This is a genomic window from Microcoleus sp. PH2017_28_MFU_U_A, from assembly GCF_020738035.1.
In the GTDB taxonomy this organism is placed as follows: Bacteria; Cyanobacteriota; Cyanobacteriia; order Cyanobacteriales; family Microcoleaceae; genus Microcoleus.
Genome location: NZ_JAEQCX010000083.1, coordinates 1 through 41,932, shown reverse-complemented (window position 1 = coordinate 41,932; position 41,932 = coordinate 1). Strand labels below are relative to the sequence as shown.

Annotated in this window: 30 protein-coding genes and 2 pseudogenes; 15 read left to right on the top strand and 17 right to left on the bottom strand. The window is 43.9% G+C overall.

The annotated features are described in order from the left end of the window. Positions 1 to 287: 287 nt before the first annotated feature. Positions 288 to 866, bottom strand: coding sequence for a TetR/AcrR family transcriptional regulator (locus tag JGK14_RS20910; RefSeq protein WP_293187024.1), 579 nt, complete (start codon positions 864 to 866; stop codon positions 288 to 290). 178 nt (positions 867 to 1,044) lie between these two features. Here JGK14_RS20910 and JGK14_RS20905 point away from each other — a divergent pair, with 178 nt between their 5' ends. Beyond that, on the top strand, positions 1,045 to 1,635 hold the full coding sequence (locus tag JGK14_RS20905) for a carboxymuconolactone decarboxylase family protein (RefSeq protein ID WP_293187025.1): 591 nt from the start codon (positions 1,045 to 1,047) through the stop codon (positions 1,633 to 1,635). 126 nt (positions 1,636 to 1,761) lie between these two features. Here the strand turns inward: JGK14_RS20905 and JGK14_RS20900 are convergent, their stop codons facing one another. From JGK14_RS20900 to egtD, 3 genes are all read right to left on the bottom strand, one after another. Then, positions 1,762 to 2,025 (bottom strand): winged helix-turn-helix transcriptional regulator, encoded by a 264-nt coding sequence (locus JGK14_RS20900; RefSeq protein ID WP_293224659.1) that lies wholly within the window; start codon positions 2,023 to 2,025, stop codon positions 1,762 to 1,764. Between the two features lie 65 nt (positions 2,026 to 2,090). Next, positions 2,091 to 2,768, bottom strand: coding sequence for a response regulator transcription factor (locus JGK14_RS20895; RefSeq protein WP_293187026.1), 678 nt, complete (start codon positions 2,766 to 2,768; stop codon positions 2,091 to 2,093). A gap of 59 nt (positions 2,769 to 2,827) precedes the next feature. Continuing rightward, complete coding sequence (egtD, locus tag JGK14_RS20890; RefSeq protein ID WP_293187027.1) at positions 2,828 to 3,859, bottom strand: L-histidine N(alpha)-methyltransferase; 1,032 nt, start codon at positions 3,857 to 3,859, stop codon at positions 2,828 to 2,830. Positions 3,860 to 4,149: 290 nt separating this feature from the next. On the opposite strand from egtD, the gene JGK14_RS20885 reads away from it, so the two are divergent. Together JGK14_RS20885 and JGK14_RS20880 are read left to right on the top strand one after the other, a co-directional pair. Beyond that, positions 4,150 to 4,617 (top strand): MarR family winged helix-turn-helix transcriptional regulator, encoded by a 468-nt coding sequence (locus JGK14_RS20885; RefSeq protein WP_293187028.1) that lies wholly within the window; start codon positions 4,150 to 4,152, stop codon positions 4,615 to 4,617. Between the two features lie 78 nt (positions 4,618 to 4,695). Continuing rightward, on the top strand, positions 4,696 to 5,286 hold the full coding sequence (locus JGK14_RS20880; protein WP_293187029.1) for a hypothetical protein: 591 nt from the start codon (positions 4,696 to 4,698) through the stop codon (positions 5,284 to 5,286). A gap of 160 nt (positions 5,287 to 5,446) precedes the next feature. Here JGK14_RS20880 and JGK14_RS20875 read toward each other — a convergent pair whose 3' ends face one another. The 5 genes from JGK14_RS20875 to JGK14_RS20855 form a co-directional block, all read right to left on the bottom strand. After that, positions 5,447 to 5,650 carry a tautomerase family protein gene (locus JGK14_RS20875; RefSeq protein WP_293199291.1) on the bottom strand — a complete coding sequence of 68 codons (204 nt, stop codon included), beginning with the start codon at positions 5,648 to 5,650 and terminating at the stop codon, positions 5,447 to 5,449. A 122-nt stretch (positions 5,651 to 5,772) separates the two neighbouring features. Next, a complete protein-coding gene (locus tag JGK14_RS20870; RefSeq protein ID WP_325315433.1) occupies positions 5,773 to 6,954 on the bottom strand; it encodes an MGH1-like glycoside hydrolase domain-containing protein in 1,182 nt (393 codons plus the stop codon). Positions 6,955 to 7,018: 64 nt separating this feature from the next. Beyond that, complete coding sequence (locus JGK14_RS20865; protein WP_325315432.1) at positions 7,019 to 7,417, bottom strand: plasmid recombination protein; 399 nt, start codon at positions 7,415 to 7,417, stop codon at positions 7,019 to 7,021. After that, positions 7,377 to 7,697, bottom strand: a complete 321-nt coding sequence (locus JGK14_RS20860) for a plasmid recombination protein (RefSeq protein ID WP_325315431.1) — start codon at positions 7,695 to 7,697, stop codon at positions 7,377 to 7,379. The genes JGK14_RS20865 and JGK14_RS20860 overlap by 41 nt, the downstream gene beginning before the upstream one ends. A 1,138-nt stretch (positions 7,698 to 8,835) precedes the next feature. After that, positions 8,836 to 9,087, bottom strand: coding sequence for a hypothetical protein (locus tag JGK14_RS20855; RefSeq protein WP_293211857.1), 252 nt, complete (start codon positions 9,085 to 9,087; stop codon positions 8,836 to 8,838). Positions 9,088 to 9,244: 157 nt separating this feature from the next. Between JGK14_RS20855 and JGK14_RS20850 the strand changes: the two genes are divergently transcribed. Further along, positions 9,245 to 10,882, top strand: a complete 1,638-nt coding sequence (locus tag JGK14_RS20850; RefSeq protein WP_293211859.1) for a PEP-CTERM sorting domain-containing protein — start codon at positions 9,245 to 9,247, stop codon at positions 10,880 to 10,882. Positions 10,883 to 10,986: 104 nt separating this feature from the next. Here JGK14_RS20850 and JGK14_RS20845 read toward each other — a convergent pair whose 3' ends face one another. Next, positions 10,987 to 11,193, bottom strand: a complete 207-nt coding sequence (locus tag JGK14_RS20845; RefSeq protein ID WP_293285393.1) for a hypothetical protein — start codon at positions 11,191 to 11,193, stop codon at positions 10,987 to 10,989. Between the two features lie 663 nt (positions 11,194 to 11,856). On the opposite strand from JGK14_RS20845, the gene JGK14_RS20840 reads away from it, so the two are divergent. From JGK14_RS20840 to JGK14_RS20825, 4 genes are all read left to right on the top strand, one after another. Next, on the top strand, positions 11,857 to 19,578 hold the full coding sequence (locus JGK14_RS20840; RefSeq protein ID WP_325315430.1) for a S8 family serine peptidase: 7,722 nt from the start codon (positions 11,857 to 11,859) through the stop codon (positions 19,576 to 19,578). Between the two features lie 360 nt (positions 19,579 to 19,938). Further along, positions 19,939 to 22,680: a two-partner secretion domain-containing protein gene (locus JGK14_RS20835; protein ID WP_325315429.1), complete on the top strand. Its 2,742-nt coding sequence runs from the start codon at positions 19,939 to 19,941 to the stop codon at positions 22,678 to 22,680. Continuing rightward, positions 22,670 to 24,613, top strand: coding sequence for a ShlB/FhaC/HecB family hemolysin secretion/activation protein (locus JGK14_RS20830; RefSeq protein ID WP_325315428.1), 1,944 nt, complete (start codon positions 22,670 to 22,672; stop codon positions 24,611 to 24,613). Before JGK14_RS20835 ends, JGK14_RS20830 begins: the two co-directional genes overlap by 11 nt. A gap of 176 nt (positions 24,614 to 24,789) precedes the next feature. Then, positions 24,790 to 27,588, top strand: coding sequence for a CHAT domain-containing protein (locus JGK14_RS20825; RefSeq protein WP_325315427.1), 2,799 nt, complete (start codon positions 24,790 to 24,792; stop codon positions 27,586 to 27,588). Positions 27,589 to 27,662: 74 nt separating this feature from the next. On the opposite strand, the gene JGK14_RS20820 is transcribed toward JGK14_RS20825, so the two are convergent. Genes JGK14_RS20820 through JGK14_RS20805 form a run of 4 tightly spaced genes read right to left on the bottom strand, consistent with a single transcriptional unit; the run spans position 27,663 to position 33,904 of the window. After that, entirely contained in the window at positions 27,663 to 28,385 is a 723-nt protein-coding gene (locus tag JGK14_RS20820) for a DUF928 domain-containing protein (RefSeq protein WP_293233239.1), read from the bottom strand. Positions 28,386 to 28,406: 21 nt separating this feature from the next. Beyond that, positions 28,407 to 30,740 (bottom strand): CHASE2 domain-containing protein, encoded by a 2,334-nt coding sequence (locus JGK14_RS20815; protein ID WP_325315426.1) that lies wholly within the window; start codon positions 30,738 to 30,740, stop codon positions 28,407 to 28,409. Positions 30,741 to 30,769: 29 nt separating this feature from the next. After that, on the bottom strand, positions 30,770 to 32,245 hold the full coding sequence (locus tag JGK14_RS20810; RefSeq protein WP_293242858.1) for a DUF1822 family protein: 1,476 nt from the start codon (positions 32,243 to 32,245) through the stop codon (positions 30,770 to 30,772). A 3-nt stretch (positions 32,246 to 32,248) separates the two neighbouring features. Further along, on the bottom strand, positions 32,249 to 33,904 hold the full coding sequence (locus JGK14_RS20805) for a hypothetical protein (RefSeq protein ID WP_293242856.1): 1,656 nt from the start codon (positions 33,902 to 33,904) through the stop codon (positions 32,249 to 32,251). Between the two features lie 82 nt (positions 33,905 to 33,986). On the opposite strand from JGK14_RS20805, the gene JGK14_RS20800 reads away from it, so the two are divergent. Then, on the top strand, positions 33,987 to 34,262 hold the full coding sequence (locus JGK14_RS20800) for a hypothetical protein (protein WP_293211877.1): 276 nt from the start codon (positions 33,987 to 33,989) through the stop codon (positions 34,260 to 34,262). Positions 34,263 to 34,731: 469 nt separating this feature from the next. Here the strand turns inward: JGK14_RS20800 and JGK14_RS20795 are convergent, their stop codons facing one another. Next, entirely contained in the window at positions 34,732 to 34,872 is a 141-nt protein-coding gene (locus tag JGK14_RS20795) for a hypothetical protein (protein WP_293211879.1), read from the bottom strand. Between the two features lie 61 nt (positions 34,873 to 34,933). Between JGK14_RS20795 and JGK14_RS20790 the strand changes: the two genes are divergently transcribed. After that, on the top strand, positions 34,934 to 35,350 hold the full coding sequence (locus tag JGK14_RS20790) for a GNAT family N-acetyltransferase (RefSeq protein WP_293182976.1): 417 nt from the start codon (positions 34,934 to 34,936) through the stop codon (positions 35,348 to 35,350). Between the two features lie 28 nt (positions 35,351 to 35,378). Here the strand turns inward: JGK14_RS20790 and JGK14_RS20785 are convergent. Next, a pseudogene (locus JGK14_RS20785) lies at positions 35,379 to 36,975 on the bottom strand (IS1182 family transposase). Positions 36,976 to 37,099: 124 nt separating this feature from the next. Between JGK14_RS20785 and JGK14_RS20780 the strand changes: the two are divergent. From JGK14_RS20780 to JGK14_RS34080, 5 genes and pseudogenes are all read left to right on the top strand, one after another. Then, complete coding sequence (locus JGK14_RS20780; protein WP_293233779.1) at positions 37,100 to 37,513, top strand: hypothetical protein; 414 nt, start codon at positions 37,100 to 37,102, stop codon at positions 37,511 to 37,513. A gap of 48 nt (positions 37,514 to 37,561) precedes the next feature. After that, a pseudogene (locus JGK14_RS20775) lies at positions 37,562 to 38,591 on the top strand (ISAs1 family transposase); the annotation flags it as partial. A 160-nt stretch (positions 38,592 to 38,751) separates the two neighbouring features. Next, entirely contained in the window at positions 38,752 to 39,054 is a 303-nt protein-coding gene (locus JGK14_RS20770; RefSeq protein ID WP_293193911.1) for a hypothetical protein, read from the top strand. Positions 39,055 to 39,101: 47 nt separating this feature from the next. Further along, positions 39,102 to 39,881, top strand: a complete 780-nt coding sequence (locus JGK14_RS20765; RefSeq protein WP_293193913.1) for a S66 peptidase family protein — start codon at positions 39,102 to 39,104, stop codon at positions 39,879 to 39,881. 104 nt (positions 39,882 to 39,985) lie between these two features. Next, the gene (locus JGK14_RS34080) at positions 39,986 to 40,243 is read left to right on the top strand and encodes a transposase (protein ID WP_363319269.1); all 258 of its coding nucleotides are present in this window, start codon (positions 39,986 to 39,988) and stop codon (positions 40,241 to 40,243) included. 230 nt (positions 40,244 to 40,473) lie between these two features. Here JGK14_RS34080 and JGK14_RS20760 read toward each other — a convergent pair whose 3' ends face one another. Then, positions 40,474 to 41,664 (bottom strand): RNA-guided endonuclease InsQ/TnpB family protein, encoded by a 1,191-nt coding sequence (locus JGK14_RS20760; protein WP_293182974.1) that lies wholly within the window; start codon positions 41,662 to 41,664, stop codon positions 40,474 to 40,476. Between the last annotated feature and the right edge of the window lie 268 nt (positions 41,665 to 41,932).

Below are 41,932 nucleotides of genomic sequence, written 5' to 3'. Positions count from 1 at the left end.
ATTCCTGTAGTTTTAGGACTGTGGACTAAAATTACTAACGTAGATGTCTAACATTGACTACTTTTGGGTAGCTTTGTCCATGTTTTTACGAGCGGTTTCGCCTTCACTTTCAAAAGTGACACGGTTCATTACAGTTTTGAAGATGGGTTGAGTAGTCACGATCTTTGGCTCACTACTAGAAAAATTTCCATACCTCAATAGTAGAGAAAAGCCCCAGTAAGCTGAAGCCCGATTCTTGCGCTGTTTTGTTGAAATCTTGCTCTTTCGACAAGGTTGGAGGATCTCACCTACACCTTGAGAAACAATCCCCGAAAATTGTTCTTAACGAACTCTTGAATCATCATAGGCGTTGCTCTCATCCGCGCTAATGCGAAAACTCCGATCGTGGCACTAAACAACACATCGACTCCGGCTGAAATAGAAATTGGCGGCGGTAGTTGCCCATCTAGCCGAGCTAGTTCTAAATGTTTGTGAAAAAAGTCTTTGATAAAAATTACGTCTAGATCGATCGCTTGTTGAAGTTCGGGAGTGGGAATTTCGGCAGACATCAACAGATTCACCAAAAAGCAACCGCGCCCCATCCCTTTGGTAGACGCAATTTCGATCGCATTATGGAAATAATTGGCGATCGCATTAACGCCACTTTTATCCGTCTCAAACGCCAGTTTAAACTTTTGCTCGTACCGCTCGAAAGCCGCATAAAATAACACTTCCTTCGAGCCAAAGGCATTAAATAAACTGCCCCGCTTGACTCCCAGCAGTTGCGCCAACTCATCCAAAGATGTCGCACTATAGCCATGCTCCCAGAAATAATCGCAGAGTTGTTCTATGACAGCATCGGTATCGAACGATCGAGGGCGCGGCATGGTTATCGGTAGTTAGCTAAAAATTATCGATGTTTATTCTTGACGGGTTCGACAAAAACGTGTATTCTTGTCTATATCGACAAAAACTATTGTTTCATCAGTATAGCCCATCCGCAAGGGTTTAAGCCTGAGTAATTGTCGATCGAGTAATTATGCAAACAAATCGCAGGAGACAACCATGCCCAGACTTGCACCCAAACCCATTGCCGAACTCGCCACATATGATGAAATGTTCGGGCAACTGGAGGAATTTTTCGGATTTCTGCCTAATGACTATCTGACGATGGGACATAAGCCTGCGGTGATGAAGGCAGTAGTCGAACTAACTGGCGCAGTGCTGCTGACAGCGGGAAAAACCTCGATGACGCTCAGATTGCTCGTGATGTATGTTTCATCCCGTGCGGCTGGTTGTATGTACTGTACGGCGCATTGTGCGGGGCTAGCTCTCAAATATGGGTTGTCGATGGACAAAGTTCAAAATATTCGCGATTACCAGACTCATCCCAGTTTCTCGGCTGCCGAACGCGCGGCGTTGACAGTTGCTGATAAGGCTAATAAAATGCCCAATGCAGTCACGGATGAGGATTTTGGAGAATTGGGTAAATACTTTGAGGATGAAGCGATCGCGGAGATTGTCAGTCTGATTGCGATGATGTCTTTTTACAATAAATGGAATGATACACTGGCAACAACTTTAGAAAAACCACCGCTGGATCTGGCGGCGAGTTCTTTGTCTTGGTGGAATGCTGGCAAACATATTGAGAGCTAGGAAGTCTGTTGCGTTGAAACGAAATAAAAGTCCAAATGTTTTAAATTTGAATTCGATCGAGGGTCGGCTGTTGGGTTACGTGTAGGGACAGCAGCCTAAAGGTTATCTGTTAGCATTCAGCAAAATCTAGACAGCCGTTTTTCCCTCCGTGCCATACCAACGCACAGCGAGTTTGTAGAGGTGGTCGAGTGTCCCAGACAACTCTTTTCCGCGTTCAGTCAAGCTGTAGGTAACTTGAGGTGGAATTGTAGGTTCATGGTGACGATGAACTACTTCAATCGATTCCAGTAATCGCAATCTTTCGGTAAGCACCTTCGTTGAGATGCCATCAACTTTACGCCTCAGTTCACCAAAGCGTAATTCGCCGTTTGTGTCGAGAATCCACAAAATGTAGAGTGTCCATGGCTATCTGCTGCCGCTCAACTTTAACGTTATAATCGAAATCTTCATCGCTGCTATTGCTCCCGCAAAGCATACCCGACACCCCGCGCGGTATGAATCAATCTTGGCTCGTTGTTTTGCTCCAACTTCGTGCGGAGATAGCGAACGTAAACCTCGATAATATTTGAGTCGCCCAGAAAATCAAATCCCCAGACATTTTCGATAATTAACTCTCTAGTAAATACTTGGCGAGGATGACTCAATAGGTATTGTAATAACTCAAATTCTTTGGCAGTTAAATTGATCGATCTGCTACCGCGATGGACTTCGCGAGTCCGTCGATTTAAACTTAAATCTTCAAATTGCAACAGATCTTCGTCGGTTTTTTGGGTGCGTCGCAGATGAGAACGGATGCGCGCGAGTAGTTCTTCAATACTAAACGGTTTGACTACATAATCATCGGCTCCCGCATCCAAACCCGTCACGCGATCGCCGACTTCATCTTTAGCTGTCAGTAAAATTACGGGGATAGATATACCAGTCGATCGCAGTCGCCGACAGAGTTCCACGCCTGTAAGTCCTGGCAACATCCAATCCAAAATCGCTAGATCCGGTGCCGCCTCCCGCGCCAAACTCAGTCCCGCCATCCCATCGTGTGCCACACTGACGCGATAACCCTCACTATCTAATTCCAGTTCGATAAATCGGGCGAGTTTAATTTCATCTTCAACCAAGAGGATATGTGCTGTCATTTTGATTTTTGATTTTTGATTGTGGATTGATTTTTCGTTGGATAGCGATCGCTTGGAATTTAAGGATACTCCCCTACAGTACATTGACGTTGACATAGCAACAAGCCAAACCAATCTTGTGGATCTGTCCAAAATTGTAAAGGTTTAAAAGCATGAGCCGATAAATTATCTACTAATGTTGGTAAATGAAACTTGCGAGATATTTCGGTGTGAATCGTTTCTCCAGCCTCGAACTTAACTCGATAGTTTAGGTTTGCAAAAGCTATAGTTTGAGTTACCAAACTGCGGAGATGCATTTCAAGCTGATGTTGCTCCCGATTGTAGAATGCTAAATGCTCGAATCGATCGAGTGCAAAATCACCTCCAAAGCGATGATTGAGATGGCGGAGGATATTGAGGTTAAATTCAGCCGTCACACCTTGAGCATCATTATACGCAGCTTCAATCGTCTCGATCGATTTTTGTAAATCTACGCCTAAGAGGAAAAATTCTCCAGGCTGGAGTGCCTGTTGAATTTGGGTCAGGAAACTGCTACGCTCTCGATCGGTTAGATTCCCTAGCGTACTACCCAGGAAAATCACCATGCGGTTCCCCAGTTCTGCTGGTGGCAATTGAGCCAGAGCTTGCTCGTAAGTCCCCGCCAAGCCGCACAGTTTTAAGTTGGGGTAGCGTTCCAACAATGCTAGAGCCGTACTCTTGAGAATGCCAGCACTGACATCGATCGGATAATAGTGCAGTTGACGATCGAGTTGACTGTAAGCCTCTAATAACAGGTGAGTTTTCCGAGAGCTACCGCTACCTAATTCTACTAATTCGCAGGTACCCGTGAACTCGGCAATTTCTGAGGCATATTGTTCTAGAATCGCCTGCTCGGTGCGGGTGGGATAGTACTCTGGTAAATCGGTAATTTGCTCGAATAATTCCGAACCGAGATCGTCATAAAAGTAACGACAAGGGAGCATTTTTTGGCTTTGACTCAGCCCTTGGATGACATCCCTACCATCATCGATCGATCCTGCGATGGTATTAAAATTAATCCACCGAAAACGGGGATGCTCGATCGATTCACTCCCGATCTGATTGACGTTCATCTGGTGAGGGGCTAGGGGATAAAGTTAGGTTATCGCGGAGCTAAATTTGCCTCGATAATAACTACGATCCCCGATCGAGCTGAAACACTCCTGAAGAGAAAATGAGAATTTGTTGAGAAACGCGGCGATCGAAACCCAGCGCGATTTAGTCTGTAGAGACTCGATCGCACTCGAGCGACCTAAATTACCTTCGACAATTCCAACTCACGCTTGCGGTCGTTTATGTAATTGATTGTTATAGCATAATTAATACATTAACTATTTGGCTTAATCACCAATACCTCGATCGAATGCCTAGTTCATCGTCCAATGCTAATTTTCTCCAGCAATGGAAATATGCTCTCGCTCCTCACAACTTGGGGCATCAACTGAAACTGGCATCTCAACTGATGTACAGAGATTTTCTAGAGCGGCTCGAACCTTACGATCTGACTCCATTTCACTATCTAGTTCTGTGCTGTCTATGGGAAGAAGATGGGATTACTACAACAGGTATTGCTGACAGACTCAAACAGCTAGGCGCAACACTAACCGGAGTCGTCGATCGCATGGAAGAGCGCAACCTAGTTTACCGAGAACGAAACTCAGCAGATCGCCGTGTCGTCCGCATCTGGCTGACGGAAGAAGGCAAAAGACTCATGTATATTCTGCCACCGCTTGGTGCAGATACCGTTAAAAAGGCAACTGCAAATATTTCCGAAGCAGAGCAGGAAATCGTTCTCAAGCTCCTCGATCGAATCATTCAGAACTTTTCTTAGCGATCCCAGCCTGATGATGTTGACTTTTGGACAATTACTTAATATATTAACTATCAATATATTAAGCAATTGATCCGCATGACTAAAAGCATTGCTGTCTTGCGGTTGTGCTGTTCTCGATCGAAGTACCTTGGAGGAAAAATGCCAAAATTGAGTATCCGTCAGAGAAACTGGCTGCTATCAGCGCATATTGGTTTTGCTGCGCTCTGGACGGGAAGCGTCTTGAGTATGCTGCTACTGTCGCTTAGAAACACAACATCAGTTAATGCCGACGTACTGAATGCTCTAGATTCAGCAATTAATCTTCTAGATGACTGGATTGTCATTCCTTCAGCGATTGGTTCCGTCATCACAGCAACATTTCTGTGCTGGATGACAAATTATGGATTTATCAAGTTCTATTGGGTAATTACTAAGTGGATACTAACGACTGGTTTGGTTGTATTTGGCACATTCTGGCTATTTCCGTGGGGGAATACTGCTGAAAAATTGTCAGGGCAGGAGGGATTACAAGCCCTGAATAATTTGGTTTATAATTTCGATGCCAAAGGTGTATTAATTGGAACTTTCGTTCAAGTTATTTCTTTGGTTGTGATTATTGCGATCTCAGTTCTCAAACCTTGGGGAAGAAGACTAGATAAAGCGAAGAGTCAAGTCAGTGCAGATTAGTAGAGCAGTTACGGCAGCAGCGTCGGACTAGATGGTGGGTACTTTCCACCATCTAGGTTTGGGGTAATTAAACAGGTAAAATGTTTGACATAATTCGTCAACGAGGCTTATAAAATACCAACCCTACAAAACTATCTAATTTACTTCAGCATCACTCTTCTTATGAGTTTTGCTGCTGTTTCCAATCATCTGTCAGGAGTCCTGCAAATCCCCAATCTTCTTCTGCAATCTCCTGAATGACGATGTGTATATGTTCTGGATTTTTGCCAAGAATCCGAACGAGAGAATCAGTTACTTCTTTAACAAGTTGAGCTTTTTGTGTCCTTGTAGAACCTGTGGTAATCTGAATATTAATGTATGGCATATTAATTTTTGCTACACCCTAAATGCGGGGATGAACTTTGTACAATGTTAGGAAAAAACAAAGTAGGTTAGGCACCAATCGCAATCTATATTACTGGTAATTGAGTACCTTTATCATCCCACTTAAATAACGATCGATTCACTACCTGCTTCGATTTCCAGCACCGATTCCCCTACTCGATCTTCATCCCCATATTCCCCCAACTGTTGAATTAACTTCGCTACCAATCCCGTCCATCCCGTCTGGTGACTGGCTCCAATTCCCGCGCCATTATCGCCGTGGAAATATTCATAAAACAACACCAAATCGCGCCAATGCGGGTCGTTTTGAAACTTCTGGGTACCCCCATAAACTGGGCGTTGTCCCGCTGGGTTACGGAGGAAAATCTGGGTGAGTCGCTGGGATAGTTCGGTAGCGACTTCCCACAGAGTCAACATTTGCCCCGAACCTGTCGGACATTCAACTTTGAAATCATCGCCGAGATAGCGATGGAACTTTTGCAGCGATTCAATTAAAAGAAAGTTCACTGGAAACCAAACGGGGCCGCGCCAGTTGGAATTGCCACCAAATAAACCACTGGTAGACTCGGCTGGCTCGTAATCGACGCGAAACTCGGTACCGTTGGTATAGAAGCAATAGGGATGTTCGGCATGATAGCGAGAAACTGCCCGAATTCCGTAATCGCTGAAAAATTCTGATTCGTCGAGCATCTTTTGTAAAATGCGTTGGAGTTTGTCTTTAGAAACGATCGCCAGTAATCGGCGCGCGCCTTTACCTTTGGTTTCCATGCAAGCTACATTACGGCGTAAATCGTGCCGATTTTTGATGAACCATTCCAATCGCTTTTTGAAATTGGGTAATTGCTGTAATGTTTCTGGTTCTAATATTTCTACCGCAAATAGAGGAATTAAGCCGACTAGCGATCGCACTTTCATTTCAATTTGGCGATCGTCGGGAAAATGCAACACGTCGTAATAGAAGCCATCTTCCTCATTCCATAAGGAATCTTCCATTTCCCCAATGTGATTCATCGCATCGGCAATATAGAGATAATGTTCAAAAAATTTGGTAGCAATATCTTCATAAACTGGATTAGTTTTTGCCAATTCTAGCGCGATTTTTAACATATTCAAACAATACATCCCCATCCAACTAGTACCGTCAGATTGGTCGATATATCCGCCCGTCGGTAGTGGCGCACTGCGATCGAATACGCCGATATTATCTAAGCCCAAAAATCCGCCTTGAAAGACATTATTACCCTCGGCATCCTTGCGATTTACCCACCAGGTAAAATTGAGCATCAACTTTTGGAAAACGCGCTCTAGAAACTGGCGATCGGATTTCCCATATAGCTTCTGTTCGATCTTAATATTTTTGAGCGAGGATAGCTTTTTCTCGTTCGAGTTCTTGTTGTGTTACAGCCCTTTGCCGTTCTGCAAGCATCTGGTTGATGGCTTCTTCTGGTTCTGGTTCGGGAAGCCATAAGTTTAAATCTAATACAGTTTCTTGGGAGTTGACAGCAGTGTAATACTGTCGGATTTTTTGATGCCGTGCCGGCGAGAATTTGATGCCACGTTCGATGCCCAAGTCGGCAACGGCTGCGGCATAGCTGTCTTGAAGTTTGCTCAAGCTACTTCTTGTTCCTCCAAACTCCGTACTCCTGTAGCTGAGTTTTCCCTCATTGTTGATAGGTACCCAGAGACAGTGGATGTGGGGAGTGGCTTCATCGAGGTAGAACCAGTTGCTTTTGCTGCCAGTACCCATAGTCTTCCGGGCAAGAGGGTCTGAAGTAGCTGGGGGAAGCCCCCAGGAGGATGTCTGCGGCAATGACTTCATCTTTTCGGACTTTTTGAGAGCCAATTTTTGCCCGTGCTAGTTTTACGACTTCTTCAGGCGAAGTCTGGCCTTGCAAGATTTCAACAGTCCTGTTTGGGTCAGCATTGGGTACGGCTTTGGTTCGGCTATTATGTCTGGCCGCTGTTCTCAAACATTCGATCGATTTAAGTTTTCCAACTCTCAAAATGGCTTGTGGTGTACGAAACATGGCGGTGTCCTCGCCTTCCAAGTTTTGCTCGCTTTCTTATGCTTTTGACTTATGCTTTTGAGACTCTGTGGTTAAATAATTGCCAAGAAGTCGATCGTAACTTGGGCTAATTTCTGTGTCACTAAATCTATCCAAGTCGGGTCATTTTGTGGATGGGGGCGAGTTCACGGGAGAAGTCCCTTAAAGTCGATCGTAACGGGCATCACTGGTATAGCCCTTTTCTGTTCGATGAGGTACCCTTGGGGATTGGGCATAGGGCATCCATAGATCGGTTTGTACCCCGCGCGTGGCTTGAGAACCGCTATACTCCTAACTCATAGCAGCAAAAATAACTGCACTATCCAACAGCAAGCTGAACAATTGCATCAGTTATGATCTGCAAATTAGGCTTTTTGAGATAGGTTTTTCGATTCTGCGCTTTTGTCAAAAAAACAGGTATTTCGATACTCCCAAGTATTCGGTGACTGAAATGGTAAAAAACGGCGCAATGCGGAGTAAGTAAAGACGCGCAATATTTGCTTCCATGCCCCCCTGTAGTATTTGCCTGAATCTCGGTTTTTGGCAATGCCTACCTGCTATTCTATGCAATTTTTGATGGTCTGAAAACACCTGTATTCCTTGTGCTATATGAATATTTGGGTGTGTGGATTAAAATGGATCTAAGTGTAACGTTCATAGACAAAAGTACAACGTTCGCGGACAAAAATGAGATGAAAGTGTACGAAAATAGATGAACTGCGAACGAGTGTTGTAACGTCAAGTTTAGTGTAGTTTTAGTATTGGTAAATCTAGTTTGGTAGCAGTTTGGTAGTGTTCGATCGTAGTAAACCCGAATTTGGTTGCTGCTACGAATCGGTATCATTAAGCACATTTTCTTTTTAATATTGTGCAAATTGTCGATCGAAAAACCGTAGTTTCTTGTGGTACCCAGTGATTCCATTATTTTGAAGCAAGCAGCTTTTCAAGTTCGCCTATAACTAAACGTTGCTCTCTCACCCGACTAACTCGAATAGCGTCAGTCAAGCTGAGTAAGGCATAAAGTTTTGCATCGTTCTTGGCAGCTTGGGGGACTGAACGGTACAGAGGCGCGATCGCCTGTCCTCTCACGATACCCTCAGGGTCGGGCCAGATATAAACCTCAGATGGTGAGACAAACCAGCTTGCTTTGCAAAGGTTCAGCAGAATGTGCTGTTGGCAGTCCCCGCGAGAGGGAACCTGGTTGGGCGTAGAATACGTAGCGCAGCCCGTGAACTAGGAATTCCAACACCGCTTGCTTCAAAATTTTTCGCCCTTGAGCCATACCCGCAATGTCTAGAAATGTAATTGAATAATAATGACGATCGAATAATCGCTGTCGGTGGGAGAGTTCGCCGTTGGTGGACTCTCCCACCGACAGCGATTATCATTCTGGAACCTAGTATTGTCGTAGAAAACTCGGTTTCTGGACGGCGAGGCGTAAGTTTTAGTAAATTTTTGTAACAAATTGTCGCGTCAGCGCATAAAATCTCGATCGACACCCTGATAGATATACAGGGAACTCGTTTTCTATGCAAACAAGCAATGCCAACCCAACCATCGACTCTGAGGTGCAAGTGAAAAAATTAAAAAAAATGTTTGAACAAACTTCCTCTTGCGGGTTTGTTCAAAGTTGTCTGTCGCTGACTGCTTTTACTTTATTGGGATTTACCGCAGTTGAACCAGTCAGCGCCGCCAGTATCCATACAGGTTTTGCCTCCTATGCCATTACAGACCTCGGCCCCGGCAACACTTACAGTATCAACAATCTCGGACAAGTGGTAATGGGTAAAAATGGTGTGGGTTGGATTTGGGAAAACGGTCAATTGACTGAAGTTACCGACAGCACTTGGGCTTACCAAATCAACACTTCCGGTCAAGTTGTGGGCCGCTATCTCAGCGAAAATTGGACGGATAATGCCTATTTGTGGGAAAACGGTCAAAGGACAGACCTCGGTTATTTTGGCGGCATTAGTAGTAGCGCTAGTGACATCAATGATGCTGGGCAAATAGTTGGTAAGTTTAACATTGCCCAAGATAAATTTAACCCCTTTTTATGGCAAAACGGTACAATGACCGATCTCGGTACTCTTGGTTTCAATGGTGGGGCTATGAGTATCAATAACAAAGGGCAAGTAGTTGGTTATTCCGGTCTTGTTTTCGGGATAACTCATGCTTTCCTGTGGGAAAACGGCAGGATGAGGGACTTGGGAACTCTGGACGGACACAACGACAGTATTGCTTACGATATCAACGATTTGGGACAGGCGATCGGCCATTCAGCAGATAAGAACACTCAGCAAAGTAAACCTGTTATCTGGTCAAACGGTAAACTTACAGAACTCAAAACTCTCGGTGGCAATGTCAATTACGGGGTTGCAATTAATAATAAAGGACAAGCAGTCGGTTTTGGTAACACAAGTGTCAATGGCAGCCTCAGTCACGGTTTAATCTGGGAAGACGGGGAAATGGCTAACCTTAACAGTTTGATTCCTGCTGATTCTGGGTGGTTTTTACAGCAAATCAGCGGCATTAACGATCGCGGTCAAATTGTCGGTCAAGGGATTAACAGCAAGACTGGTGCAAATCATGCTTTTCTGCTCGATCCCATCAGCGGTAGTTCTCAGCGCAATCCTGTATTACCCGATCGTTTTGAGGATGGTTGGCATATTTTTAATAATGTAGCAAATCGCCTGTGGTTTGACCCGCCAACCTCGGCGGGTTTTGCGTTCAAAATCGGCGAGGATATTGTTGGGTCAAGTCCGATCGCATTTAATCCCAAGCCAACCGAACCATCGCTATTTACGAAAATTCTCAGTTTGCCCAGCGGTATTGATGCTGACGAACTTTTTTCTATCGCAGTTGGCGGTCAAGAAATCGGTAAATTCAAGCCTAATGAAATAGTGGATTTTGTGGCTTTGCTCGGTTACGGCGTATCGGAGTTTAGCGTACTCGGTATCGATGCACCAATCGAGCCGACTAACCCTCTAGCATTCCCAATAAAATTAGAATCAAATCGGGATAAGTTCTCGTTTAAAATGCGGGCGATCGATGGTGCTGAACCTGTTCCCGAACCTTCAGAAATTGGAGGGATAGTAACTGCGGCTGCAATTTTCGGCGGCTTGTTATGGAAACGCAAACGCAGCGATCGAAAAGTGCAAGTCAAGTAATCTTTTGCGGGGGCGATCGATTATATTTAATTAAGCTGTTTTACATTTAAATCGATCGGGCTATCTCGGCAAGGCTTGCGGTTTCAGCACTCAAAAATCCCAGTTTAAATGCGAAACAGCTTAGGGTTTGCTGAATAATCGATCGCCCGCAAAGAACAAGTGCGATTTCTGGTATCCCCTTGACAACTGCCATACAGGCTTAACTTATTACCCATGGGTAGAGGCTGTGGGTACGGTGGCAGTTGCGGTTTGGCAAGGTTGAGGGTGCGCCACAACAACGAAACTTCGCCGTGTGGGGGGCGGTTCGGCAAGGTTGAGGGCGCGCCACAACAACGAAACTTCGCCGTGTGGGGGTAAGTTCCGGTTCGAGAATGTTTTGGCGAGATCTCTTGCTGACCCCACTTCTCCCGGCTCCATTCTCCAATTTATAAAGTTTTATGAAGATTAGGCAGCGTTCTGCATAAAACTAACGCCTGCTTCCAGATAGATAAGTAACGGCCGATTTTTGAGGGTGACGGGAACTCTACCTTTAACCCTCGCTGGCTGTGGGACTCGTGCATCAACAACAGAAACTGGGTTTTTTGCCCTGCGTGCGATCGCTAGAAATTGCCAGGATTGTTTTATAAAATGCCACTAAAAATTCTGTCTTACCAGTTGACAAATTGCAAATTACCAGCGTTCGATCGAACTTATACAAAACAGGAGTAAAAACTCAAATGGTTTGTCAAATCTTCATAAAGCCTTCATCAAGTCTTCATCAAAATATCGATTGACAGGAGAGAAAAAATGCCTAATAATATAGTTCGTCAAAAAGATTTTCATGATTCATCCATTAAAGCCTCATATTATCATTCTGAGTGAGGCAAAGCATCTTAAACGACAGTTTAAGTATTAAAAATTCGCCATACCTGTATTTATTTCCGGGTCGTTGTTTTTTGATAAACCTAAGTTGATTAAGGAAAGGGGTGTATAAAATGTCCAATATTCAAATCGGTAGCCTCAACGATAACTATTTCTCGATCGGTTCTACGGATAACACCGATCCTAAAGATAGCTATTTTTTCAGTCTTCCCAGGATGGGTAGCGCCCGCATCTCCGCGATCGGTGTTAGTGGCGATATCAATATGGAACTGCGCGACAAAGAAGGGAAGGTAATCAAAAGTATTTCAACTAGCGACGTAAAAGCTGGAATTATTAACATCGATAATTTAGGGGCGGCGGATTATATTTTAAATATTTCTCCTGTTTCCGGCTACACAAATTATCAAGTCAGTTTAACTGCCGATGGTAGAATCGATCCGTTAAGCGGTTTGGGGGTTGATGCGGGATTTTTTGTCTCGCAAAAAAGTGAAGTAGGCTTCGATTTTCTCAACGATGGCGGCAGATATCAAGGGGAAATAGCTATTTTTAGTCTCGATGGTATGGAGCGATTTGCTTCAGATTATAAGGGATTTATGAAGGAAGCTGCCAGACGATCGCTGAGTAATTCTGTATTGGGTCATATCACGATTTTTGAATCCGTAGAGGGGGGAAATCCTCTATTTCGTGGCACTTTGGGAGAAGAAAATTATAATGATGGGCCGTATCAGGGCGTGAAGACATTTACCACAACTCCCGGAAAGGCTTATGCTGTAATGTTGGTGCCAAATGGTACAGTGCAAGAGGTTTTTAACAATCCCGATATTGGTGGAGATAAGCGCCCGCTGTTTTCGTTATCTAGTCTCAACCCAAATGATGCTTGGTTGTACGGTCAAATAGCGGACGTTGATGGTGGTGGCTTGGTATTTTCCCTAGAGGATCAGCGGGTTGATACGGGTTCGGATGGCGATTATCAGGATGTTATTTTTAAGTTGACAGGTGCGATCGGCAAAGCGGTATCGTTGAAAGAAGTAATTAATCCTGCTAAGGATTGGACTACTTCTGAGGGCGGGAAGAAATTTATCGATTTTCTCAAATCTAATCCCACAATAAATACGCCGCCGAAAAACTTACAGTTCGATTTAAAAGCCATTTATAAAATTGGTGAAACGATTGAGTTAACAAGTGGAAAAGTGGTCGATGGTAATGGGGCGATCGACCTAGACAGAATAAAATTATCATTGCGAAAAGCAGGCGATGAGTGGACTAATTTAGCAGATGCAACGAATTTTACAGCCGGCAGTCAGGGGTTGGCAACTTTTAGTTATTCTTTACCTGCTTTAGGGGCGGGGAATTATGAATTAAGGGCGATCGCCTATGACAAAGCAGGCGCTACCAGCGAGACGGTACTCAAAAGCTTTAGTGTCAAAGAAGCTACAGTTACGCCAACTCCGACACCGCCAACTCCGACACCTACGCCGCCAACTCCGACACCGCCAACAAATACAGCTCCTAAAAACTTGCAATTTGATGTTTTACCTGCTTACAAAGTGGGAGAACAAATCAGCTTTACAGGCGGTAAAGTTTACGACGCCGACGGTGTTGATAACCTGGAAAAAGTAGAGTTTTCTAGAAAGAAGGAAGGCGGAGAATGGATGAAGGTTATTAATGCTGAAAATTTCATCGCTGACAGTCAAGGCTGGGGAACTTTTAGCTATTATTTGTCGGATTTAAGTGCAGGGGAGTATGAGGTAAAGGCGATCGCCTATGACAAAGCAGGCGCTACCAGCGAGACGGTACTCAAAAGCTTTAGTGTCAAAGAAGCTACGGTTACGCCAACTCCGACACCGACACCGCCAACCCCGACACCTACGCCGCCAACTCCGACACCGCCAACAAATACAGCTCCTAAAAACTTGCAATTTGATGTTTTACCTGCTTACACAGTGGGAGAAACAATCAGCTTTACAGGCGGTAAAGTTTACGACGCCGACGGTGTTGATAACCTGGAAAAAGTAGAATTTTCTAGAAAGAAGGAAGGCGGAGAATGGATGAAGGTTATTAATGCTGAAAATTTCATTGCTGATAGTCAAGGCTGGGGAACTTTTAGCTATTATTTGTCGGATTTAAGTGCAGGTGAGTATGAGGTAAAGGCGATCGCCTATGACAAAGCAGGCGCTACCAGCGAGACGGTACTCAAAAGCTTTATTGTCAAAGAAGCTACGGTTACGCCAACCCCAACTCCGACACCGCCAACTCCAACTCCAACACCGCCAACTCCAACTCCGGTTAACCGATCGCCAGAAAATTTGCAATTTAGCCTGCCAAATATTGCTAAACCCAATGAGGCAATTCCGCTAACAAATGGCAAAATTTTTGATGCTAATGGAGCTGATAATTTAGCCAAAGTAGATTTTTGGTTGCAGAAAGATGGGGGAGAATGGACGGATATTAATGATGCTACTACTTTTACTCCCGACAGTTCCGACAATCGTTGGGCAACTTTTAATTACACGTTGAGTGGGTTATCGGCGGGGAGATATCGCTTGAGGGCGATCGGCTACGATAAATCTGGTGCAGCTAGCAATGAAGCGAGTCGCAATTTGTTAGTCAATAGTGCGCCGGGGGATTTACAATTTAGAACTTTACCTCTCTATACCAAGGGTGAAAAAATTAGCTTTAGTGGCGCTAAGGTTTTTGATACAGAAGGAGTCAGCGATATTGCTAAAGTCGATTTCTGGTTTCAAAAAGAAGGCGGCGAGAAAATTGAAATCGCTAATGATGTTACTGAATTTACCACTGACAGTGATGGGTTCGGCCGATTTAACTTTAGTGATAATTTGAGCAGTTTAGCACCGGGGCGCTATCAATTATCGGCGATCGCCTATGATAAAGCAGGTGGTGCTAGCCCGGTTGCGAGTCAAAAGTTTGCGCTGATTAGCGATCCGGGTGAAGATGGGTTGTCTGATGAAGTCAGATTGGCGATCGTGGGTGCTGCAAATATCGACAGTTATCCGCCAGAAGCTTTAGCAGAAACAAAGGAATGGGTTGTATGGCTGACACCCGGACAGTCTTCCCAAGAATTAGCAGCTAGAATTGGGGCGATCGATCGGGGAGATACCGGCCACATTCCCAACACTTTTATCTGGGAATTTCCACAGGGAAGAAATCCGAAAGAGGTGGAGGCTCAGCTAGCAACAATCGGAGGAGTAGAATATGCTTACCCGCAGGTTCCTGTCAAATTAAATTTGTTGTACGAGCCGAAGGAAACTTTATACAAAGACCAGTGGAATTTAAAAAACGCGAATCTCCCCGCAGCTTGGGATGTAATTAATCCTGCAACTTCTCAAACAGTGCGGGGAAGGGGTACGACTATTGCAATTGTGGATGATGGCTTGGAATACAAGCACCCAGATTTAGCAAGCCGGTACAACCCTAATTTGAGTTGGGATTTTACTGATAAAGATAGCGATCCATCGCCAACATCCACAAAGGGCTTTACAGCCAATCTTTCACAACCAAAAGTAAATGGTTGGAATAGTATTAACTTCTCTCTTCATGTAAATTTGACAGGGATGGTAAAAGATATTCAGGCTACCTTCGATTTCAGTCAATCTCTACCACCTAATTTACCAAAAATTGAAGAGTTGCAAGTGTCTCTCTACAGTCCTGACAAATCTGCGTTCAGCCTTTTCTATCGACGCCCTATTTCTCCTGCAAGATGGTGGTGGCCCGGTCTGGACGATCTGAAGTTTTCGCAAAAAGTTCCGCTAAAATTGACTGGAAGTAGCTCTCAAAGTTTCAATCTAAATCAAGGTCAATTTTATGGGAGTTATGCGGGCGGGAATTGGCAATTAGAAATTAAGAATCCCAACCCCGATGAGTATGATGCAGACGAAATGCGCCAGCTTAGCCAAGAACTTTTGAAACGCTGGACATTACAAATTAACACTGCTAACCCTCACGGAACTGCGGTTGCAGGAATTGCAGCAGCCAGTGAAAACAGTAAAGGGATTATGGGTGTAGCTCCTGAATCGAAATTAGCAGGGCTGCGACTATTTGGTAATACAGAGCCACTAAATTACGAGGCTGACCCTTTAGGAAAACAGATTGCTGATGCTTTATTCGATCCTCAGACACAACCGGGACAATCTAATCGCAATCAGTCGATCGATATTTTTAATAACAGTTGGGGTCCTGAATACATGAGGCGGCAACCTTTAGCTCTGCAAGCCTTGCAAATAGGAGTTACCAAAGGTCGAAATGGGTTGGGAAATACCTATGTATTTGCGGGTGGGAATGAAGGGAACTTTAACGGGAATGTCAATTATAATAGTTTTGGTAGTTCCCGTAATGCGATAGCGGTAGGTGCAATCGATCGAGCAGGAAATCACACCACTTACAGTACACCCGGCTCGGCAATTTTCATTTCAGCATCCTCCGACAATAACGATCCTAATAACGCACAAGGGATTACCACAACAGATATTTTTGAAAATGGCTCTGGTGGCTATGATGACGATTTTGGAGGAACTTCTGCGGCCGCGCCTGTGATTTCTGGAGCGATCGCTTTGATGCTGGAAGCTAATCCTAAACTAACTGTGCGTGATGAGCAACATATTTTAGCCAAGACGGCTCAGAAAAATGACCTCAATGGCAAAGATAGCGAAGGGAAACCCAAATGGGAGCAGAATAAAGCAGGATTTTGGGTGAGTTACGAACAAGGCTTTGGTGCGATTGATGCCGCCGCTGCGGTTAAAGCTGCGGTTAATTGGACACCTGTAGGAAAGCAAGTTTTAGTGACTTCTGACTTGGAGAATGTGATGAAAGCTATTCCTGATGGTAGTGTAGCAGGAATAGAAGCTAAGACTACAATTACCAAGAATATTATTATCGAAACAGCAGAAGTAATTCTTGCTGCTGAGCATCCCGAGTGGCGTGACTTTACAGTGAAACTAATTTCATCAGATGGCACTGAATCAGTATTGGCAAATACCATGCCTGATATCCCAAAATCAAACACTAGCGATAGATTATCGCCAGATTCAAAAGAGTGGAAATTTATTTCAGTCCGACACTGGGGTGAGTTATCAAAAGGTGAATGGAAGTTGCAAGTTATTGATAAAAGTGGCAACGAATTGAAAGGTAATTGGAATAGTTGGAAGCTGAATCTTTACGGATTAGAGCTAGATGAGTCTCCCAATGTTGTTACCAATACGAAAGATAGCGGGGCTGGGAGTTTACGGGCAGTCTTAAATTGGGCTAATAGCAATCCGGGTAAGGATACGGTTATCTTCAAGATTCCAAGTACCGATATGGGCTACAACATCAGCACTAATGCTTTTACCATTCGGCCGCTATCAGCACTGCCACAGATTACCGATTCAGCGATTATTGATGGCACGACTCAGCCGGGATATTCAACTCGACCAGTAATTGAATTAGATGGCAGTAATGTATCAGTGGATGGTTTGTATATCTCTGCTGGCAACAGTACGGTTAGAGGATTGACAATCAACCGTTTTGGTGTTGACGCTATTCGATTGGCTGGTAATGGCGGCAACATCATTGAAGGAAACTTCATCGGTACAGATGTAACTGGCACTCAAGATTTAGGTACGGGCTTTAGTGGCATTTCAGTTTGGTCGCCTAATAATACTATTGGCGGTACAACACTTAAAGCAAGAAATATCATATCGGGTAACGATCGTGTTGGCATTTACATGGAGGGGTCAAGTGCTAGCAACAACCTCATTCAAGGCAACTATATCGGTAGCGATATCACAGGTACTCAAAAATTGGGAAATACAAATGGTGGTATTTTGATGTTTGGTGCGCCTAACAATACTATTGGTGGAACCGCAGTTGGGGCATCAAACTTGATATTCGGTAACGGTAGAAACGGTGTATATCTTATTGGTGATGGCGCAACGGGCAATGCTATTCTATCTAATTCTATTTCTGGAAGCGATCGCTTGGGAATCGATTTGGGAGATAATGAATTGACTGTGAATGATTTAGGCGATAGGGACACGGGTTCTAACAATTTCCAGAATTTCCCTGAGTTGACTTCCGCTATCTCTAGCAATGGGAATACGGCTATTAAAGGAAAGATAAATAGCACTCCCAATACTACATTCAGAGTAGAGTTTTTCTCTAACAGGGTTTTAGATGACTCTGGTTTTGGAGAAGGAGAGAAGTTCCTTGGATTCCAAAATGTAACGACTGATAGCAGCGGTAATGCGACTGTCGCCATTAATTTACCGTTATCTGTTCCCATCGGTCAATTTATTACTGCTACTGCTACTGACGCAAATAATAACACTTCGGAGTTTTCTCAAGGAATTGCGATCGCAGCTAATCCAGCATCCACAGAACTATTTACCGACATTAATGCTAATTTGGACGGAGTTTTCTACAGTTCGGCAGCTTGGGGAGATTACGATAACGATAGCGATCTAGATATTTTGGTGACAGGCACAAACGGTCCGAATTCTGTAGCCAAAGTTTACCGAAACGATAGCGGCAACTTTACGGATATTAACGCTGGTTTGAGTGGAGTTAAGAATAGTTCGATCGATTGGGGAGATTATGACAGAGATGGCGATCTTGATATTCTGCTAACAGGTTTGGATAATGCCTCAAACCCAGTCTCGAAAGTTTATCGGAACGATGGCGGTAATTTTACGGATGTCAGTGCTAACTTGCAAGGAGTTTGGAATAGTTCAGCAAATTGGGGAGATTACGATAATGATGGCGATCTCGATATACTTCTGACAGGTGGTGCCATTATTTCTGGTTCCTCGGTTAAGATTGCGAAAGTCTACCGTAATGACAGCGGTAGTTTTACAGATACAGCCGCAAATTTACAGGGAGTTTGGCAGGGTTCAACAGATTGGGGTGACTACGACAAAGACGGAGATCTCGATATTCTCATAACTGGTAATTCTGATGGTTCAGTTTCAGCAGATATCTCTAAGATTTATCGCAACGATAATGGCAGTTTCATAGATATAGGTGCGCCATTAACGGGCGTTTTTTCGGGTGATGCAGCTTGGGGAGACTATGACAATGACGGCGATCTAGATGTACTTTTGACTGGTTTAACGCCGAGCAATTCATCTCCGGTTGCTAAGATTTATCGCAATGATGCTGGCAGTTTCACGGAGATTCAAGCGGGCTTGCAGGGAGCTTATTATAGCTCTGTAGATTGGGGAGATTACGATAATGACGGGGACTTAGATATTCTTTTGACAGGTGCCTCGCCATCCAGAATCTCAAAACTCTACCGCAATGATGGCGGCAGGTTTACCGATATTAGTACCAACTTACAAGGAGTTTTTGGCAGTTCAGTAAGTTGGGGAGACTATGACAACGATCGCGACCTAGATCTTCTTTTGGTTGGTAATCCATTAGGAGTTTCATCTGGTAGCACGAAGGTTTACAGAAACAACATTTTCACTTTAAATACTGTTCCGGTAACACCCGCTGGGCTGCTCTCTTCAGTTAATGGCAATTCTGTCAGCCTAAACTGGAACCCTGCGACTGATGCTGAAACACCGCAACAAGGTTTGACATATAACCTGCGGGTAGGGACAACTCCTGGAGGTTCAGATATTATGTCTCCGATGGCTAATAGCAATGGCACCCGCAAAGTAGTTCAAATGGGCAATGTCAATCAAAACACAAATTGGACGATGAAAAATCTTAAACCAGGTACTTATTACTGGAGCGTACAAGCAATTGATACTGCTTTTGCAGGTTCGACATTTGCTACGGAAGGGAGGTTTACAGTAGGTGTAGGCCCGATTGGAAATGTTAGCATTACAGTTAGTTAGATACCCCTATATGACTCGGCGGTTTAAACCGCGTCTATAAAAACAAAGTCCGCCTCCGCGGACTAAGAAAATACCGGGTTGTTCAACCCGGATTTAGTATTACAAAATCGGGATGCTCCCAGTTGGTTTTCCCTGCCTTATACCAAACCTACTTACTAAAAATTCCTACCAACTTAATCGTATTAAATGACTTGACTAAAAAACTATTACGATATAACATTAATATTTAAAATCATTAACTTCGCCAATTATCTCCCCCCTTTCATTAACAATTCCATCTTTACACCCTCTTTTCCCGTGAAAAATAAAACAAAATTAAAAATATTCTGTATTCTTGTTTACATTTGTGGTTTTCCAACTTTGGCAACTGCCGAAATTGTCCGGGATGACACTTTACCGCTCAACTCCACCGTCACCAAAAACGACAACACCTTCACTATTGAAGGTGGCACAGCAGCGGGTCGCAACCTGTTCCATAGCTTTCAGGAATTTTCCGTCCCCACTGGCGGTACAGCATTTTTCAACAACGCTGATACGATTCAAAATATTTTCACTCGCGTCACTGGCGGGTCAATTTCTAACATTGATGGCATCCTCCAAACCAACGGTAGCGCTAACCTATTTCTCCTCAACCCCAACGGCATTATTTTTGGCCCGAATGCCAGCCTGAATATCGGTGGCTCGTTTCTAGGCACTACGGCCGATAGTATCAACTTCGCTGACGGCACATCATTCAGTGCTACCAATCCCCAAACAACTCCTCTGCTAACTATCAGCATTCCGACTAGCTTGCAATTTGGTCCGAATCCCGGTCAAATTGTCGATCGCTCTGTAGCCGTTTCTGCTGTTGAAGACAGTGGCGAAGGAAATCAGAACCCCGTAGGTTTAGAAGTTTCACTCGGTCAAACTTTAGCGCTAGTGGGCGGCGACATAGCGCTTCCAGGTGGACTTTTGACAGCATCGGGAGGCCGAATCGAACTTGGCAGTGTCGGTGCTAACAGTTTAGTTGGCCTGACTTTCAATGACTCAGGTTTCGCTTTGGGATATGCAGGTGTCCGGGACTTCCAAGATATTGAATTGTCACAGGGTGCTGTTGTAAGTGCTAGCGGTGAAGGTGGCGGTACTATTCAAGTACAGGGGCGGCGGGTGGTACTGACGGAGGACTCAGGAATTCTTTCTCAGACTCGCGGCAGCCAAGACGGGGGTACGGTTTCGATTCAAGCAACACAGTTGATCGCTGAAGGTGGTGGTTATGTAGATACGACTACCTACGGGGCTGGCAGAGGTGGGAATTTATCCGTCACAGCGACAGATTCCATAGAATTGAGTGGCACTAATGCTGATGGCAATGGGCCCAGTGGCTTATTTGCTCAAGTTGATGTTGAAGAGGGGCAAACTTTACCGGCAACAGGAAATGCCGGAGATTTAACGATCGCCACCGGTCGATTAATTTTACGAGATGGGGCACAGGTAGGCTCAACTACTTTTTCAGAGGGTTCCGGGGGAAGGTTAACTGTCACTGCTTCCGAGTCTATAGAAGTGACTGGGCGATCGGCAGATGGTCAATTTTTTAGCGTTTTGGCAACTCAAACTGAGCCTGGTTCTTCTGGCAATTCACAAGATTTGACCATTTCCACCAGAGAGTTGATTTTGCGAGATGGAGGTGAAATTTCATCTTCCACCAATGGTACGGGGAATGCAGGCAATATACTCATTCAAGCGTCCGGGCAGATTGTTAAAGATCGGTCTGGAATATCGGCTTTCAGTTCAGGTAGTGGGCGCGGTGGCAATATCAGCATTGAAACAGGGCGCTTAATTGCTCAAAATGGCGGTCAGGTATTAGCAACAACTCAAGGTAGCGGGCAAGCAGGGACTTTAACTATAAATGCCACAGAATATGTTGAACTCACTGGAACGGCTACAGACGGCTCTCCCAGTGGCTTGTTCACCCAGTCCACAGGGAGAGCAATGGACTCTAATGCTGGCAATGCAGATAACCTAACCGTAACAACGAGGCGCTTAACTGTTCGGGATGGAGCTGCAATATCAGCAGATACTTTCGCAGGTGGAAAGGGAGGTTCTCTTACAGTCAATGCCTCGGAGTCTATTGAAGTGACTGGAACTTCCGGCATCGTTCCAGAGATCGTACCAGGAAGAGCTTCTCCCTTAGTCAGGATAGTCAGGGCTGATGGGCGCTTGCCCAGCCGTTTGACAGCAGCGACAACGGACACCGGAGAAGCAGGGAGTGTAACGATTAATACGGGACTGCTGAGGGTACGGGATGGGGCAAGTGTTGCTGTAGATGGGAGCAGGGGTACGGGCTCTGCCGGCAACCTGGAGGTAACAGCCAGTAACATCCGACTAGACAGAGGAACCATTACGGCAGAAACTAGATCCGGAGACTTCGGCAATATCAACCTCCAAGTGTCAAATTTTTTACAGATGCGCGACAACAGCAACATTACCGTCACCGCCACCGGCGATGCTAGGGGCGGCAATATCAACATCAATACCAGAGCCTTAATTGCCGGTATCAACAGCGACATCACCGCCAATGCCGTCAACCGCGAAGCCGGCCGCGTCGAAATTACAGCCCCAGAAGGCATTTTCGGAGCCCGATCGCGCCGCCTCACAGATCCCGCCTCCAATCTCACCAGCGACATCACCGCTACCTCCCTGGCCGGCCCGCAACTCGACGGCGAGATACTCCTCAACACCCCTGAAGCAGACCCCACCCAAGGCGTGGCTAAGCTACCAGAGACGATCGCCAATCCCGACGCGATCGCCCAAATTTGTCCGGCTCAACGGAAGCCGGGAGAAGATAGAACCTTTACCAGAACAGGGCGCGGCTTGCCTGCCAATCCAGGGGAAACCCTCAGCGGCGGCTCTGCAACCGTCGGTTTAGCTGACGCCGTACCGCCTGTCGAAGGGCGATCGAGAACTGCCGCACCCCAGCAAGCGGTTCGCCCCGCCCCTCGCCCCATCCAGGCAGCCCGAGGTTTGGCGGTTAACAGCAAAGGAGAAGTCATCTTCACTGCTTATCCTGCTGCGGTGCCGCTGCAAAGTCCCGTTATTCCCCACCCAGCCTGCGATGTTCAATAACAGAAACCGGAACAGGGGCGATCGCTTGCTGCCCTTGAGTGCGGGCTTGCTAGCAAGCAGCTTAGCGGCTTGGCCGCTGAAGGCGGAAACTTTGCTGCAACCAGCAGGAGACTTGAATCCGGGCGGCCCAGACTTGACGGTTCAAGTACCCAATCCCGCAGAACCTCTGGCACCGCAAACCACTCCTTCCCGGCAAAACCCGCAAAACCTGCCACCTACAGAGCCCTCTCCCACGCTGGAAGAAAGAAAGACTGAACCCAATTCCGATACCGGTGAAGCTTACGAATGTTCTATCCCAGTGCCGCCAGCAGATCGATCGCCCGCAACTCCAACGGCAACTCCAACGCCGGAAGATAGCAAAACCGATGAGGCGATCGAGGCAATCTCGATCGCTAATTTTCGCTTCGTTGGCAATACTGTTTTTAGTCAGGAAACTCTCGATCGAGAAATTACCCGACAATTTTTAGAATTAGACAGCACTACTAATCGATTTCGAGAAGGACAAATTACTTTCGCTCAATTGCAGCAAGTAATTTCTGAAGTCACTAAGTTTTACAACCAAAGAGGATACATTAACTCTTTTGCCTACATTCCCACCACCAGCGAAGAACCCAATCAACGATTGCAAAATAGGGGCGCTGCTGGAGAAGTTATTATTAAAATTGTCGAAGGCGGATTAGAATCAATTCGAGTCAGGAGGCGGACGGGAAGGCAACGCCTCAACCTCGATTATGTATGCAGCCGTTTGGCGATCGCATCGCAACCTTTACAAGTTTCTCGCCTGCTAGATGCTCTGCGATTGCTCGAACTCGATCCATTAATTAAAAAGATTACCGCTGAATTGATACCCGGTTCGCAGGTACACAGAAGCAGTTTAGAAGTTAAATTCGAGGAGGAACAAACTTTTAGCGTCGAAGTAGCGATCGATAACCGCCGAGCTCCCAGCGTCGGTACTGTCCGCCGCCAAGTGCAACTGAACGAAGCAAATTTATTGGGCCGGGGAGATGATTTGAGCCTTGCCTACACGAATACCGACGGCAGCAATGCCTTCGATTTAAGCTATACATTGCCTTTAAATCCGAATAACGGTACGATTAAGGTAGCAGCAGGAACAACTGCAAATCGCGTCGTCGAACCGCCTTTTGAAGATGTCGATCTCAGAGCAGCGGCGCGATATTTAGATATTACGCTGCGCCAACCTTTATTAAGGACTCCCAGACAAGAATTTGCCGTCGGTTTGACTGCAACTCGGCGGGAAAGTGGCACTTCAATTTTAGGTGAAGATTTCCCCCTCTCTCCAGGAGCCGATGAAAAAGGGCGATCGCGCATTTCGGCCCTGCGATTCTTTCAGGATTGGACGGTGCGAAGTAATGAAGAATTATTAGCGTTTCGATCGCAATTTAGCTTAGGATTGAGTGCTTTTAATGCTACTGTTAACAGTGAAGCTCCTGACAGCAGATTTTTGGCATGGCGGGGACAGGCGCAGTGGGTTCGCCGTTTGGCAAGAGACACTTTTGTCTTTGCCAGCAGCGACTTGCAATTAGCAAATAGAGCGCTTTTACCTCTGGAGCAATTTGGTCTTGGAGGTTTCAATAGCGTGAGAGGCTACCGGCAGGATCTACTTTTGGGCGATAACGGAATTTCCGCATCAGCCGAGTTGCGATTTCCGATTGTTGGTAGGTCCGATCGAGGGCTAGGAGTCGTTCAAATTGCTCCTTTTATTGATGCAGGCACGGTGTGGAACAGCTCCGGTAGAGAGGATTTTGACCCTCAAACTTTGGTATCTGTGGGGGCGGGACTGCGGTGGGAAATGAGCGATCGACTTGCAGCAAGTTTTTACTGGGGCATTCCTTTAGTTGACGTGAATTCGAGGCAGAGGACATGGCAAGAAAAAGGGTTACATTTTTCAGTGCGATCGAGGTTTTCTTTTTGAAACTTGTGCGCCAAATTACAAGAAAAAATTTCAGGTTATTTGTTCTCCTATTTTTAACAGTATTGTTCTCTTTTTTAGCAACAAATGTCCGAGCTAACCAAATATTTAATGGGGAAGTAGGAAAAACAGAAATTACTCAACAAGATCGTGCAAGGACGATACAAGATCGTGTAGGAATGATACAAGTTCCTGTAGGGTTGAGTGCTACTGCCCTCCAGCAGCGAGAGGGAAGTGAATCGGAAAAGTTAGCGAGGGAACGCTATGCGGCGGGAGAATTTGAAGAAGCCGCGAAATATTGGCAGCAAGCAGTGGCGGCTTTTGAAGTGAAGGGAGATTGGTTAAATCAAGCGATCGCCCTCAGCAACCTTTCGTTAACTTACCAACAGTTTGGACGCTGGCAAGAGGCAGAAAAAGCAATAGAAAAAAGTTTGAGTTTGTTGCCGCAGGAATCAAGAGCAAATTTGCCAGCAGAATTAAGGGCGATCGCTCAGACTCTTGATATCAAAGGCAACGGGCTATCGGCTCGGGGGCAAGTCAATATTGCTTTAAAAAGTTGGCAGCAAACTGCTAGTATTTATGTTAAATTAAAGGATGAGTTCGGGTGGAAGCGCAGTTTAATTTCTCAAGTCAAAGCCATGCAAGAGTTAGGGCTTTACGAACAGGCCTGTCAAACATTAATACCCGCGATCGAGGTGGATAATAAAGGAAAATTTGCCCTGCCCGATCGAACTTGCTCGCAGTTAACCGACAGCAAAAGTTTAGATCGATTACAAGGGCTTTTACAAAAACAATTAAATCCAAATTTTAAAAGCATCCAATTAACAGGAAGTCGCCTACTCGGCGATGTTTTGAGGCAGCTTGGATTTTTAGACAATTCACAGAAGTTTTTGGCAGCAGTCGATCGAGCCATTACTCAAGAGAAAAACAATCAAGAAAAAGCTTTAGTTTGGCTGAGTTTAGGCAATACTTACGAAGCTTCGGGGAATAGAAATCGATTTCTAGCTGAGTCTGGAGATAACACTCAAATAAATTATTACTCAACTGCTTTAGATTACTATCGAAGAGCGATCGAGGTTGCTGGAACTTCCTTTATTAAAATCCAGGCAAGGTTAGATTTATTCAGCCTTTTAGTAGATCCAAAAATTGGGAATAAGATAAATCTCCGAGAAGCAGAAGAGTTGCGGTTGGCAATTTTATCTCAGTTGAGTCAGCTACCGCCGAGCCGCCATAAAATATATGGTGAAGTTAGCTTGATGAATAGCTTAGCTAACCTGAAAAATGAAGAATTAAAAGCTGCAAATAACCCACCTAATTTCAGGGCTGAAAAGTCAGAATCACTCTCTAACTACTGTTTGCCCGATTCCTTAACTGTTTCTGAAAGCTTGTCTCAAAATACTCAAGATTTATCTTGGAGAGAAATTGTAAATCTGGGAGCCCAAGCTGTCAAATTAGGTAAGGATTTAGGCGATTTAAGGGCAACAGCCTATGCTTTGGGTAATTTGGGCGGAATTTACGAACAGAAACAGCAATGGTTAGAGGCTCAACAATGTACGGAACAAGCTTTACTTTTGTCGCAAAACGTGCAGCTAAATTCGCCGGATCTTGCCTATCAGTGGCAGTGGCAATTGGGGCGGATTCGTCGGGATGGGAAGGCGAGGGATGTTGAGGGGGCGATCGCGGCTTATACGGCTGCATTTAATACTTTACAGTCGGTACGCAACGATTTGCTGCCGATCGGTCGGGACGGACAGTTCGATTTTCGCGATCGGGTAGAACCAGTGTATCGCGAATTGGTAGATTTGTTGTTGCGGCGCGAGGAACCGACTCAGGAGAATTTGAAGCAAGCCCGAAATGTCATTGAAGCCCTTCAAGTTGCTGAATTGGATAATTTTTTTAGAGATGCTTGTCTTCAGGTTAAAACTAAACAAATTGATGGGCTCGATCGAACAGCGGCAGTGATTTATCCAATTATTTTAGAAGATAGGTTAGAAATTATTGTCTCCCTACCCGATCGACTATTGCACCATCGCCCATCCGATACACCTCGCAGAAAAGTTGAGACTCTTCTGAAAAACTTGCAAGGCGAATTGAGCGAAGCAGATGCACCTGCTGAAGTTACAAAAATTTCTAAAATAATTTATGGGTGGTTAATTAAACCTTTTAATAAATATCTCGAACAATACCCTGAGTTAAGAACATTAGTATTCGTCCTAGATAGCAGCTTCCGCAATATTCCAATGAGCGTCTTATCTCATTATGATGAAGTTACTAAAAAAGAAATTTATCTAATCGAAAAATATGCTATTGCCCTAGCACCAGGGTTGCAACTCATCAGTCCTCATTCTTGGCAACCAGAAAGGTTGAAAATTTTAATTGCAGGCTTGAGTGAAGAACGGATTTTTCCTGGGAGAAAAGCTTTCCCCGCTCTTAAATATGTAGATCGGGAGTTAGGAAATATCAAACAAGAGGTTTCTAACAGCGAAAAACCGCTGATTAACCAAGATTTTATCAAAAATAGCTTAAGAGAGCAAATTAACTCTTTTCCTTCCTCAGTGATTCATATAGCAACTCATGGTGAATTCAGTTCCGATCCAGAACAAACTTTTATTGTAGCTTATGATGGCGTGATCCAGAGTAAAGAGTTAAGTGATATACTCAGCAGCAAGCGCGATCGCAAAGATAATAATATTGAATTATTGGTTTTGAGTGCTTGTAGAACAGCCAAGGGCGATCCTAGAGCTTCATTAGGGCTAGCTGGAGTCGCCGTGCGATCGGGAGCGCGCAGTACATTAGCAACATTATGGTATGTTGACGATGAGTCTACGGCGGAACTAATGGTTAAGTTCTATAATGAACTAAAAAAACCTAATGTGAATAAAGCTGAAGCGCTCCGCCAAGCCCAATTATCACTTCTAGCCAAAAAATCCGATCCCTATTATTGGGCTCCTTTTGTTATGATCGGAAATTGGTTGTAAGAATAGTCTTTTTATACCGAGGCTACCAGACACTATATAACGAGGGTAAAAAACCCGGATTTGATATAAATCTTTTAGCGAGGCAGTACCGGGCCTAGTATCTTTTCTTCCTTCAACTTTTCCAAATCCATCGCTTTCAAGATGTTCGCCCAGTCATCAGGGCGACTGCGAATTTGTGCCAAGTCAGGCATATCATACCAAAGTTGGTTAGCAATATAGATTGCAGCACGATTTTCTCTTGTTGCAGCCTGCAACTGAGCGTCAAGATTTCCTCGATCGACCCGTTTTACTAAACCTGTATGAAAAACTGCATTAGACCCCGGTAATGTTTGAGATGAACAGTAAAGTCGGAAATACCAACGATAGGTTTTATTTACCTCTAAAGGTTGTCGATCTTTGGGAAGGTTAACACTAACAATTCCCGGAGTTTCAGGTAGTTTGAAATCGATTTTGTAGACGCGATTTCCTCCTGCATCTTCTAAAGAAAAAGTTCCATAGCTGACGCTTTGACTTCTGTAGGGAACATAAAACCACAAGGTAGGGCGATCGGTAATTGTCGAGACTAAAAAATCTGGACTGTTAGGAGGTAAAAAAGGGGTAAAAGGTAAACCTGCTGTCTCTTCACAAGGCCCGCGAGTTCCTGTGGGCTTTCGATCGGGAGGTCTACTATTTACGGGTGGTTGTTGGGTTTCAGAAACTACGAGATTGTTTAAATTAAGTTGCACCTGTCCCAAAACTAAGCAGTTTGTCACGTTAATAACCGCCAGCGTCCAAGCGCAGGTGAACAGAGTTTTCATATAGGTATGCTCTAGGAGCTGCTATGAGTCTTTCCTAGCATTGTAGACTATTAAACATCCGCTAGCACCTAACAAAGCAAATCCTGATGGTACGAGGGGTAGCACGCATCCTGATTTCAGCAAGCTAAACCCGCAGCTCCCATATAAAATAATGAGTAGCGCTCCTTGAGCTAATCCTAAATGCAGTCGCGATTGGAGGCGGATAGCGCAAAAACTGCCTACCACAGACCAAAGCAAAATCAAAAAAGTATCACCCCACTGAGGTAAAAACCACATCAGGGGTATGCGATCCTCAACGGCAGTAATAATTTGACTGACCCTCTGAGCTAAAAACATTAAGCTAGGAATCTCTTGGTTGTAAGGTGTGTTATGGTTTGCGTTGTTTCTAGTTGGATCTGTAACACCAATTAAAACAATTTTATCCTTGATATCAGATGGATTGACCTGCTCGTTGAGAATTTGCATCAGAGTTACTCGCTCAGCAATGTCAATGAGCGATCGGCGCGATCGATAATTCAAGATTATTTGAAATCCACCTAAGTTTTCTTTTTGATAAAAACCTCGATCTGTTTCTAAATTTTTGAAATCAGTTTTGCCGATTTTCCAATAATTTTCTCGAAACTCGACTGGCAGCTTGGAACTCCGATCGGCAGTATTATTCGGTTGGTTTTGCAAATAGTGTAAAGCTAGTTGAAAACTTAGCGAAGATGAGGTTTTGCACTGAGAAGACGGGTAGGGCTTCATAGCCAATAAATGTCTCCGGATCGCGCGATCGGAATCTTCTACAATATCCCCAAATCCAGGTCGAGCGTCGGGCAGACCGGGAGGCGGTGCAACCCCTTCTAGAAATTTATCCCAAGGAAACATACATATAGGAATTACCCGCTCGTGCTGCTGTAAGTATTTAATTAAATCATCACGTCCTTGTGCTTGTGGAACATCTCTATAAATATCCAAGCCAATAGTTCGCGGTTGGTGCTTATTTAATTTTTCTAAAACCCGAACTATTGTTTGATCGTGTAAGGGATATTCATTATTTAATTGCTTAAAATCATCGGCAGTAACTTCAACAATTAATAAGCGGGAATCCAGCCCTTTATCCGGCATTATCTGTGCGAGTCGATCGAAAGCTGTTTTTTCTAAAGGTTCTAACAATCCTAGCGATCGCACTCCCACGACTGTGCCTGTGACTAACACGCTAGCTACCAATACAGTCCGAAGGTTGCGCCAAATCGAAACACGCTGACGCTCTTCCTCATTTCCCTTCAGCAACTCATCCCAACTTGGAGGCTCAACAGCAGGGTGTTCGTAAACCATCGGCAGCCAACTAGCACAGGGATAATCACCATCCATCATCCCGTGTAGGCTTTCTCGCGCCTTCCTAACAGAGTCCCGCAAAGGCTTCTTTTCTCTAGCAAATGCCTCTAGAAAATATTCCAAAAACTTCTGAGCGACTTCATCCGGCACTCGCTCTCGCATGGCAATTACAGCAGGAATTTGCAGCGAAGCTAGTTCGTTGACTAATCCCATGCCGTCACAAGAATTAAAAATTGCTAATTTCAACCCGTGCTTAATCGCATTTTGTAAACCATACTTTAAATCTTCAATTGCTATGCTTTCAGTTTCACTGAGAGCAAGCTTGCCCTGGCTGTAATCTGAATTGCTAGAGCTATGACCTGCGAAAAATAAAATGTCCCAATTGCGCTTCCATAACTGTTCGTTGAGCTGGGTGCTGCGAATAGCTATTACAGCCTCTATCTCGGCATCCCTTTCAATTAACGATTTCCAATACTCTAAATCTGCCTGAAGGTTTATGTCTGTATGTCCTCCCAAAACTACCAGAATTCTGACCTTATTTTTAGAGTTAGTTGGTTGGTAATTACCAAGTGTATTAGTTAACCTGCTGAAACTAGGCTCAATTTTCAATTCGTCAAGTTTATCCCAGAGGTGCCAAGGCAAACCCCAGAAATAAATATCATCTGTTTGAATCATCAATCTGACATTGCCTTTCTCAGCACTCAATACTTGTAATAACTTATCCCTGACAGACTGAAAAAGACTGTCCCCAGAATTCAACCAAGTATTAATACGCGCCTTCACTTGAACCGCTAATTCTTGAACCGAACTTTTGGTAATTTGCCCTTTTTTATGTTCTAATTTGCGATAACAACCAAAACCGCGTACAGTCCGCTCTAATCGCAAATCCTCATAGGCTTTCAGAAAATCTTTAGCCGGTGGCAACCGCCCCCTACTTTCAGCCATAGCCGAGTGAATGCTATCGCCAATTCTTAGGGCGACAGGATAGCGCTGCTCGCTGTCAACATCCCCTATTTCCAAGATTACGAGTTTGCTCATAGCTTTTGACCTTCCAAATACCGATCGAGTTAAATAGTAAAATCTTCTGTGACGCTAACTTGCTGCAAAGCAACCTTCACCTGAAAATAATCGCCGAGATCCGCCGTAAATTCATATTCAAGGCTATCATTAACCATATCCGTGCGTTCTTCCCCGAAAATTTCGCCTCCTTCATCTAAGACAAGAAGTTCGAGATTTGGTGGCAGAGTTTGCGATCGCACGGGGCTTACTCGCAAGTGAACGTTCGTTTTATCGCTTCCTTCCGGAAACAGCGTCACTACCAGCACGACGCGCTCGGTATCAAGTCGCATTTCCAAATTAATAATCTTACCAACTCTCAAACCCGCACTGGCATTTTTAGGGTCAATTTTTCCCAAACTCACAGCCGCTTGACGGCGCAAGATATCATCTTGAGTTGTTTGTAACAAATCAGTCAATGCTGCGATCGCCTCCGCATTTCCCGGTTCGACGCGACCTAATAATTCGGCGACCCGCCATTGATTCCCTTTATTGCGCTTATCCTTCAACAGTTCGATCACTGTGGGAATTTTATTCTGGGTGCTAGAATAACCATCCCTATACCGCTGATTTCCTTCTAGAGCATAAACAAAATTAGGTTCTAAAATTCCTAATTTTTCTGTTATTTCTTCCACAGTCTGCCACCCTTCTTGCAAATAATTCTTGACCCGCTGAACTAAATTTTCTCGATCTTGAGTGGAGAAAATTAATCCGCTTGCTACCTCCTTTTTCTCCAAAATCCCTAAACGCTTTCCATACAACAATTGTCTCAATTCATCATTTGCCAAAAATGCAGCCCACTGCTCAAATGTAACTCTCAGTCGGGGAGAATATATTGATGAATCGCTCAAAAGCTGTAATAATTTTGCAGCCTCTCCTTCAGATAAACTTGGCAATGGTGAAACTTCTTGTTGCAAGTTTAACCCAAAAGTAAGTTGCATCACCGTAAGGGATTCTGTTAACTCCTCGATCGCTAAACAATAAGTCCGATCGCCCGCATTGTATCTGCCGTCATTCTTTAGCTGGCGGTGCGTCGCAAAGCCGCATAACTCTATCCAACACTCACCATCATCCCCATCTAAATTCACTTGTACGGGGAGATAATAGTCAGCACTCCAGTTAGGAATATCCACCCATTCCTGCGGTACGCAAAACTCTTCTAACTCTCCCTCATCACTGGGAATTAACACCAACCTAGTCTCGCCAATTTGAAATGCAGTACCATTCACCACTTCCCAAATACTAGCAATATCCTGACCGTGCCAGACTGAAGGTTGAGGGAATGCTTCTTCTGCCAGCCATTCCGATAACCAGTTCAAGAATGTTTTTAAACAAACACCATTGAGATAAGCATTGTAGCGCGAAATCGGATTAGAATGATGTTGGGCTTGGTGCCATACAAATTCTCGATCGGCTTCGTTAATTGTCAATTGCAAACGGTCAGACTCATGAAAAGCAAGAGGTTGTAATTGGTTGAATTCAAACATTTTTTATTCTCCTTTTTTAAAAGTAGTTAAAGTTTCCAGGAATTGTTGAACGATCGCATCAATAACTTGAGAGCTAACTTCGCAATTTATCGATAAATTCAGAGCGCGACAAGCAGCTAAAAATCGAGGTTTATAAAACTGCACTAGCCATTTTTCGACATACTCCGTCTCCCAAACATTCAGCAATTTTATCAATTTTGCCAGTAATTTATGCTGGGCTTTAGAGATTGTAGCAGCTAGCTCTAATAAATTCATGCCCAGCCGATCGGCAATGTTTTCTTCTGCTAGCTCCTGGCCGTACCGCAGCCGCAAAACTTCTTGCTGTTGAGAGTCAAGTTCCCCGATCGCTTGAACTAATGCGGCTGGTATGTACTCGGATGTATGGGGCGCACGGAAGTCTTTCTTCAGCCATCCAACTACATACTCAGCAACCCATTGATGGGGTTCGGACAAGTTTCCCAATGTTTCTAATAGTTGAATTTTCATTCTTTTGAGTTTTCTCGAAATAGATGTTTGGTCTACCCCTAGTCGAATTTCTAGTTCTTTTTGCTTGAATCCGGCACCGTAATAAAGTAATAGTATTTTATGCTGCTCTGGTTGAAAAGTTTCTAACTTTTCGCGAAAAGCCGAGTCAAGTAGGCGGTAATTTTTCCATGCTTGGTTATCCGTACTTTCTATTTCATAGATAGGTGGTTTTCCCACATCTGGTTCACCCAACAATTTGTCACGTTCTCCCTCTGGAAGCTCTTCTAAATATTGTGGATAATTGATGAAATTGGGGTAATTTTGTAACGCAAGAATGCACCTTTTCATCCAATCTTGCATTTTCTCTGCGCTGATGTTTCCTCCCGCCGAGACTTCATGTGGCGCTGAAGGCAGAAACTTTTCTGCATTGTAACATTTCGCTGCTGCCTGAAAATCTTCAATGTCAGCATCCAGCCATTTTTGCCCTCTTTGCCGAATTGCAGGATTATTAACCTTATTAAAGTAATAAACTTGTTTAAAGTATTTCCGTGCAAATTTAATTTGAGAAATATCGGGTTCTCGATATCCAGCTCTTTCCAGAGCTTGCTGAAGATCTGGATCGCTTTTTTTAGCTAGCAGCCGCCAGCGCGAGAACTTACCGATACCTAATTCAGATCTGATAAATTTTATTAAACTTTGCTTAACGTATGTATCTAAAGAGGTCTGATGAGAAATATTATAGGACTTTAAAAGCCTCAAAAGATTGTCAAAATTGTAAATAAAAACGCGAGGACAGTAGAGATATTCCTCCCAAGGGCGAACTTTTGACTGCGACCATACTTCAATAGCAGCATAGTAGCAGCTTTTTTCAAAGTAACTAGCTAAGTGTTCTAAAGCTAGTCTTTTCCTATTGTTTGGTTCCCAGTTTTCGGCAATCTGCGATGGAGCATCAATCGCTATCTGCCTCCAAAATTCGGCTATATTTTTACTTCGTTCGGGCTGGCTGCACAACTGTGAAAGTTCCTGATTTCGTTCTTGGTATAACTCAAAGTTGCGTTTCAGTTCCGCAGAATTTTGCCACCGAATCGCAGAGCGACTGTTGTAGCTTGCCAGCACGAAATACGTAAAAAAACTCTCGCCGTTATCTCGACGATAGGGCAATTTGGGCATACTTTCCTGAGAAGGGTTGGGCATCTTAGCTGATTCTCGAATAACAACAAAGGAAAAATTGATCCGGGATTTTTTAGTTGAAACTTGACTTGCCTAGTTGGAAGCTATGCCTGAGCTCGGGCAGCTACTCCATCGCAGACTGTTCGCCGGTAAGGGGTTGGAGATGCTGCTGGGTGGCAGCAGGAAAGGTGCGATCGATTTGAGCATAGAGGCTGCAAGAGAACTGGGGTTGGAGATGTTGCTGGGTGGCAGCAGAAAAGGTGCGATCGATTTGAGCATAGAGGCTGCAAGAGAACTTTGGAAGCTTACTACTTACTTATTGGCACCGCCAGCCGACAATTATGCAGGTGGCTTTGAGTTGGAGACGCAGAATTGTTTCTGAGGAAGGCACTAGGACATCAGTCCAGTAGAACCTGCTGCATTAGGTCCCAACGAATTTTTTGTCGAGCGTCGAACGCTGAAACAACCTTTTTTCGTTGAGAATCATTCTACTGGACTGGCGTTCCAGCAGTGTATCTATTGCTTGCCCCCGTGCTGAGGCTGAAAGTGGGGCTGGTGTCTAACTCTTGAGACATAACTGCTTGAGTTGGAGTTACGACAGGCGAACTTCCCGACGCTTTTCTCCAAAAGTGGGGCGCTAGATCTCACAGGTAGTCCCAGAAGAGCTAGCTGATTGCCTCGGTTATTGCATTGTCCTGCGATCGACCGCGATCGCCCTTCGGTTCAGGATCGCGATCGTCTCTAGCCGCCAGCTAGCTCGATCGCTCTTGCTTATTCGTCTCTTGCTTGTTCAATTGAACGACTATCGAGCAATTTGCAGAAATTTGCAGACATAATTTTGAACATTTTAGCTAAAAAATAGCCTCAACTTCAGAGATAAATTTACGCTGATTGTCTAAGATGTTGATAACTACGAAAATTGCCGATCGCACAAATTTATTTGCATATTTTTGAACTATGGCATTTCTTTTCTGTAGATTACTATCTGGCATTGCCCTATTCTGGAAACACAAATGTCAGGACGTGAAATCTCAAACTGTATGGAGATAAGGGATGAAAGACACTTTGGACATAAAAGTCCGCAGAGGTGAGGTATCAGATGGAGAAATCCTGTGCTACTTGATTAACGCTTTAGCAGATAATCAAGCATTGCCAAGGCCTGATCCTGAAGCACGTCTTCGCCTGAAATTTCAGGCTTTTGACCCCTCCGCATCTTTTAATACGTGGTTAGCGGAAGTTGATGGTAAACCAGTTGGTTATGCTGTAACATTCTACACCTATTCCACTGTTTTAGCCTTACCATCCTTACATTTAGAAGATATTTTTGTGTTGCCGGAGTATCGCTTACTTGGAGTAGGAAAAGCGCTGTTTGCTCATTGCGCCAAGATAGCGCTGGAACGGAACTGCGGTCGAATCGAGTGGCTAGTATTGCACTCGAACACGCCAGCTAGGGCGTCGGTTCAGTATTAGGAGTTGACAAAAAAAGGACTTTATGAAATTAGCCAGTGCATGAGTTCGACTCTATGCCTGGTGTAATTGGCCGAACCTTATCCATTCGAGCAATGACATGAAGATTATGGACAACAGCGACTCGCCGTAGATCGAAGAGATTTTTCCGCAGTCCAATATAGCGAGCACGGTTCCCCTGCCAATGCCCAATATGAGCCAGAGAGTGTTCAACTGTAGTACGTTTTCTTAAGTCTATTCGACCAATAGCAGTGGATTGACGCGCTCGCAACTCTTGCATTAAGGCTTCATCAGGATGAATTGATACAGTCCGTCCTCTTTTACTATTCGTGCAACCAGCTCTGTGAGGACAAATTGCACATTCATTCTGAGGAAAATGAACAATCTTTCCGGGTTCAAATGGGATACTTACCTGATTGGGACAGCTAATTAAATGCGTATCCCAGTCAAGAAAAAAAGAATTTTTATCAAACCGTCCAGAATTTTTGACCGGCCACGCCTTGCAAAATATCTGTAATTTATCATCCCGTTGTGTCACCCAATGACTGGATAAATAAGCCCGATCAATATGTAACTCAGCTAGGTGAATATTTTGAAATTTTAAGTCACGTTCTAGGTCAATTGTAGCAGCAGATTCTGGAGTATTGGCGCGTGTCAACGCCACCGCACAAACTACACCACTCTCTAAATCTTTGAGGATGTGGCGTTTATATCCATCTATTTTCTTAGACTTGCTTTTCCGTCCATGTCGCATATCTGGGTCTTCAATAGAAATGCGACGGTATGAGGCTACTCCTTTGCTTAAACTCGGAACGCCTTGTGAGTCGAAAGTTACATTTTGGGATTTAATCACTCGGGCAACATCCAGAGTCTCTTGGACTACTTCAAATTCATCACTATCAGACTGGCTTTGCATCCATTCTTCCACTGAATCTAAGCTACTTAGGATAATTAAGAGTGCATTTTGACGTTCTCCTGGGTCATCCCAGTTTAAGTTATGTGGCTGTTTTTAAGCTGGAACTATTAAGGATGGGTGCACCTGCTTCCAGGGCAATTTCTGCTGGCTCCCGCCCCTGCACAGCAGCTATCATACTCACCGCCTTACGTAAAGCATGACCCAAGAGATTATATGTATCTTCGACTTTACCGGCTCCCCATAACGGGGAAGAATCTAAAGCCGCTTTGAGTTGACATGAGCCAAACCCACCTTTTTGTTTGGCAATTTCTACGGTGCGGTCAATTAAGCGTTGGTCTAGTTCTTTTTTAATTAAGCGATTTCTGAATCTCACCAAAGTGGCTTTGCTAAAAGGAGGAGTTTCACAATTGAGACAATCAAGAACTAACTGCCAACGTTGATCCATGAGCATTTCTTCAATTACTTCATCATCAGAAATGCCTAAGTAGGCTTGCAGAATAATTGCCAGCGCAATTTGTGCAGGAGGAATTGGGCCCTGACCGACTGTGCTATCTTTGAAAATTGTAGCAAGTTCTTCTTGAAACTCATCATTAAATATGAATGAACGGTTCAGTCGAAGAAAGGTGAATAACTTGGCTCGTTTAATGCGTTTGATAATCAACGCTTCTGTTGCTGAGAGTTCAATTGGAGGATGCCATAAGTGAGGGCGCATAAGGTTTCTTACTTCTTTCTGATTGTGAGAATTTAACAGGCTTTTCAATTCACATATCATTTCCAGTTTTTTTGTCAACTCCTAATACTGAACCGACGCCCTAGGGGTTGAGTGCGGATGTAAGATGCTGGAGTCTGAAAGCAAAGCCTTTGATGAATGTAATGGACAGGGCTGGGCTGCTTTGTGGCGCATATTTATGGACGATCGGGACTTACATAAATTACGTCCTGATTTTGTCCCTAAAATGGAATCTTGGACAGTTGAGTTGGGATCTGCTAATAATGTCAATCGTCAAGATGCCCAACTTTACGCAGATAGAATTATCAACTATCTCTGCCACCGAGGATTTGTTACTGGTAGTCCACAAAAGTTATCTCACCAAATTTATATACCGAGAGGCAAGCTTAATAGTTTGAACATAGCAGATACTAAATATTCTGCTCCTTGTAGTGGTTTCTTTTATCCATCTGTAGAACCTGGAGCCAGGGCGAACGCATCTAAAGTTTATATTAGTATAATATGGTATATTGGAGAATAATTATTGAGTGCCTACAAAACATTTAAGCAGAGTTCGTTTTTATGNNNTGCCGTGATTTGCGGTGCTGATACATGGGTGGATATCGAAAGTTACGGTCGAGCTAAATACGAATGGTTAAAGAAATTTTTAGAATTACCGAATGGCATACCTTCACACGACACAATTGCGCGAGTATTTTCTCGCCTCAAGCCGGAGCAATTCCAGAAATGTTTTTTGAGTTGGATTCAATCTATTAGCTGCTTAAAGGAGAGGAGAAGTAATCGCACTGGATGGCAAAACTCTTCGCCATTCTTACGATCGAGGAGGAGATCAAAAAGCAATTCATATGGTCAGTGCTTGGGCCACCAGTCAAAGATTAGTTTTAGGACAAGTTAAGGTTGATAAAAAATCCAATGAGATTACAGCTATTCCGGCTTTACTCAAAGTATTAAAATTAAACGGAAGCATTGTCACAATTGATGCTATGGGCTGTCAGAGGTCAATTGTGAAGTCAATAGTCGAACAAGGAGGAGATTACGTAATCACCTTAAAAAAGAACCAGCCATCTCTGTATGCCAGAGTAGAAGAGTTATTTAAACAAGCACTTGCACAAGGATTTTCTGGATTTACACATACAGCTTATTCAACGAAGAAAGAGAGTAATCATGGGCGTTCAGAAATCCGACATCACTTAATTTTAAGTGACATCAAAGAGCTAATCGACCCCGACAATCAATGGGAGAAACTTCACAGTGTAGGCATGATAGAATCCGTGAGAATAGTGAAGAAAAAAACAACTATTGAGACTCGCTATTACATTAGTAGTTCACCAAATAATGCTCAAAAGTTTGGTGAATCAGTCCGCAGCCACTGGGGAATAGAAAATCGTTTACATTGGGTATTAGATGTGGGTTTTCGTGAGGATGATTGTCGGATCAAAAAAGACAATGCTCCGCAAAATTTTGCCGTACTTAGACACATTTCGCTCAATCTTTTGAATCAAGAAAAAACCTCAAAAACTGGAGCAAAGAATAAGCGACTTCGAGCCGGGTGGGATGATGACTATTTGAGTAAGATACTTGCTGTTGCAGTCAACTAAATTCTCACAAATAACTTATTACTAACTATTATACAACTTGTGAACAGTAGTTGTAATATATTTTTATTGTTTCAAAAATAGGACAGGCACAAAAAACACTATTAATCAGTTAGTATTTTCTTACAAAAGTCATTACAAAGCGTGTCTGTAGCTTCTAATAATGGTGAATTTATCTCAAAATATACTCACCACTGGCGAACAGTGTTCAATAAGATGCGTTCCCCCTGAACCTGGAGCCGTTATCGAAGCTGGTGATGAAATCGGAAAAATTGTGTCCTTGAGTAAACTAAAAAAATATGCGAATCGATGTGAATTTCCAGAAAAACTGTATGAGAGCTTAAGCATTAACTTGTATGCACGCAAAAAAGCTTTTGTCTTGAATCGCATAGATTCAGTTATGGTTTTCCAAGGAATGACCTTATTTCAGGTTATGGAAGATTTTGAAACCTGGACTCCTCTTTAACAGAAAGTCTACAGCCGTAATCACTGTGCTTAACAGCCATATTAACTATGCCTCACATTTACGTTTGTTCTTCGTCCAAGCCTATCGATACTAATTTATCTAACCCTACTACTTCCATCGAAACTCTCAATCAATTGGGTTATGATGTCACCTTATCTTCTCACGCACTGGATAAATGGGGTAATATTTCCAGTCCCATTATTACGCGAGTATCAGATTTACAAGAAGGCTTTATTAATCCTCAATATGATGTAGTTATGGCATCTGTAGGAGGCTGGTGTTCTAATGAAATACTCCCACATATAGACTACAAACTAATTGCTAGGTATCCGAAACCTTTTATTGGCATGAGTGACATTACCACTCTATGCTGGAATCTTTGGCAAAAGGCTAACATCCCGACCATTTATGGTCTAAATTTGCGCCATTTTGCTGAAGATACACAACTATCCGAGTTTGGGCAATTTCAAAAAACACTAGCAAGTTCCCAGGAGTTTTCCGGGTTCACGCGAAAGCCAATCCAAGAATTCCAAGTTTACCGTTCAGGACGTATGTCTGGACTTTTAGTAGGAGGTAATTTAGCTGTGATGTGCTGGCTATTAGGTACGGCTTTTGCTCCTGAAATTCCCAACGGAGCAATTTTGTTTTTAGAAGACGACATTGAAACCAACGGCTACTATTGGCAAATGTATTTAACCCATCTCAAGCAAGCTGGTGTATTTGAAAAAATCAGCGGTTTAGTTTTTGGTCAAGTGGATAAGGGTACTGTATTTCAGCCGAAATCGTCCTTTAAAGAGATTTTAGACATTGTTATAGAATCCATTTGATATCTTTTTAGCGATCGCGTAGAATCAAGGCAGAGTAGGTAAATTCAAGTAAATTGGGGCGCAAAATGGGGTATTCAAGCGATTTGACAGACTCATAGTGGGAAATTATCGAGCCATTATTACCCCAGAAAAAGAAAACTAGACCTCTGGTGTGGACAAAGCGACAAATCTTGAATGCCATATTTTATCAGCTCAAAAACGGTTGTAATTGGGCTGACTTGCCCAGAGATCTACCACCATATTCAACTGTTTTCTGGCACTATCAGAATTTGTGCGAAGAGGGTGCTATCGATCAAATTATGACCAAATTACATCAGAAAGCACGCGAACAAGTCAAAAAAAACCAGAGTGGACAACCCTGATCATGATTGACTCTCAAGCGGTGAAAAACACGCTTTTATGCCAGTATTGAGTCGAAAGGGTTTTGTTTTTACAAATGCACAAATGGCATCAAAAGACATCTAGCAGTGGACATATTAGGCTTCCCCTTCTTTACTCACTGCAAATACGGCTAGCGTATCTGACGACCAAGGTTTGATTGAAATGCTCACACTTGACACTCCCCAGCCTAAAGGCGTGGGGATTCTTTAATCTACGAGCCAACTTGCTTAGACAGGATTTCTCCAGCCAAAGTAGAGGTCGATTCTCCCAAAGCGTTGCTTGCGTCAAGCGCAAAGGTTCCGGTATGCCCTACCGTACCCAATCCTCGACTCAGGATATTTCTAGCTGCGTTAAAATCTCTATCCATTACACAACCGCACTTACAAAGATGAGTTCTAGTGGATAGTGTCTTCTTGACAATTGCACCGCAACTAGAGCATTCTTGGCTAGTATACTGCGGATTTACCGCCACCGTTACTTTCTCAAATACTTTAGCAAAGTATTCAATGCAGACCCGAAACTGATACCAAGATGCGTCATTAATAGACTTAGCCAGACAATGATTTTTTACCATATTTTTAATCCTCAAGTCTTCGTAAGCTATCAAGTCGTTAGACTGAACTACGCACCTTGCAAGTTTGATTGCATGGTCTCTGCGTTGCCTACTTATTTTGAGGTGGCGTTTCCCTAAAATCTGTCTAGCTTTGCCTCTATTTTTTGAACCCTTAACTTTTCTAGAAACACGACGACCAGAACGTTTGAGAACTTTCTCACTTTTTCGGAGGAATTTAGGATTTTCAACCATTACACCGTTTGAATCGGTGTAATATTCCTTCAAACCAACGTCTAATCCGATGGTATTTCCAGAAGGCTCTGTGTTTTCCTTTCGATCGACATCGACACAGAATTGGACATACACGCCGTCTGCACGTTTTACCAATCTTACCCGTTTGATTTGGGTGATTTGATAGAAATGCAAATCCCGTGTTCCCTTTAATTTGAGTTTACCAATCCCTTTTTTGTCGGTAAATTTGATTGACTTCCTGTCATCCGCAAGTTTCCATCCAGTTGATTTATAGTCAACTGAGCGACAGTTTTTCTGAAATTGGGGATACCCTTTTTTCCCGACCAGACCTTTTTTACAGTTGTCATAGAATCGGGAGATAGCAGACCAGGCTCTTTCGGCACTAGCTTGTCTAGCTTGAGAGTTAAGTTCGTCGGCAAACGGGAAATTTTTAGCCAGCACGGCACAATATTTGTTTAAGTCGTACTTATCTATTTTTCTATTGTCCATCCAATAGCGCAAACAGCTATTGCGGACAAATTGTGCTGTACGAATCGCTTCATCTACTGCTGCAATCTGACTGGATTTTCCGTAAGCTTTGAACTCAAAAACTAGCATGGCTTTGCCTCCTACCTTATGCTAGATCTTTCAGCACAAAATGGGCTGGTATTGTAACAAAGGTTTACAACTAAAGCCGTCCTAAAACCCACATTCCGCAGATATTCGATCGGATTTAATTTCAAAAGAATTCAGAATTCTCAAAACCTCAAATGATTGCAGAGCAATTATTTGAGGCTTTTTTCAGATATAATAATTGGTGCAAGTAGAGCAACCCTTAAAACCATGAAAAAGCCATCTGAAGCTATAAATATCGTAAATTTAGACC

Coding starts and splice junctions, on each gene's coding strand:
- JGK14_RS20905 (WP_293187025.1), top strand. CDS start 1,045: ATGCCCAGACTTGCACCCAAACCCATTGCCGAACTCGCCACATATGAT.
- JGK14_RS20805 (WP_293242856.1), bottom strand. CDS start 33,904: ATGCCCAACCCTTCTCAGGAAAGTATGCCCAAATTGCCCTATCGTCGA.
- JGK14_RS20875 (WP_293199291.1), bottom strand. CDS start 5,650: ATGCCATACATTAATATTCAGATTACCACAGGTTCTACAAGGACACAA.
- JGK14_RS20895 (WP_293187026.1), bottom strand. CDS start 2,768: ATGACAGCACATATCCTCTTGGTTGAAGATGAAATTAAACTCGCCCGA.
- JGK14_RS20825 (WP_325315427.1), top strand. CDS start 24,790: ATGATACAAGTTCCTGTAGGGTTGAGTGCTACTGCCCTCCAGCAGCGA.
- egtD (WP_293187027.1), bottom strand. CDS start 3,859: ATGAACGTCAATCAGATCGGGAGTGAATCGATCGAGCATCCCCGTTTT.
- JGK14_RS20765 (WP_293193913.1), top strand. CDS start 39,102: ATGCCTCACATTTACGTTTGTTCTTCGTCCAAGCCTATCGATACTAAT.
- JGK14_RS20815 (WP_325315426.1), bottom strand. CDS start 30,740: ATGAGCAAACTCGTAATCTTGGAAATAGGGGATGTTGACAGCGAGCAG.
- JGK14_RS20790 (WP_293182976.1), top strand. CDS start 34,934: ATGAAAGACACTTTGGACATAAAAGTCCGCAGAGGTGAGGTATCAGAT.
- JGK14_RS20850 (WP_293211859.1), top strand. CDS start 9,245: ATGCAAACAAGCAATGCCAACCCAACCATCGACTCTGAGGTGCAAGTG.
- JGK14_RS20840 (WP_325315430.1), top strand. CDS start 11,857: ATGTCCAATATTCAAATCGGTAGCCTCAACGATAACTATTTCTCGATC.
- JGK14_RS20760 (WP_293182974.1), bottom strand. CDS start 41,664: ATGCTAGTTTTTGAGTTCAAAGCTTACGGAAAATCCAGTCAGATTGCA.
- JGK14_RS20870 (WP_325315433.1), bottom strand. CDS start 6,954: ATGCTCAATTTTACCTGGTGGGTAAATCGCAAGGATGCCGAGGGTAAT.
- JGK14_RS20880 (WP_293187029.1), top strand. CDS start 4,696: ATGACTAAAAGCATTGCTGTCTTGCGGTTGTGCTGTTCTCGATCGAAG.
- JGK14_RS20910 (WP_293187024.1), bottom strand. CDS start 866: ATGCCGCGCCCTCGATCGTTCGATACCGATGCTGTCATAGAACAACTC.
- JGK14_RS20780 (WP_293233779.1), top strand. CDS start 37,100: ATGCTGGAGTCTGAAAGCAAAGCCTTTGATGAATGTAATGGACAGGGC.
- JGK14_RS20795 (WP_293211879.1), bottom strand. CDS start 34,872: ATGCCAGATAGTAATCTACAGAAAAGAAATGCCATAGTTCAAAAATAT.
- JGK14_RS20820 (WP_293233239.1), bottom strand. CDS start 28,385: ATGAAAACTCTGTTCACCTGCGCTTGGACGCTGGCGGTTATTAACGTG.
- JGK14_RS20770 (WP_293193911.1), top strand. CDS start 38,752: ATGGTGAATTTATCTCAAAATATACTCACCACTGGCGAACAGTGTTCA.
- JGK14_RS20885 (WP_293187028.1), top strand. CDS start 4,150: ATGCCTAGTTCATCGTCCAATGCTAATTTTCTCCAGCAATGGAAATAT.
- JGK14_RS20830 (WP_325315428.1), top strand. CDS start 22,670: ATGTTCAATAACAGAAACCGGAACAGGGGCGATCGCTTGCTGCCCTTG.
- JGK14_RS20810 (WP_293242858.1), bottom strand. CDS start 32,245: ATGTTTGAATTCAACCAATTACAACCTCTTGCTTTTCATGAGTCTGAC.
- JGK14_RS20865 (WP_325315432.1), bottom strand. CDS start 7,417: ATGGGTACTGGCAGCAAAAGCAACTGGTTCTACCTCGATGAAGCCACT.
- JGK14_RS20860 (WP_325315431.1), bottom strand. CDS start 7,697: ATGTTTCGTACACCACAAGCCATTTTGAGAGTTGGAAAACTTAAATCG.
- JGK14_RS20800 (WP_293211877.1), top strand. CDS start 33,987: ATGCCTGAGCTCGGGCAGCTACTCCATCGCAGACTGTTCGCCGGTAAG.